This is a genomic window from Paracoccus sp. MKU1, assembly GCF_001447385.1.
In the GTDB taxonomy this organism is placed as follows: domain Bacteria; phylum Pseudomonadota; class Alphaproteobacteria; order Rhodobacterales; family Rhodobacteraceae; genus Paracoccus.
Genome location: NZ_LLWQ01000193.1, coordinates 166,977 through 222,206, shown reverse-complemented (window position 1 = coordinate 222,206; position 55,230 = coordinate 166,977). Strand labels below are relative to the sequence as shown.

Annotated in this window: 57 protein-coding genes and 1 tRNA gene (2 of these 58 running past the window's edge); 29 read left to right on the top strand and 29 right to left on the bottom strand. The window is 67.9% G+C overall.

Features of this window, described 5'->3' with window-relative positions:
- Positions 1-136: the 3' end of a tRNA 2-selenouridine(34) synthase MnmH gene (gene mnmH, locus AQY21_RS17230; protein ID WP_058098838.1), read on the top strand. It extends 929 nt beyond the left edge of the window; only the last 136 of its 1,065 coding nucleotides appear in the window; the start codon falls outside the window, past its left edge; it ends in the stop codon at positions 134-136.
- Positions 137-187: 51 nt separating this feature from the next.
- Here mnmH and AQY21_RS17225 read toward each other — a convergent pair whose 3' ends face one another.
- The 9 genes from AQY21_RS17225 to AQY21_RS17185 form a co-directional block, all read right to left on the bottom strand.
- The gene (locus AQY21_RS17225; protein WP_058098837.1) at positions 188-991 is read right to left on the bottom strand and encodes a purine-nucleoside phosphorylase; all 804 of its coding nucleotides are present in this window, start codon (positions 989-991) and stop codon (positions 188-190) included.
- On the bottom strand, positions 975-1,940 hold the full coding sequence (locus AQY21_RS17220) for an ABC transporter permease (RefSeq protein WP_058098836.1): 966 nt from the start codon (positions 1,938-1,940) through the stop codon (positions 975-977). Before AQY21_RS17220 ends, AQY21_RS17225 begins: the two co-directional genes overlap by 17 nt.
- Entirely contained in the window at positions 1,940-3,034 is a 1,095-nt protein-coding gene (locus AQY21_RS17215) for an ABC transporter permease (RefSeq protein ID WP_058098835.1), read from the bottom strand. Before AQY21_RS17215 ends, AQY21_RS17220 begins: the two co-directional genes overlap by 1 nt.
- Positions 3,035-3,095: 61 nt before the next feature.
- Entirely contained in the window at positions 3,096-4,721 is a 1,626-nt protein-coding gene (locus AQY21_RS17210; protein WP_058098834.1) for an ABC transporter ATP-binding protein, read from the bottom strand.
- On the bottom strand, positions 4,721-5,707 hold the full coding sequence (locus tag AQY21_RS17205) for a BMP family protein (RefSeq protein WP_058098833.1): 987 nt from the start codon (positions 5,705-5,707) through the stop codon (positions 4,721-4,723). The genes AQY21_RS17210 and AQY21_RS17205 overlap by 1 nt, the downstream gene beginning before the upstream one ends.
- Positions 5,708-5,798: 91 nt before the next feature.
- A complete protein-coding gene (locus tag AQY21_RS17200) occupies positions 5,799-6,200 on the bottom strand; it encodes a GNAT family N-acetyltransferase (RefSeq protein ID WP_058098832.1) in 402 nt (133 codons plus the stop codon).
- On the bottom strand, positions 6,197-6,790 hold the full coding sequence (gene tsaB, locus AQY21_RS17195; RefSeq protein WP_058098831.1) for a tRNA (adenosine(37)-N6)-threonylcarbamoyltransferase complex dimerization subunit type 1 TsaB: 594 nt from the start codon (positions 6,788-6,790) through the stop codon (positions 6,197-6,199). Before tsaB ends, AQY21_RS17200 begins: the two co-directional genes overlap by 4 nt.
- A complete protein-coding gene (locus tag AQY21_RS17190; protein WP_058098830.1) occupies positions 6,783-7,337 on the bottom strand; it encodes a NifU family protein in 555 nt (184 codons plus the stop codon). Before AQY21_RS17190 ends, tsaB begins: the two co-directional genes overlap by 8 nt.
- Positions 7,338-7,550: 213 nt before the next feature.
- Entirely contained in the window at positions 7,551-8,006 is a 456-nt protein-coding gene (locus AQY21_RS17185; RefSeq protein ID WP_058098829.1) for a universal stress protein, read from the bottom strand.
- A 156-nt stretch (positions 8,007-8,162) separates the two neighbouring features.
- Here AQY21_RS17185 and AQY21_RS17180 point away from each other — a divergent pair, with 156 nt between their 5' ends.
- The gene (locus AQY21_RS17180) at positions 8,163-8,912 is read left to right on the top strand and encodes a sugar transferase (RefSeq protein ID WP_082658157.1); all 750 of its coding nucleotides are present in this window, start codon (positions 8,163-8,165) and stop codon (positions 8,910-8,912) included.
- Positions 8,913-9,048: 136 nt separating this feature from the next.
- On the top strand, positions 9,049-9,969 hold the full coding sequence (locus AQY21_RS17175; protein WP_238986814.1) for an NAD-dependent epimerase/dehydratase family protein: 921 nt from the start codon (positions 9,049-9,051) through the stop codon (positions 9,967-9,969).
- Between the two features lies 1 nt (position 9,970).
- On the opposite strand, the gene truA is transcribed toward AQY21_RS17175, so the two are convergent.
- The 4 genes from truA to AQY21_RS17155 all read right to left on the bottom strand — a co-directional run bounded on the left by truA (position 9,971) and on the right by AQY21_RS17155 (position 14,172).
- A complete protein-coding gene (gene truA, locus AQY21_RS17170; RefSeq protein ID WP_058098827.1) occupies positions 9,971-10,756 on the bottom strand; it encodes a tRNA pseudouridine(38-40) synthase TruA in 786 nt (261 codons plus the stop codon).
- Between the two features lie 3 nt (positions 10,757-10,759).
- On the bottom strand, positions 10,760-11,734 hold the full coding sequence (locus AQY21_RS17165) for a 5-bromo-4-chloroindolyl phosphate hydrolysis family protein (protein WP_058098826.1): 975 nt from the start codon (positions 11,732-11,734) through the stop codon (positions 10,760-10,762).
- A gap of 352 nt (positions 11,735-12,086) precedes the next feature.
- Positions 12,087-12,160 (bottom strand) — tRNA-Gly (locus AQY21_RS17160).
- 206 nt (positions 12,161-12,366) lie between these two features.
- The gene (locus AQY21_RS17155; protein ID WP_058098825.1) at positions 12,367-14,172 is read right to left on the bottom strand and encodes an FAD-dependent monooxygenase; all 1,806 of its coding nucleotides are present in this window, start codon (positions 14,170-14,172) and stop codon (positions 12,367-12,369) included.
- Positions 14,173-14,348: 176 nt separating this feature from the next.
- On the opposite strand from AQY21_RS17155, the gene AQY21_RS17150 reads away from it, so the two are divergent.
- Positions 14,349-15,047, top strand: a complete 699-nt coding sequence (locus AQY21_RS17150; RefSeq protein ID WP_058098824.1) for an FCD domain-containing protein — start codon at positions 14,349-14,351, stop codon at positions 15,045-15,047.
- Positions 15,048-15,083: 36 nt separating this feature from the next.
- Here AQY21_RS17150 and AQY21_RS17145 read toward each other — a convergent pair whose 3' ends face one another.
- Positions 15,084-16,532, bottom strand: coding sequence for a TrkH family potassium uptake protein (locus tag AQY21_RS17145; RefSeq protein ID WP_058098823.1), 1,449 nt, complete (start codon positions 16,530-16,532; stop codon positions 15,084-15,086).
- 427 nt (positions 16,533-16,959) lie between these two features.
- On the opposite strand from AQY21_RS17145, the gene AQY21_RS17140 reads away from it, so the two are divergent.
- Both AQY21_RS17140 and AQY21_RS17135 read left to right on the top strand, forming a co-directional pair.
- Complete coding sequence (locus AQY21_RS17140) at positions 16,960-17,262, top strand: GNAT family N-acetyltransferase (RefSeq protein WP_058098822.1); 303 nt, start codon at positions 16,960-16,962, stop codon at positions 17,260-17,262.
- Between the two features lie 10 nt (positions 17,263-17,272).
- On the top strand, positions 17,273-17,920 hold the full coding sequence (locus tag AQY21_RS17135; protein ID WP_058098821.1) for an isochorismatase family protein: 648 nt from the start codon (positions 17,273-17,275) through the stop codon (positions 17,918-17,920).
- A gap of 58 nt (positions 17,921-17,978) precedes the next feature.
- On the opposite strand, the gene AQY21_RS17130 is transcribed toward AQY21_RS17135, so the two are convergent.
- A complete protein-coding gene (locus AQY21_RS17130; RefSeq protein WP_238986813.1) occupies positions 17,979-19,448 on the bottom strand; it encodes a peptidoglycan-binding domain-containing protein in 1,470 nt (489 codons plus the stop codon).
- An 86-nt stretch (positions 19,449-19,534) separates the two neighbouring features.
- Between AQY21_RS17130 and AQY21_RS17125 the strand changes: the two genes are divergently transcribed.
- The 8 genes from AQY21_RS17125 (at position 19,535) to glmM (ending at position 29,743) form a co-directional block, all read left to right on the top strand.
- On the top strand, positions 19,535-20,485 hold the full coding sequence (locus AQY21_RS17125; RefSeq protein WP_058098819.1) for a glycine--tRNA ligase subunit alpha: 951 nt from the start codon (positions 19,535-19,537) through the stop codon (positions 20,483-20,485).
- Positions 20,482-20,964: a DUF6446 family protein gene (locus AQY21_RS17120; RefSeq protein ID WP_058098818.1), complete on the top strand. Its 483-nt coding sequence runs from the start codon at positions 20,482-20,484 to the stop codon at positions 20,962-20,964. The genes AQY21_RS17125 and AQY21_RS17120 overlap by 4 nt, the downstream gene beginning before the upstream one ends.
- The gene (gene glyS, locus AQY21_RS17115; RefSeq protein ID WP_058098817.1) at positions 20,964-23,021 is read left to right on the top strand and encodes a glycine--tRNA ligase subunit beta; all 2,058 of its coding nucleotides are present in this window, start codon (positions 20,964-20,966) and stop codon (positions 23,019-23,021) included. The genes AQY21_RS17120 and glyS overlap by 1 nt, the downstream gene beginning before the upstream one ends.
- 163 nt (positions 23,022-23,184) lie before the next feature.
- Positions 23,185-25,746, top strand: a complete 2,562-nt coding sequence (locus AQY21_RS17110; protein ID WP_058098816.1) for a putative PEP-binding protein — start codon at positions 23,185-23,187, stop codon at positions 25,744-25,746.
- A gap of 228 nt (positions 25,747-25,974) precedes the next feature.
- Positions 25,975-26,511, top strand: a complete 537-nt coding sequence (locus tag AQY21_RS17105; protein ID WP_058098815.1) for a cell wall hydrolase — start codon at positions 25,975-25,977, stop codon at positions 26,509-26,511.
- A 78-nt stretch (positions 26,512-26,589) separates the two neighbouring features.
- Entirely contained in the window at positions 26,590-27,372 is a 783-nt protein-coding gene (locus AQY21_RS17100) for a dihydroneopterin aldolase (RefSeq protein ID WP_058098814.1), read from the top strand.
- 45 nt (positions 27,373-27,417) lie between these two features.
- The gene (gene folP / locus AQY21_RS17095) at positions 27,418-28,389 is read left to right on the top strand and encodes a dihydropteroate synthase (RefSeq protein ID WP_058098813.1); all 972 of its coding nucleotides are present in this window, start codon (positions 27,418-27,420) and stop codon (positions 28,387-28,389) included.
- Positions 28,390-28,399: 10 nt separating this feature from the next.
- Positions 28,400-29,743: a phosphoglucosamine mutase gene (gene glmM, locus AQY21_RS17090; protein WP_058098812.1), complete on the top strand. Its 1,344-nt coding sequence runs from the start codon at positions 28,400-28,402 to the stop codon at positions 29,741-29,743.
- 178 nt (positions 29,744-29,921) lie between these two features.
- Here glmM and AQY21_RS17085 read toward each other — a convergent pair whose 3' ends face one another.
- From AQY21_RS17085 to dksA, 3 genes are read right to left on the bottom strand one after another with little or no spacing between them, the layout of a single operon-like run.
- The gene (locus AQY21_RS17085) at positions 29,922-31,034 is read right to left on the bottom strand and encodes an FAD-dependent oxidoreductase (protein WP_058098958.1); all 1,113 of its coding nucleotides are present in this window, start codon (positions 31,032-31,034) and stop codon (positions 29,922-29,924) included.
- On the bottom strand, positions 31,031-31,609 hold the full coding sequence (locus AQY21_RS17080) for a DJ-1/PfpI family protein (RefSeq protein ID WP_058098957.1): 579 nt from the start codon (positions 31,607-31,609) through the stop codon (positions 31,031-31,033). The genes AQY21_RS17085 and AQY21_RS17080 overlap by 4 nt, the downstream gene beginning before the upstream one ends.
- A gap of 40 nt (positions 31,610-31,649) precedes the next feature.
- Complete coding sequence (gene dksA, locus AQY21_RS17075) at positions 31,650-32,072, bottom strand: RNA polymerase-binding protein DksA (protein WP_024842929.1); 423 nt, start codon at positions 32,070-32,072, stop codon at positions 31,650-31,652.
- Positions 32,073-32,232: 160 nt separating this feature from the next.
- On the opposite strand from dksA, the gene AQY21_RS17070 reads away from it, so the two are divergent.
- Both AQY21_RS17070 and AQY21_RS17065 read left to right on the top strand, forming a co-directional pair.
- Positions 32,233-33,072 (top strand): MoxR family ATPase, encoded by an 840-nt coding sequence (locus AQY21_RS17070; protein ID WP_058098811.1) that lies wholly within the window; start codon positions 32,233-32,235, stop codon positions 33,070-33,072.
- Positions 33,069-33,509: a GNAT family N-acetyltransferase gene (locus AQY21_RS17065; protein ID WP_058098810.1), complete on the top strand. Its 441-nt coding sequence runs from the start codon at positions 33,069-33,071 to the stop codon at positions 33,507-33,509. The genes AQY21_RS17070 and AQY21_RS17065 overlap by 4 nt, the downstream gene beginning before the upstream one ends.
- Before the next feature lie 48 nt (positions 33,510-33,557).
- Here AQY21_RS17065 and AQY21_RS17060 read toward each other — a convergent pair whose 3' ends face one another.
- From AQY21_RS17060 to mdh, 10 genes are all read right to left on the bottom strand, one after another.
- Positions 33,558-34,052 (bottom strand): lytic transglycosylase domain-containing protein, encoded by a 495-nt coding sequence (locus tag AQY21_RS17060; protein ID WP_058098809.1) that lies wholly within the window; start codon positions 34,050-34,052, stop codon positions 33,558-33,560.
- A 146-nt stretch (positions 34,053-34,198) separates the two neighbouring features.
- Positions 34,199-35,593 carry a dihydrolipoyl dehydrogenase gene (gene lpdA / locus AQY21_RS17055; RefSeq protein ID WP_058098808.1) on the bottom strand — a complete coding sequence of 465 codons (1,395 nt, stop codon included), beginning with the start codon at positions 35,591-35,593 and terminating at the stop codon, positions 34,199-34,201.
- 50 nt (positions 35,594-35,643) lie between these two features.
- Positions 35,644-36,036 carry an MAPEG family protein gene (locus tag AQY21_RS17050; protein ID WP_058098807.1) on the bottom strand — a complete coding sequence of 131 codons (393 nt, stop codon included), beginning with the start codon at positions 36,034-36,036 and terminating at the stop codon, positions 35,644-35,646.
- Positions 36,036-36,293 (bottom strand): hypothetical protein, encoded by a 258-nt coding sequence (locus AQY21_RS17045; RefSeq protein WP_058098806.1) that lies wholly within the window; start codon positions 36,291-36,293, stop codon positions 36,036-36,038. Before AQY21_RS17045 ends, AQY21_RS17050 begins: the two co-directional genes overlap by 1 nt.
- A 140-nt stretch (positions 36,294-36,433) precedes the next feature.
- Positions 36,434-37,996, bottom strand: coding sequence for a 2-oxoglutarate dehydrogenase complex dihydrolipoyllysine-residue succinyltransferase (gene odhB, locus AQY21_RS17040; protein ID WP_058098805.1), 1,563 nt, complete (start codon positions 37,994-37,996; stop codon positions 36,434-36,436).
- Position 37,997: 1 nt separating this feature from the next.
- Positions 37,998-40,964 carry a 2-oxoglutarate dehydrogenase E1 component gene (locus AQY21_RS17035; protein ID WP_058098804.1) on the bottom strand — a complete coding sequence of 989 codons (2,967 nt, stop codon included), beginning with the start codon at positions 40,962-40,964 and terminating at the stop codon, positions 37,998-38,000.
- A gap of 21 nt (positions 40,965-40,985) precedes the next feature.
- Complete coding sequence (locus AQY21_RS17030; protein WP_058098803.1) at positions 40,986-42,149, bottom strand: glycosyltransferase family 2 protein; 1,164 nt, start codon at positions 42,147-42,149, stop codon at positions 40,986-40,988.
- Between the two features lie 175 nt (positions 42,150-42,324).
- Positions 42,325-43,209: a succinate--CoA ligase subunit alpha gene (gene sucD, locus AQY21_RS17025; protein ID WP_058098802.1), complete on the bottom strand. Its 885-nt coding sequence runs from the start codon at positions 43,207-43,209 to the stop codon at positions 42,325-42,327.
- Positions 43,210-43,213: 4 nt separating this feature from the next.
- Positions 43,214-44,407, bottom strand: a complete 1,194-nt coding sequence (gene sucC, locus AQY21_RS17020; protein WP_058098801.1) for an ADP-forming succinate--CoA ligase subunit beta — start codon at positions 44,405-44,407, stop codon at positions 43,214-43,216.
- A gap of 364 nt (positions 44,408-44,771) precedes the next feature.
- Positions 44,772-45,734 (bottom strand): malate dehydrogenase, encoded by a 963-nt coding sequence (gene mdh / locus AQY21_RS17015; RefSeq protein ID WP_058098800.1) that lies wholly within the window; start codon positions 45,732-45,734, stop codon positions 44,772-44,774.
- A 185-nt stretch (positions 45,735-45,919) separates the two neighbouring features.
- Here mdh and AQY21_RS17010 point away from each other — a divergent pair, with 185 nt between their 5' ends.
- From AQY21_RS17010 to AQY21_RS16955, 13 genes are all read left to right on the top strand, one after another.
- Complete coding sequence (locus AQY21_RS17010) at positions 45,920-46,654, top strand: sulfite exporter TauE/SafE family protein (RefSeq protein WP_058098799.1); 735 nt, start codon at positions 45,920-45,922, stop codon at positions 46,652-46,654.
- Positions 46,655-46,734: 80 nt separating this feature from the next.
- On the top strand, positions 46,735-47,574 hold the full coding sequence (locus tag AQY21_RS17005) for a CoA ester lyase (protein ID WP_058098798.1): 840 nt from the start codon (positions 46,735-46,737) through the stop codon (positions 47,572-47,574).
- A gap of 45 nt (positions 47,575-47,619) precedes the next feature.
- Positions 47,620-48,162, top strand: coding sequence for an NnrU family protein (locus tag AQY21_RS17000; protein ID WP_058098797.1), 543 nt, complete (start codon positions 47,620-47,622; stop codon positions 48,160-48,162).
- Between the two features lies 1 nt (position 48,163).
- Positions 48,164-48,370 carry a DUF1737 domain-containing protein gene (locus AQY21_RS16995; protein WP_058098796.1) on the top strand — a complete coding sequence of 69 codons (207 nt, stop codon included), beginning with the start codon at positions 48,164-48,166 and terminating at the stop codon, positions 48,368-48,370.
- Positions 48,371-48,379: 9 nt separating this feature from the next.
- Positions 48,380-49,414: a MaoC family dehydratase gene (locus AQY21_RS16990; RefSeq protein ID WP_058098956.1), complete on the top strand. Its 1,035-nt coding sequence runs from the start codon at positions 48,380-48,382 to the stop codon at positions 49,412-49,414.
- 313 nt (positions 49,415-49,727) lie between these two features.
- Positions 49,728-50,120 carry a succinate dehydrogenase, cytochrome b556 subunit gene (sdhC, locus tag AQY21_RS16985; protein WP_011746912.1) on the top strand — a complete coding sequence of 131 codons (393 nt, stop codon included), beginning with the start codon at positions 49,728-49,730 and terminating at the stop codon, positions 50,118-50,120.
- Positions 50,121-50,136: 16 nt separating this feature from the next.
- Positions 50,137-50,526 (top strand): succinate dehydrogenase, hydrophobic membrane anchor protein, encoded by a 390-nt coding sequence (sdhD, locus tag AQY21_RS16980; protein WP_058098795.1) that lies wholly within the window; start codon positions 50,137-50,139, stop codon positions 50,524-50,526.
- A 9-nt stretch (positions 50,527-50,535) separates the two neighbouring features.
- Positions 50,536-52,338 carry a succinate dehydrogenase flavoprotein subunit gene (gene sdhA, locus AQY21_RS16975; protein ID WP_058098794.1) on the top strand — a complete coding sequence of 601 codons (1,803 nt, stop codon included), beginning with the start codon at positions 50,536-50,538 and terminating at the stop codon, positions 52,336-52,338.
- Positions 52,338-52,694, top strand: coding sequence for a hypothetical protein (locus tag AQY21_RS16970; RefSeq protein WP_058098793.1), 357 nt, complete (start codon positions 52,338-52,340; stop codon positions 52,692-52,694). Before sdhA ends, AQY21_RS16970 begins: the two co-directional genes overlap by 1 nt.
- Complete coding sequence (locus AQY21_RS16965; protein WP_058098955.1) at positions 52,694-53,020, top strand: hypothetical protein; 327 nt, start codon at positions 52,694-52,696, stop codon at positions 53,018-53,020. Before AQY21_RS16970 ends, AQY21_RS16965 begins: the two co-directional genes overlap by 1 nt.
- A 69-nt stretch (positions 53,021-53,089) precedes the next feature.
- A complete protein-coding gene (locus AQY21_RS16960; protein ID WP_058098792.1) occupies positions 53,090-53,872 on the top strand; it encodes a succinate dehydrogenase iron-sulfur subunit in 783 nt (260 codons plus the stop codon).
- A 130-nt stretch (positions 53,873-54,002) separates the two neighbouring features.
- Positions 54,003-54,164 carry a hypothetical protein gene (locus AQY21_RS29065; protein WP_161906050.1) on the top strand — a complete coding sequence of 54 codons (162 nt, stop codon included), beginning with the start codon at positions 54,003-54,005 and terminating at the stop codon, positions 54,162-54,164.
- Between the two features lie 179 nt (positions 54,165-54,343).
- Complete coding sequence (locus AQY21_RS16955) at positions 54,344-55,177, top strand: DUF1989 domain-containing protein (RefSeq protein WP_058098791.1); 834 nt, start codon at positions 54,344-54,346, stop codon at positions 55,175-55,177.
- On the opposite strand, the gene AQY21_RS16950 is transcribed toward AQY21_RS16955, so the two are convergent.
- On the bottom strand, positions 55,174-55,230 hold the final stretch of the coding sequence (locus tag AQY21_RS16950; protein ID WP_058098790.1) for a metal-dependent hydrolase. 636 nt of this gene lie beyond the right edge of the window; the window shows 57 of its 693 coding nt (coding positions 637-693); its start codon lies beyond the right edge, outside the window — the gene reads right to left on this strand; its stop codon occupies positions 55,174-55,176. The genes AQY21_RS16955 and AQY21_RS16950 overlap by 4 nt on opposite strands.

Genomic DNA, 55,230 nt, shown 5'->3' with positions numbered 1-55,230 from the left:
TGAAAAGCACCGGGCGCGCCACGACGACGGATGCGGCCCGGTGGTGGCGCTGGAGAGCCTCGACGATCTGGATGCCGCAGCGGCGCAGGTCGAGGCGGCGCTGGCGGGCCTGCGCATGCCGGGTTGGCGCCGGTAGCGCGGCCGGCGGCCTCCGGCGGGGGTATTTGGACAACAGAGAAGCTGGGGGTCAGGCGGCCTGGCCGAGGAAGCGGCGCAGGATGCGTTCCAGCTTGGCCGCGCCCAGCGGTGCCATGGCCTTGGTATGTTCGTGGCTGATCGCTTCGTCCGAGAGGCCGGCGCCCATATTGGTGATGACCGAGACGGCGGCGCAGCGAAGGCCCAGGAAGCGCGCCAGGATCACCTCGGGCACGGTGGACATGCCGACCGCATCGGCGCCGAGGATGCGGGCGGCGCGGATTTCGGCCGGGGTCTCGAAGGAAGGACCCGAGAACCAGCAATAGACCCCCTCGGGCAGTGCGATCCCCTCGGCTTCGGCGGCGGCTTTCAGTCCGGCGCGGAGGGTGGGGTCATGCGCATCGCTCATCGGCACGAAGCGCGCCTCGCTGGCTTCGCCGATCAGCGGGTTGGTGCCGGCGAAGGCGATGTGGTCCGACAGCAGCATCAGCGATCCCGGCGGCATCGCGGCGCGCAGGCTGCCCGCCGCATTGGTCAGGATCAGCTGCCGGGTGCCGAGGGCCTTCAGCACCTCAAGCGGCAGTCGCATGACATCGGCGCGGCCGGATTCGTAGTAGTGCGCCCGCCCGCCCAGGACCGCGACCCGGCGCCCCTCCAGCTGTCCGATCACCAGCTGCGGCACATGGCCCGACACCCCGGCATGAGGAAAGCCCGGCAGGTCGGAATAGAGGATCGCCACGCCCTCGACCGCCGCCGCCAGATGCCCGAGCCCCGAGCCGAGGATCAGCCCGTATTCCGGCGGCTCTTCCCCGGCGCGGTCGCGGATCAGGCGGGAAAGCTCAGCGCTCCTTGACATAGGGCTCTCCTCCCGCGCGCGGCGGTATGGCGCGGCCGACGAAGCCGGCCAGGATGATGACGGTCAGGATATAGGGCAGGGCGTTCATGAACATCGAGGGCACGGTGACCACCCCCAGGTCGAGATTCGGAAAGCGGTTCGCCACCGCCTCCATCAGCCCGAACAGGAAGGTGGCGAACAGCGCGCTCCACGGCCGCCACTTGGCGAAGATCAGCGCCGCCAGTGCGATGAAGCCGCGCCCGGCGGTCATCTCCTTGACGAAGCCGGCCGAGATGCCGGTCGCGAGATAAGCTCCGGCGATGCCGCACAGCACCCCGCAGATCATCACCGCGGCATAGCGCAGCCGGGTGACCGAGACGCCGGCGGTATCGACCGAGGCCGGGTTCTCGCCCACCGCGCGCAGCCGCAATCCGAAGCGGGTGCGATAGAGCACCCACCAGGTCAGCGGCACCATGGCGAAGGCGATATAGACCAGGATGGTGTGGCCCGAGATCAGCTCGGCATAGACCGGACCGATCACCGGCACCGGGCGCAGGGTGTCGGCAAAGGGCAGGGTGATCTCGCCGAACCGCGCCGCGCCCGAGAGCGACGGCGTGCGGCCGCCCAGCCCGAAGATCTTCTGCCCCAGAAGCACCGTCAGCCCCGAGGCGAGAAAGTTGATCGCCACGCCCGAGATCAGCTGGTTGCCCCGGAAGCTGATCGAGGCCAGCCCGTGCAGCCCGGCCATGGCCGCCGCGCCCGCGATGCCTGCCAGAAGCCCCAGCCAGGCGCTGCCGGTGGCATAGGCGACGGAGGCCGAGGTGAAGGCCGCCATCAGCATCTTGCCCTCGAGCCCGATGTCGAAGACGCCCGCACGTTCCGAATAAAGCCCGGCCAGGCAGGCCAGCAGCAGCGGCGTCATCAGCCGCACCGCCGAATCGAGGATCTGGATCACGGTCGCGAAATCCATCACGCCCCCTTCCGGCGCAGTGCCATGAACAGCCGCTCCAGCGGCATGCGCACCATGTTGTCCAGCGCCCCGGTGAACAGGATCACCAGCGCCTGGATGACCACGATCAACTCGCGCGGGATCGAGGTCCACAGCGCCAGCTCGCCCCCGCCCTGATAGAGGAAGCCGAAGAGCAGCGCCGCCAGGAACACGCCGAACGGGTGGTTGCGGCCCATCAGCGCCACGGCGATGCCGATGAAGCCGGCGCCCTCGACCGCGTTGAGCATCAGCCGCTCGGCCTCGCCCATGACGTTGTTGATCGCCATCAGCCCGGCCAGCGCGCCCGAAACCAGCATGGCCAGGACGGTGATCCGCACCGGCGAGATGCCGGCGTAAAGCGCGGCGGGCTCGGACTTGCCGAAGGCGCGGATCTCATAGCCCAGCCGCGTGCGCCAGATCAGCAGCCAGACCAGCGCACAGGCGGCGATGGCGATGAAGAAGGTGACGTTGGCGGGGGTGTTCCGGCCCCATTCGACGCCCAGCCCCAGCGCCATGTCCGAAAGCTTGGGCAGATGCACCGCCGCCGGGAACCGGGCCGAGGCCGGGTCCATGCTGCCTACCGGCCGCAGCAGGTTGACCAGAACGTAATTCAGCAGCGCCGCGGCAATGAAGTTGAACATAATGGTGGTGATGACGATATGGCTGCCGCGCCGGGCTTGCAGCCAGGCCGGGATCAGCGCCCAAAGCGCCCCGAACAGCGCCGCCCCCACGGCCGCCGCCGGCAGCGCCAGGGCCCAATGCGGCCAGGGCAGGGCCAGCACCACCAGCGCGACGCCAAGGCCCCCCAGGGCGGCCTGCCCCTCGCCGCCGATGTTGAACAGGCCGGCGTGATAGGCGACCATCACCGCCAGGCCGGTAAAGATGAAATTCGTGGTGTAGTACAGGGTGAAGCCCCAGCCATAGCTGGATCCCAGCGCCCCCTCGACCATGACTTTCAGCGCCTCGACCGGGCTTTCGCCGATGGCCAGGATCACCAGCGCCGAGATCCCGAAGGCCAGCGCCAGCGAGATCAGCGGCGTCAGGATCACATCCGCCCATTTCGGCATTCGCTCCATCAGCCCGACTCCCCCGGCTTTCTCCGTTTCCCAAATACTCCCGCCGGAGGCATGCGACGCCTCATCCCGCGCCCCCGCCGGCATCCGTCCCGGGCGCCGCCGGCGGCGGGATTGCCGCCTCGGGCGGGGTCACGGCGGGATCGACCCCGGCCATCAGGCAGCCCAGATCGCCGGTCGTCGCCTCCTCGGGCAGCCGCTCGCCCATGATGCGGCCATCGAACATCACCGCGATGCGATCCGACAGCGCCATGATCTCGTCCAGCTCGACCGAGACCAGCAGCACGGCCTTGCCCGCATCGCGCAGCGCGACGATGCGCTTGTGGATGAACTCGATGGCGCCGATATCCACCCCGCGCGTCGGCTGGCCGATCAGCAGCAGGTCGGGATTGCGCTCGACCTCGCGCGCCACCACGATCTTCTGCTGGTTGCCGCCCGAGAAGTTCCTGGCCGCCAGGTCCGGGTTCGGCGGCCGAATGTCGAAACGCTGGATCTTGTCCATGGCATCGGCGCGGATCCTGGCATTGTCCATCAGCACGCCGTGCTGGAATTCCGGCGCGTGGTGATAGCCGAAGGCCGTGTTCTCCCAGGCGGTGAAATCCATGATCAGCCCCTCGGCCTGCCGATCCTCGGGGACATGGCCGATGCCGGCGCGGCGGCGGGCGCGGCCATCGGCCCCGGGGCCGTTCAGCGGCAGGGTCTCGTTGTTGAGCCGGAGCTCGCCCTGAAGCTTCGCCCCGGCCTCGGGAAAGCCGCCCAGAACCTCCAGCAGCTGCGTCTGGCCGTTGCCGGCCACCCCGGCGATGCCCAGGATCTCGCCGGCGCGGATGGTCAAGTCGATGCCGCGCAGCCGCTCGACGCCCTCGGCATCGACCATGCGCAACCCCCGCACCTCCAGCACCGGCGCCCCGGGCCGGGCGGGCGGCTTTTCCACCCGCAACAGCACCTTGCGGCCCACCATCAGCTCGGCCAGCTGCGCCGGGCCGGTCTCGGCGGTTCTGACCGAGGCCACCATCTCGCCCCGCCGCATGACCGAGACGTTGTCGGTGATCTCCATGATCTCGCGCAGCTTGTGGGTGATCAGGATGATGGTCTTGCCCTCGTCGCGCAGCCCGCGCAGGATGCGGAACAGGTGATCGGCCTCGGCGGGGGTCAGCACGCCGGTAGGCTCGTCCAGGATCAGGATCTCGGCCTGGCGATACAGCGCCTTCAGAATCTCGACCCGCTGCTGGTGGCCGACCGACAGTTCCTCGACCAGCGCGTCGGGATCGACCTGCAACCCGTATTCGCTGGCCAGCCGCTTCAACGCGCCGCGCGCGCGGGACAGCGAAGGGCGCAAGAGCCCGCCATCCTCGGCGCCCAGGATCACGTTTTCCAGCACGGTGAAGTTCTGCACCAGCTTGAAATGCTGGAACACCATGCCGATGCCGGCGCGGATCGCGGCCTGGCTGTCGGCGATGGCGATGGGCTTGCCGCCGATCAGGATCTCGCCTGCATCGGGGCGATAGAAGCCGTAGAGGATCGACATCAGCGTCGATTTGCCGGCGCCGTTCTCGCCGATGATGCCGTGGATCGTGCCGCGCGGCACGACCAAGTCGATGTCCTTGTTGGCCTGCACCGGCCCGAAAGCCTTGGAGATCCCGCGCAATTCGATCGCCGGGACCTCGTGCGGCGCGCCGGCCGCCGGCATTACTGCACCGGGCAGGTGTTGTCGGTCATGTAGTCATGCACCTTGATCTCGCCCGCTTCGATGGCCTTGGCGGCGGCGTCGATGGCGGCGGCGATCTCATCCGAGATCAGCGGCTGGTTGTTGTCGTCCATGGCCAGCGACACCCCGCCCGAGGCCAGGTCCATGACCCGGACGCCCGGCTCGACCTCGGTCCCGGCCTTGAAGGCCTCGTAGACGGAAACATCCACGCCCTTGACCATCGAGGTCAGCACCTTGCCCGGATGCAGGTGGTTCTGGTTGCTGTCCACGCCGATCGACAGCACGCCGGCATCCGCCGCCGCCTGCAAGACGCCGATGCCGGTGCCGCCCGCCGCGGCATAGACCACATCCGCCCCCTGCGAGACCTGCGCCTTGAGCAGCTCGCCCCCCTTCACCGGGTCGTTCCAGGCGGCCGGGGTGGTGCCGGTATAGTTGATGATGAGCTTGCCGTCGGGGTTGGTGGCCTTGAAGCCCTGGGCATAGCCGCATTCGAACTTGTGGATCAGCGGGATGTCCATGCCGCCGATGAAGCCCACCGTGCCGGATTTCGACGCCATGGCCGCCGCGACGCCGGCCAGATACGAGCCCTGCTCCTCGGTGAAGACGATGGATTGCACGTTCGGCTGTTCGACCACCATGTCGATGATGACGAATTTCGTGTCGGGATAATCCGGCGCGATCTTGTTCAGCACCTCGCCAAAGGCAAAGCCGGTCATCACGATGGGATTGGCCCCCGATTGCGCCAGCCGGCGCAGGGCCTGCTCGCGCTGCGCCTCGGATTGCATCTCCAGTTCCTTGTAGGTGCCCCCGGTCTCGGCCTTCCAGCGTTCGGCGCCGTTATAGGCGGCCTCGTTGAAGGATTTGTCGAACTTGCCGCCCAGGTCGAAGATCAGCGCCGGATCGGCCAGGGCCGCGACGGGCAGCAGGGTCAGGCAGGCGCCGGCGAGCAGGGATTTCATCAGGGACATGTCGGACCTCAAGACGGTTTGCGGGCGAGTCAGCCCGGGATGTTCGGATTAGGACGCATGGGCCGGAATCCGTCAACAATCTTGTCTTGGGTCAGAGCCCGCGCCGCATCAGCACCGCATCCACGCCGGGCGCGTAATAATTCCGCCGTTTTCCAATGATTTCCCAGCCTGCGCCGGCGTAAAGCGCCATCGCCGGCGCATTGTCCGAGGCGACCTCCAGGAAGGCCTCGCGCGCGCCGCGCGCCCGTGACGTGGCGGCGAAATCTGCCAGCAGCGCCGAGGCCAGCCCCTGACGCCGCGCCTCGGGCGCGACAGCCAGCGTCAGCAGCTCGGCCTCGTCCGCGATGGCGCGGCCCAGCAGGAAGGCCCGCGGCCGGGTCAGCAGGAAATTCAGCGGTCCGGCCAGCAGCGCCTCGAACTCCGTCGCCGACCAGGGCCGGGGATGGGCGGCAAAGCAGCGGCCATGCAGCGCCGCCAGAGCCTCGGGGGTCATGACAGGATCAGCGGGCCGCGGTCGCGCGCCGGCGCGGCATCGGCCGGGCGCAGGTAGATCGGCGCCGGGCGCGGCAGGTCCGGCTGGTCGCGCCGCGCGGCGGCGATGCGGGCGATGGCCTCGGCCAGCGGCATGACGGGGGGCAGGGGCACCGGACCGGGCGGCAGCTGATGCGGCGCGCCCTGTTGCGGCCGGGTGGCGGGGCCGGGGCCGAAATCCTGCCAGATCACCTCGCCCGAGCGCGAGGGCACCGCGACGCGGCAGGGGCGCGGCAGGCCATGGGCGGCGGCCTCGGTCACGCTGACGCCGACGGCGGGAATGCCCAGCGACAGCGCCAGCCCCCGCGCCGCCGCGACCGAGATGCGGATGCCGGTGAAATTGCCCGGGCCGATGCCGCAGCCGATGGCCGACAGGTCGCGCCAGGCGACGCCCGCCTCGGCCAGCAACTCCTCCAGCAGCGGGAACAGCCGCTCTGCCTGGCCGCGGGCCATGTCCTCGTGGCGCTGGACCAGCACGCGGTCGCCTTGCAGCAAAGCGGCCGCGCAATGCGCGGCCGATGTGTCGAAGCCCAGCGAGAATGCGTCAGCCAACGGGCCGCACCTCGGTCACTTCCGGGATGTAATGGCGCAGCAGGTTCTCGATGCCCATCTTCAGCGTCAGCGTGGACGAGGGGCAACCGGCGCAGGCGCCCTGCATGTGCAGATAGACCACGCCGCGGTCGAAGCCGTGGAAGGTGATGTCGCCGCCGTCCTGCGCCACGGCCGGGCGCACGCGGGTATCCAGCAGTTCCTTGATCTGGTTGACGATATCGGCGTCCGGCCCGTCCTGGTCGTTATGGCCGCTGGCGGTCGCGCCCTCGATGGCCGGGGCACCGGACTGGTAATGCTCCATGATCGCGCCCAGGACCGAGGGTTTCAGATGATCCCAGACCGCGTCCTCGGCCTTGGTCACGGTCACGAAATCCGAACCGAGGAAGACCCCGGTCACCCCGGGCACGGCGAAGATGCGGCGCGCGAGCGGGCTGGCGGCCGCGGTCTCGGGCGCGGGGAAATCGGCGGTGCCGCTGCCAAGGACGGTTTCGCCCGGCAGAAACTTCAGCGTCGCGGGGTTCGGGGTGGTTTCGGTCTGGATGAACATGGCGCGGGCTCCTTTGTCCGGGGATATGGGGATCGAGGGGTGGTCAAGTCAAGTCGGAGCGGCACGCCGCCCAGGCGGGTAAGCCTTGCGACCGCGATGAAATTTGCCGGCACGGGCGCCGGCAACCCGTCTGCGCCGTCCTGGGCGGTGCGGCCAGCGTGATGCGGCGGCCGCGGGCAGGGCCAGCGACCATTCGCCGCAGGGTCCGGCCCGTCAGGTGATCTGCTCCAGCCGCTCGCGCGAGATGTCGCCGGGCACGATGGTGACCGGGCAGGGCAGGTTGGCCACCTCGCGCGTCAGCCGGGTGACCAGCGGCCCCGGTCCCGCGCTTTCGGTCGAGGCGGCCAGCACCACCACGCCGATCTCGGGGTCGTCATGGATCTGCGCCAGAAGCTCGGCGCCCGGCTCGCCCTCGCGCACCACCAGTTCGGGCTCGATGCCGGGGCGGTCGCGCATCCATTTGGCGAAGACCTCGTAATGCGCCTCGATCCGCTCATAGGCTTCGGCGCGCATCACCTCGGCCACGCCCATGCCGTGCTGGATGGCCGTGGCCGGGATCACCGCCAGCACCTGCACCCCGCCGCCGGTCTTGGCGGCGCGCAGGGCGGCATAGCGGATGGCGTTCAGGCATTCGCGTGAATCGTCCAGAACCACCAGAAATTTCCGCATGACTCCCGCCCCGGTTGCCGAAGAATGAGCAAAGACTGGCCGAAAGGACACGGTTGCGCAAGTCTGGTGCAGTTTGGCCCTTGAAGCCGTTCAAAAATCGGGAGTGCTATGTTACGCGGGAAAAGTTAGCCATAGCGCCAAACGCGGGACGGAATTGTGACGATTCACCAAGACTGGGAAAAGGCCGATATCGCGCGGCTCGCCACCTTGCCCCAACCCGAGATGTCGTGGTTCAAGGGCGAAGTGCATGCGTACGGCGTGGCGACCATGCCCCTGTCGAAGCGGCTGTTCGACATCGTTCTGGCGCTGGTCCTGCTGGTGCCGTTGTCCATCGTCATGGCGGTGTTCGCGCTGATCCTGCTGGTCGTGCAGGGACGCCCGATCTTTTACGCCGCGCCGCGGATGGTCGCGCCGGGGCGGACCTTCACGCATCTCAAGTTCCGCACCATGCTGCGGCAAGAGGGCGATTTCGGCGTCACCGGCGCGCACAAGGCCTGGCGCATCACGCCGCTGGGCCATTTCATGCGCCGCACCCGCATCGACGAGCTGCCGCAGCTGTTCAACATCCTCAAGGGTGACATGAGCTTCGTCGGCCCGCGCCCGACCATCCGCGAATATGTCGAACGTTATCCCCTCGTCTATGGCCAGGTGCTGAAAAGCCGGCCCGGGGTCACGGGTCTGGCGACGCTGATCTATCACCGCCACGAGGACCGCATCCTGCGCCGCTGCAAGAGCGCCGAGGCGACCGAGGCCGCCTATGCCGGGCGCTGCCTGCCGACCAAGCTGAAGATCGACCTGATCTATCAGAAGAACCGGACGCTGGCGCTGGACCTGTGGATCATCTGGCGCACCGTCCTGATCGTGCTTTACAAGGACGAACGGCCCCGCCGGCGCGGTCGCAAGTAAGGCCCAGCTATTTCCGGTACCTTGCGGATCTCCCGCCGCTGCGGAACGTTATGGCGGGGTGATCGCCGCCGATCTATAGGCTTCGGCCCAGTGGCGGCGGAAGCGGAAAGGGAAAGGCTTGCAGCGAAGGGTTCTCGTGACCGGAGGCGCCGGCTTCATCGGCAGCCATCTCGTCGACCGCCTGCTGGCCGCGGGCGAGGAGGTCACCGTCCTTGACGATCTGTCTAGCGGCCGGCCTGCCAATCTGGGTCCGGATGCGCGGCTGGTCCGCGGCGATGTGCGGGATGCCGATCTGATCGCCTCGCTGCTGGCCGGGGTGGACTGCGTCTTCCACCTTGCCGCCCGGGTCTCGGTGCAGCTTTGCATCTCGGACTGGATGGCGGCGCATCGGATCAACCTGGGCGGCACCATGGCCGTCCTCGATGCCGCGCATCGCGCCGGCAACATTCCCGTCATCCATGCCTCGTCGGCGGCGGTCTATGGCAATCGTTCGGGCACGGCCTGCCGCGAGACCGACCTGCCGATGCCGATTTCGCCCTATGCCGCCGACAAGCTGGCCGGAGAGCATCAGGCCAGCGCCAGGGCCGAGGTGAACGGCCTGCCTGCGCTGGGGCTGCGTTTCTTCAACGTCTACGGTCCGCGCCAGGATGCGGCCTCGCCCTATGCCGGGGTGATCTCGAAATTCTGCGCCAACCGGCTGGCGGATCGGCCGCACCAGATCTTTGGCGACGGCTTGCAGAGCCGGGATTTCATCTATGTCGCCGATGTGGTCGAGGGCCTGCTGCGGGCCCGCGATCTGGCCGGGACGGCGCCCGGCGCCCGGGTCTTCAACCTCTGCACCGGGGTCGAGACCACGCTGCTGGATCTGGTGCGCATCATCGACGAACTGGCCGGGCGCGGCCCCAGCGCCATCGAACATGCGCCGGCGCGCAGCGGCGATATCCGCGCCTCGCGCGGCTGTCCCGAGACGGCGCGGGAGCGGCTCGGTTTCGTTGCCGGCACGGATATCCGCTCTGGCCTCGGCGCGCTCTGGGACGCGCTTTGCGCGGGACGCTAGCTTAGCCGCCCTCGGGGAAAGGCGGGGTCTCGTAGCCCACCCCGGTCAGGTAAAGCCCCTGCGGTGGACAGACCGGTCCGCAGGCGGCGCGGTCGCGGGCGGCCAATGCCTCGGCCACGCGGCCGGGCGGCCAGGCGCCGGCGCCGACCCGCTCCAGCGTGCCGACGATCGAGCGCACCTGGTTGTGCAGGAAGGACCGCGCCCGCAGGCAAAAGCGGTATTCCCGGCCTTGCGGGATCCGGATTTCCGCGATGGTCAGCTCGTCCAGCGTCTTTACCGGGCTGTTCGACTGGCACATGGTCGAACGGAAGGTGGTGAAATCGTGCCGGCCCAGCAGATGCGCCGCGCCCGCCCGCATCGCGTCCAGGTCCAGGCGGTGCTGCACCTGCCAGGCATGGCCGCGATCATGCGTCAGCGGCGCGCGGCGCGAGACCAGCCGGAACAGATAGCGTCGCTCATGCGCCGAGAAGCGGGCATGGAAGTCGTCCGCCACCCGCGTCGCGGCCAGGATGGCGACGGGGGCGGGCTTCAGGTGCCAGTTCAGCGCCTCGGACAGCCGGAACGGGTCCCAGTCGCGGTGCAGGTCGGCATGGGCGACCTGGCCGGTGGCATGGACCCCGGCATCGGTGCGCCCGGCTGCCGCGATCCGCGCGCCGGAAGCGAAACCGGGATCGAGCCGGCCGAGCGCCGCCTCGATGGCGCCCTGCACGCTGGGCCGGTCGGCCTGGGCCTGCCAGCCGGCAAAGGGGCCGCCGTCATATTCGATCAACAGGGCGAAGCGGGGCATGGTCTAGCGGCGCGGCTTGTCGGATTCGCGCGGGATCAGCAGGTCGTCCAGCGTCATCGGGCGCTGCAATTCGGCGGGCTCCGAGGCGGCGGGCGACGGCCGCACCCCCTCGCGCGCCAGCCGCTCGCGCAGCACGCTGATCTCGATGTCCAGATCGGTGCGGCCGCCCTCCAGCAGCCGGGCGCGGCGGGCGGCGAATTCCCCTTCCAGGTCGTTCAGCAGCGTCTCGTAATCCTGCCGGGCGCGCGGGTCGCGGGTCTGGGCGTAGAGGTCGGCGAACTTGACCGTGGCGTCGCGCGCGCCTTGCAGATAGACGCTGAGATAGCGGCGCAGGGCGGCGATATTGTCGGGATTGTCCTCGACATGGCCGAAAAGCTCGCGCGCGGCGGCGGCGAACATGCCGACACGGGCCTCGAGCCGGCGGTCGCCGGTGCGCAGGATGGCGTCCTGCATGGCCTTCAGATGCGCCTCGCCCTCGGCGACGATGCGCTGCGCGCGGTCCTGGCGGACGCCGTCGATGCCCTCCATGCCCTTGTCGCGCATCGGGTCGCTGCCGAAAGCCAGCCAGTGCAGCATGGCGCCGGCGACGCCGATCACTCCGGCACCGGCCTCGGCGCCCGGGACGTATGAGCCGATGGCAAGGCCGAGCCCGGTCAGGATGCCGCCGAACAGCTTGCGCGGGATCGCCGGGCGGCGCGCGACGCGGCGGGCGTCATAGGCGGCCTCGGCCTGCAAGCCCTCGCGCGTCATCCACATGCCCGAGGCGATGCTGCCGAAGGCGATCAGATGCAGGGCCAGCCCGGCCGGATCCTGCCAGAAGGCGCTGATGAGAAAGGGGATCGCCATGATGGTGACCCAGCGGGTGCGCGATTCCAGCGGGTGCCGGATTTCGCCGGGCGCGGGACGCGCCGGCGGGCGCGGGTCTGTTCCGTCCAGCCGGGGCTGCGGCGAGAAACGGCCGCCGAAACGCTTTGCCATCGCCGCCCCCTTCAGCCCGCGCCCACGAAGGAGGCATAGAGCGTCAAGCCCATCAGCAGAAAGAAGGACAGGCGCTGCATCGCTTTCTGGGACATGGGCTTCCTTTCGGCGCGTCGGGCGGTTGGTCGTGCGGATCGCCCGCAGGATATAGGGCGCGGCGGGCGGGAACGGAAGGGCGGCGGGGCCGGTCCGGCACAGCCGGCTTGGCCCGCATTGCCCATCCTGCTGCCGCCATGTGCCGGCATGACCTGCGATCCTTGCGCAAATCGGGAGAATGATCCGGAACGGATCGACGCCTCCGCGATCCGCGGGGAACGTTGTTGCGCGAGATTTGGGTGGGTAAAGCGTGGTTTGGAGCGGGTGAAGGGAATCGAACCCTCGTCATAAGCTTGGAAGGCTTCTGCTCTACCATTGAGCTACACCCGCATCAGCCGGGCTTTTATCCTGTCTGAAACCATGTTGCAAGTTGCTCGCGATGGGGATGCCGGGCGTTGCGGGTCTCGTCGGACCGGCCTGGACAGCGATGCGCAGGCGCTGGCCGAGGCCATGCCGCCTGGCAGGCTTGGTCAGGCCTGTTGGGCAGGCCTCGCCCCGGGGCGACCGGTGCGGGAATGCGACAAATGCCGCATCCCCTACACGGATACCGCATCATGCTGCCGGCTCGGCTGCTCGGGCACGATTCCCGCCGGCCGTGCCAGAATGGCGGACAAGGCGTCATGCAACGCGGCTTGGGGGTCCTCGGGCAGCGTGAGGGCGCGCCAGCCGATGTAATTGTCCGGGCGCACCAGGATGCAGCCGTCCTCGTCGATGCCGGACTGGTAATACCAATCGGCATAGATGTCATGGGCATCGGATCCGTCGGGGCCGATCGAGATCACCGGCAGATCAAGCCCGAACCGGTGCGCGACCGCCGCGGCGGCGCCGCGCCAAGCCTCGCCGCACAGGCCAGTCAGCAGCACGAACCGGCCCTTGCCGCCCAGATCGATCGAGGAGATCCGCCGCTCGTCCCGGTCCAGCCAGACATGCGGCAGCCGCGCGCCGGGCCAGGTGGTGGGGTGATAGTAAAGCTCGGGGTCGCGGTCGAAGGCGGGTTCGGGTGTGCCGTCCGGCACCACCGCGGCCGAGCGATAGCGGGTGTTCAACTCGACGCCATGGGCGTTGAACTCGTAATTCTTGCGCCGGATCGCGTCGTTGAGCCGGCGGCGCCGCGCCTTCGCCTCGGGCGAGGCGTCCTTGCGCGCGGCCATCTGCGCCTCGGCCTGCTCGGGATCGTCGCCGGCGCCCATGCCGAGCGCGTCGAAGATCGGCGGGTAGTCGCGGATCGAGGCATTCGCCCGGGTGACGATGGTTTCGGCCACCGGCACGCGCTCGGCCGAATAGGTGTCGAGCAGGGCCGCGCCGGCGCTGCCGTCAAGCACCATCTTCAGCTTCCAGGCCAGGTTGTAGGCGTCCTGGATGCAGGTGTTCGAGCCCAGCCCGTTCAGCGGCGGGTGGCGATGCACCGCGTCCCCCATGCAGAAGACCCGGCCCTTGCTGAATTCGGTCGCCCACATGTTGTTGACCGTCCAGGTCGAGGTCGAGCGGATCCGGACCGGCACGGTGTCGTCGCCGATCAGCCGGTGTACGATGCGGATCGCCTCGTCATCGGTCAGCTTCATCTCGCCCTGCGAGATGTCGTAGCCCCAGATTGCCAGCCATTCGTTCCAGGGCCGCACCATGCGCACCACGCCCGCACCGATGCCACCGATCCGCGAGGCGGGTTGCAGCACCCAGTAGAGCACGCTGGGCCGATGCGCGACGAATTGGGTCAGGTCGGCATCGAACAGGATGTTCATGCTGCCCGACAGCCCCATCTGCCCGGTCATCGGCAGGCCGATCTGCTCGGCCACCAGGCTGCGCGCCCCGTCGGCGCCGATCAGGTAGAGGCTGCGGATGGCGAGATCCTCGCCCGACAGCCGGTCGCGCACATGCGCGGTGACGCCGGCCTCGTCCTGTTCCAGCCGCAGGAATTCGGTGTTGAAGCGGATCTTGCCCCCGCGCGAGGCGGCGGCCTCCAGCAGCAGCGGTTCCATGTAGGTCTGCGGGATGTCGCAGATCTCGGTCGGGCTGGCGAGTTCGTAATCCGCCTTGCGCGCCGGATGGTTGCCCCAGGACAGGATGCGGCCGAATTCCTCGCCGGCGAGGCTGTGGCAGAAGACGTTGTTCGCCATCAGCTTCTGCTTGCTGGCCAGCTGCATGGCGCGGTCCTCGATGCCCAGGTCGCGCAGCACCTGCATGGTGCCCTGGTTGGTGATATGGGCGCGCGGCGTGTTCGCCAGCCAGCCGTATTTGTTGATGACGAGGTTCTCGATCCCATACATCGACAGCAAAGCCGATGCCGCCAGCCCGGCCGGCCCCGCGCCGACGATGAGAACCGTGGTGCTTATTCCCTGTGCCATGAACGTTCCTCCCGTAAGTTCCGCCGCGAATCGAGGGACAGGATAATCCAATGATTTTCGAATATCAATTATAACATCGAATATACTACAAGGTGGACGTATTGCCAAAATCCGGCTTTTGCTCGAAACTTGGGCCGGATGACGAAAATCCACCGGCAAGCAGCAAGGACGACGCCATGACCATCACCAAGAGCCTTGAGGGCGACGGCAAGACCTTGATGGCCTCGGTCTATGACCGGCTGCGGGCCGACATCGTCGATGGCGTGCGCCGGCCGGGGGCCAAGCTGCGTTTCGACGAGCTGAAGGAGACCTATGGCGTCGGACTGAGCCCACTGCGCGAGGCGCTGACCCGGCTTGCCGCGGAAAAGCTGGTGGTGCTGGAGGAGCACAAGGGTTTCCGGGTCGCCCCGATCTCGCGCAGCGACCTGCATGACCTGCTGTTCATGCGTCAGGAGGTCGAGATGCTGGGCATCCGCCGCTCGATCGAGCGGGGCGACGACCAGTGGGAGGCGGCAATCGTCGCGGCCATCCATGCGCTTGGGAAGCGCGTGAACTTGACGCCCGACGGCCATATCGACCCGGAATGGGAACTCCGGCATCGCGCCTTCCATGACAGCCTGGTCGCCGCCTGCGGCTCGCCGCGGCTGCTGCTGCTGCGTGCGCAGCTGACCGACCATGCCGACCGCTATCGCCGGCTGTCGCATTACTATCACAGCGCCGGGCGCGATCATCTGTCCGAGCATGTCGCGCTGTCCGAGGCCGTCGTCTCGCGTCAAGCCGAGCTGGCCGAGCGGCTGATCCGCGCCCATCTGGCCCGCACCGTCGAGATCATCCTGTCCTGCGAAGATTTGCAGGGTGACGGGTTCGATGATTGATTTCGGAAAATACTTATTACCGGACGCAGGTCCGACCTAGGCGCGCCAGAATCGCGGCAGGAACAGCACCAGCACCGAGATCAGTTCCAGCCGGCCCAGATACATGCCCCAGATCATCAGCCATTTCGACGCGGTGGGGAAATCCGTCACCGCCCCGGTCGAGGTCAGTTCCGGCCCCCAGATCACGCCGACATTGGCGATGGCGGTCCAGGCCGCGGTCAGCGCCGTGCGCGGATGCAGCCCGGTCAGCGCCAGCCCGACGATCAACAGGCCGAAGGACAGGATGAACAGGGTAAAGAAGGCCATGACCGAATCGACCACGTCCTCCTCCAGCGGGCGGCCGCCATAGAGCAGCGGAAACACCCGATGCGGCGACTGCATCCGCCGCAGCTGCGCCTTGACCGCCTGGAGCAGCACCAGATAGCGGAACACCTTGACCGAGCAGGAGGTCGAGCCGGTGCAGCCGCCGATCAGCCCGACCACGATCAGGATGACGAAGGGGAAATGCCCCCATTGCGTCACGTCGGTCGAGGCGAAGCCGGTGCCCGAGAAGGTCGAGACGACGTTGAACGTGGTCTCGCGGATCACGTCGAATGGGTTCTTCGACTCGAGCCACAACAGCCGGTAGAGCACCACCAGCGCGATGGCATAGAAGGTCCAGCGCAGATAGGCCCTGACCTGGATGTCGCGCCAGATCGGCTCGGCCGAGCCGCGGATCAGCTGCACCATGCGGATGAAGGGGATCGAGGCCAGGATCATGAAGAAGGCGGCGGCATATTCCGCCGGCCCGATGAAGGGCGCGAAGCTGGCGTCGTAATTGGAAAACCCGCCCGTGGAACAGGTGGACAGCGCCAGCACCAGCGCGTCGAACCCCTTCATGCCCAGCAGGATATAGACCACCATGCAGCTTGCGGTCATGGCGATATAGACGCCGGTCATCTCGCGCGCGATGTCGAAGGCGCGCGGCAGGATCTTGCCCAGCGTGTCGAAACCCTCGGAGCGAAAGAACTGCATGCCACCGACCTTCATCACCGGCAGGAAGATCATGGCGACCACAATGATCCCCAGGCCGCCCGCCCAGTTCAGGAAGGCCCGCCACAGGTTCGTGCCCTTGGGCAGGTTGTCGAGATCGGGGAAGGCGGTGGTGCCGGTGGTGGTGACGCCCGACATGGCCTCGAAATAGGCGTCGGTAAAGCCGGCATGCGGCGCGCCCAGCATGAAGGGCAGCGCCCCTGCCACCGGCACCACCAGCCACAGCATCGCGGTCAGCAGAAAGACCTGCTGGATGGTCAGCGACTTGTCCTTTTGCCGCGTCGACAGCGCCACCAGCCCGCCGGCCAGCATGGTCAGGATGCCGCATTCCAGGAAGATCAGCCAATGCGGGTCGCCGTGCCACCAATCGACCAACATGGGCAGCGCCATCGCCGCCCCCAGCGTGACGACGACCTTGCCGACGATATTGGCCACGGGACGGATATCGATCATGCCGCCCTGCTTGCCCCGCCGCCATGCAACCGTCAAGCGCGCGCCGCTTGCGGCTTGTCCGCGGCAGCCGGTCCAACCGGCTCCGGGAGATTGCGGCCGGGTTTTCCCAGGCATCGCGGCGCCCGGATGCGGATGGAGCCTTTCGCCGAGGGGCAGATCGCCCTCGCACCTCGGCGGGCGGAGCCGGAATCCGGTGCCACGAGGGCGCGGCGCAGGACAGCCACGGGCGCCGCTGCCGCTTGATCCGGCGGCGTGCCGTCCTGCCGCGTCCTTGTTCGGATAAACAGAACATGGAGTTTCAGATTGTCAGCTGGACAGAACAGGCCTCGCCCAGCATCATCGCCATACCGGCCCGGCCTGGACGAATGGCGGCGGGCATCGCCTGCACCGTCCCCGCCGTGGCCCATCCAGAAACGGGAGCGCCAGCATGACCCAGATCGCCGTTACCAAGGAAGCCGACCGCTATGTCGCCCGCATCGAAGGCGTCGAGGCCGAGGCCGAGATCACCTTCACCCGGCGCGGCCCCCGCGTCATCAGCGCCGACCATACCGGCGTGCCCGAGGCGATGGCCGGCCGGGGCGTGGCCCGCGCGCTGCTGGAATTCATGCTGGCGGATGCGCGGCAGAACGGTTTCCGCATCATCCCGCTTTGCCGCTATGTGCGCGGCCAATATGCGCGCCATCCGGAATGGGCCGATCTGTTCACCACCAAACCCGGCGAAGACCCCTGAGGAGGAGACCATGGCCAAGACCAATCCCGAACCGATCCGCGACCCGGTCGGCGACCGGCTGCTGACGCCGCAGAACTGTGCCCTGGTGCTGATCGACTACCAGCCCGAGCAATACCGCACCGTCACCTCCTCGACCTCCGAGGAGATCAACCTGAACGTCGTCGCGTTGTGCAAGCTGGCGCGGGCCTATGACCTGCCGGTGATCGTCTCGACCGTGGGCGTCGACATGGGCGTGAACACCGGCACCGCCGCCGAGATCATGGCCGAGCTGCCCGAGGTGCGGGAGATCGACCGCACCGGCGTCAACGCCTGGGAGGATGAGGAATTCCGCCAGGCCGTCGAGGCCACCGGGCGGCGCAACATCGTCATGGCCGGGCTGTGGACCGAGGTCTGCCTGGCCTTCCCCACGCTCGACATGCAGGCCGAGGGCTATCATGTCTATCCCGTTGCCGATGCGGTCGGCGGCATTTCGGCGGTCGCCCATGACCGCGCCATCGAGCGCATGCAGGCTGCCGGTGCCACGCCGATCACCGCGATCCAGTTCGGCTCGGAGCTGATGCGCAACTGGGCGCGCGATTCCTCGCAGAAGTTCCGCGAGGTGCTGCAATGGTACTTCCCCCGCCGCGTCGCGCTGATGCGCGAGGGCAAGATCCGCTGATCCGGTCTGCCCGGCCTTCGCGGCGCCTCGATGCCAAGGCCCGCGATCCCGGTCCGGGCTAGTTCTGCGCCGTGGCCGGGGCGATGGCCGGGGATTCGGGCTGCGCCTCGGTCGCGCCGGGGGCGAAGCGGGTCAGGTTGTCCGAGATTTCCGCCGCCAGCCGATGCTGGTCCTCGGGATCCGAGATCGGCCAGATCAGCACGAAGCCCTGCACGCGGCCATCGACGACGCGGCCCTCGGCATGGCCGATATGGGTCTGGTTGCGCCCGTCCAGGGTGATGCTGTCGCGCTCCACCTTGCGCTCGGGCGCCGGCACCCAGCCGAGCGCGGTGACCAGGCCGGCGAGGTCCAGCATCTCCTGCCGGCCGCCGGGCTGCGAGAACAGGATCAGCGCCGCGCCCGAGCCGTCCTTGGGCCCATAGATCGACAGCGCGCGCTCGGCCCGGTCGAATTGCAGCTTCTGCATCGGCGCCGGCAGCATGAGACCGGTATGGGTGTCGCGCAGTTCGGCCAGCCCCATCTCGGCCCGCCAGGCCTCGCGGCGGCGGATCAGCTCGGTCATGGCGGTGGCGGTGTCGGGCGAGGCGCGCAGGCGGACGATTTCCTCGGCGATGGCGGCGCGGGTCATGGGACCGTCCTTGCCGTCGATGGCGCCGTCGTAATGGCCGGCCCAACGCAGGGCGCGCTGGATCGCCTCGAGCGGCGGCATGGGCACCGGTGCGGCGTCGGGGGCAGGGGGGGCGCCAAGTTCCGGCACCTTGCCGATGATGGCGATCTCGCCCATCTCCTCGCCGGGGGCGAGGAAGGCGTCCTTCGGCACCGCGCCGGCATCCTTGAACGCCTTGAGCCAGGCGGTGCCGGTCGCCTGATCCATGGGGCCGAAGCCGATGGCCAGCCGGCCGTTGGGCAGGGTCCAGAGCCCGGCCTCGGGCAGGGTCTCGCGCCATTTCGCCAACAGCTCCTCGGCCCGCGCGCGGTCCGTGGTGGATTCAAGGCGCAGGAAGAACTGCGCCGGCAAGGGCTCGGCGACGGGTTCGGGCCCTGCCGCGACGGCGGTTTCGGGGCCGGCGGGCGGGGCCGCGTCCTCGCCTGCCAGATCGCCCAATTCGGGCTCGCCGTCCTCCTCAGCCGGCTGACCCGTGCCCGGTGGGAAGGTCGAGGCATTGCCGGCCGGCGTGCCGGGCGCTGCCGGGGCGGATTCGGCGGGCGCCGCGCCGATGCGCGTCAATTCGCGCCCCTCGGCGGCGGACAGGAAGCTGTCGCCCGGCACCTTGCGTTCCTGCTTCAGCTGTTCCAGCCGGGGGGCCGCTTCTTCGCGCGGCAGCGGGCCAAGCGCGATGCCGACCCAGCCATCGGCAAGCGGGAAGGTCACGACATCGGGGAATTGCGCGCCCCAGCCCTCGGCACTGGCGCGGGCGGCATCGGCGCCGCGCTTGGCCTCGATGCGGATCAGCACATCCTCGGCCTGCGCCGCCGTGGCAAGGGCCAGCGGCAGAGCCGCACCGATGACGAATGCAAAGCGCCGCATGGGCATGTCCCTCTCATTGACCCTGCGCCGCCCTCTGCCTAGAAGGCGGCAGACATTTCCTGCCAGTTATGCCGAAGGAAGCCCCGATGACCAGCCCAAAGGACAATCAGACGGCGAAACCCGTCTGCTTCCAGGACGTGATCCTGCGCCTGCAATCCTATTGGGCCGCACAGGGCTGCGCGGTGCTGCAACCCTATGACATGGAGGTCGGCGCCGGCACCTTCCACCCGGCGACCACGCTGCGCAGCCTGGGCGCCCGGCCCTGGGCCGCGGCCTATGTCCAGCCCTCGCGCCGCCCGACCGATGGCCGCTATGGCGAGAACCCGAACCGCTTGCAGCATTACTACCAGTATCAGGTCATCATCAAACCCTCGCCGCCGAACCTGCAAGAGCTTTACCTGGGCAGCCTTGCGGCCATCGGCCTCGACCCGATGATCCACGACGTGCGCTTCGTCGAGGACGACTGGGAAAGCCCGACGCTCGGCGCCTGGGGCCTGGGCTGGGAGGTCTGGTGCGACGGCATGGAAGTCAGCCAGTTCACCTATTTCCAGCAGGTCGGCGGGCATGACTGCCGCCCGGTCTCGGGCGAGCTGACCTATGGGCTGGAGCGGCTGGCGATGTATGTGCTGGGGGTCGAGCATGTGATGGACATGCCCTTCAACCCGCCGGGCAGCCCGATCCCGCTGCGCTATGGCGACGTCTTCCGCCAGGCCGAGCGCGAATATTCCCGCTGGAACTTCGAACAGGCCGATACCGGGATGCTGTTCCAGCATTTCAAGGATGCCGAGGCGGAATGCGACCGCATCCTGACCGCGGCCGAGACGGACGGCGCCGGGCGGCGCATCCCGATGGCGCATCCGGCCTATGACCAGGCGATCAAGGCCAGCCATCTGTTCAACCTGCTGGACGCGCGCGGCGTGATCTCGGTCACCGAGCGCCAGGCCTATATCGGCCGGGTCAGGGCGCTGGCGAAACGCTGCGCCGACCTGTTCGTGACCACCGAGGCGGCGGGCGCGGCCGGGGGAGAGGCGGCATGAGCTCGGGCAAGATCGTCGCCTCGATGCTGGTGCTGGTGGCCGTCATGGCCGGCCTCGCCGTCTGGTATCTGCAAGTCTACGGCTTTTACGAGGAGGTGGACGAGATCAGCGGCGCGCAAGAGATCGTCGTCACCGATGCGCAAGGTGCGACCCACCCGGTCGCGATCGGCGACTTCAGGGCCATCGACGCCACGAGCTCGCCCATCCGCTATCGCGCCTGCTTCACGCTGGATCCGGCGGAACTGGCTGATGCCGCGCCCTATGCCGGTGCGACGCCGCTGAACGGGCCGGGCTGGTTCAGATGCTATTCCGCCCGGGCGCTGACCGCCGACCTGGAATCCGGCGCGGCCCGCGCTGTGCTGGGTCAGGCCGAGATCCGCCCCGACGTGGACCGGGTGATCGTGGTCTATCCCGACGGCCGCGCCTTTGCCTGGCACCAATTCAACGACAAGACCCCCGAACGCGGAGTGATGGACTGATGCCCGACCTTCTGATCGAGCTTTTCTCGGAGGAGATCCCGGCGCGGATGCAGGCCCGCGCCCGCGAGGATCTGAAGAAACTCGTCACCGGCGGGCTGGTCGAGGCCGGCCTGACCTATCGCTCCGCCGGCGCCTTTTCGACCCCGCGCCGGCTGGCGCTGGCCATCGAGGGGCTGACCGCGCAAAGCCCGACCACGCGCGAGGAGCGCAAGGGCCCGCGCACCGACGCCCCCGAGGCGGCGCTGGAAGGCTTCCTGCGCTCGACCGGCCTGCTGCGCGAGCAACTGGAGGCGCGCGACGACAAGAAGGGCCAGGTCTGGTTCGCAGTGGTCACGAAGCCCGGCCGTCCCGCCGCCGAGATCGTCGCCGAGGTGCTGGAGCGCGCGATCCGCGATTTCCCCTGGCCCAAGTCGATGCGCTGGGGCTCGGGCAGCCTGCGCTGGGTGCGGCCGCTGCATTCCATCATCTGCCTGCTGTCGGACGAAGCCGGCGCCAGCGTGGTGCCGCTGGAGATCGACGGCATCCGCGCCGGCAACACCACCCGCGGCCACCGCTTCATGGCCCCGGACGAGATCGCTGTCTCGGGTTTCGACGACTACGCCGCCAAGCTGCGCCGTGCCCGCGTCATGCTGGACCCCGCCGAACGCGAGGCGGCGATCCGGCAGGAGGCGGCGAACCTCGCCTTCGCCCGCGGCTGGGAGATCGTGCCGGACGAGGGCCTGCTGACCGAAGTCGCGGGCCTGGTCGAATGGCCGGTGGCCCTGATGGGCGCCATCGAGGACCGTTTCCTGTCCCTGCCGCCCGAGGTGCTGCAAACCTCGATGAAGGAGCACCAGAAGTTCTTCTCGGCCCGCAATCCCAAGACCGGCCGCATCGAGGGCTTCGTCACCGTGGCAAATATCGAGACCGCGGATCATGGCGAGACGATCCTGAAGGGCAACCAGCGCGTGCTGGCCGCCCGCCTGTCCGACGCGGCCTTCTTCTGGGAAAACGACCTGCGCGAGGCGAAGGCCGGGATGGGTGACTGGGCCGAGGGGCTGCGCTCGGTGACGTTCCAGAGCAAGCTCGGCTCGCAAGCCGACCGCATCGCCCGCATCGCGGCGCTGGCGCGCGAGATCGCGCCGCTGGTCGGCGCCGATGCCGATCAGGCGGAACAGGCGGCCAGGGTGGCCAAGCTCGATCTGCGCTCGGCCATGGTCGGCGAGTTCCCGGAACTGCAAGGCATCATGGGCCGCTATTACGCGCTGGCGGCCGGCCTGCCCGAGCCGGTGGCCGATGCCGCCCGCGACCATTACTCGCCGCTCGGCCCCTCGGACGCGGTGCCCTCGGCGCCCGTCTCGGTGTCGGTGGCGCTGGCCGATAAGCTCGACACGCTGGCCGGTTTCTGGGCCATCGACGAGAAGCCCACCGGCTCGAAAGACCCCTTCGCGCTGCGCCGCGCCGCGCTGGGGGTGATCCGGCTGGTGCTGGTGAACGGGGTGCGCGCCAATCTGGGCCGGACCTTCGCCATGGCCTGCCCGGACGCCGATGCCGCCGACCTGCTCGCCTTCTTCCACGACCGGCTCAAGGTCCACCTGCGCGACCAGGGCATCCGCCACGACATCATCGACGCGGTGCTCGCCATGCCGGGCAACGACGACCTGGTGCTGCTGGTCAATCGCGCCACGGCGCTTTCGGACGTGCTGAAGACCGAGGACGGCACCAACCTGCTGCAGGGGCTCAAGCGCGCCGGCAACATCCTCGCCCAGGCCGAGGAGAAGGACGGCGTCGAATACAGCTTCGGCGCCGATCCGAAATTCGCCGAAACCGACGAGGAACGCAGCCTGTTCGCCGCCCTCGACAAGGCGGAACCGGCGATCCGCGAGGCGGTGCGGCTCGAGGATTTCCAGGCCGCGACCCAGGGCATCGCCAGCCTGCGCGCGCCCATCGACGCCTTCTTCGAGGCGGTGCAGATCAACACTGACAACCAGATCACCCGCCGCAACCGGCTGAACCTGCTGTCGCGCATCCGCGAGGCCGGCCGGCTGATCGCGGATTTCGGCCGGATCGAGGGCTGACCCTCCCTTTTTCTCCGTTGCATAAATACTCCGGGGGGAGCGCCTCCGGCGCCCCATCGAGGGGCGCAGGAGGCGCGGGGGGCAGAGCCCCCGGGCCCGCTGCGCCGCCCGCTGTTCTTCGCACTTGCAGCAATGCGCGGGCCATGCCTAATGTGACGGCATCATGACCGCGCTGACAGATCCAGGTGCCATCGTCGAAATCACCCCCTCGGCGGGGATCCAGACCGCACGCCACGGCTGGCGCGCGAAATGCTTGCAACGCCTGATCCGCATGGAACTGCCGGTCCCCACCAGCTTCGCGCTGTCGGCCGAGGCGGTGCGCGCCATCGCCGCCGGGCAGATGCCCGACCGCGCCCGCCTTGCCGCCATCATCGAGCGCGCCGACGGGCTGGTCAGCGTGCGGCCCTCGGCGATGAACCCGGCCTGGGGCGGGCCGGGCACGGTGCTGAACGTCGGCATCAACCACGACTGCCATGCCCGGCTGGTGAAAAGCCGCGGCAAGGCGGCGGCGGATGCGATCTATCTGGGCTTCGTGCAATCCTACGCCATCCATGTCGCAAGGCTCGACCCCGACATGTTCTCGGACAGCGAGGGCGGGCTCGCGGCCGCGCTGCGCGCCTATGAGGACGAGACGGACGAGGAGTTTCCCCAGGATCCCGCCCGGCAGCTGGCCGAGGTGCTGCGCTCCATGGCGCGGGCCTGGGACGGGCCGACCGCGCGGCTTTTGCGCCAGGCCAAGGGCGCGCCCGCCATCGCGCCGCTGGGGCTGGTGGTGCAGGACATGGCGCTGGCCATCGGCCCGGGCGTCACCGGCTCGGGCACCATCCAGTTCGCCGACAGCGTGACCGGCGCGCCGCGCATCACCGGCCGCTTCCGCGGCCAGACCCAGGGCCGCTCCAAGGGCGAGGGGGCGGAGACGCTCTACCTGACCCGCGACCCGCGCGGTCCCTCGCTCGAGGAAGCCGCGCCCGAGGTCTTTGCCGATCTGGTGCGCTTCGGCGTCGCCGCCCGCGAAAGGCTGCGCGAGGAGATGCAGATCGAATTCGTCGTCTCGGACAGCCGGCTGTCGATCATCGACGCGGTGCGGGTCAGCCGCAACTCGCGCGCCAGCGTCCGCATCGCCGTGGCGCTGGCGCGCGACGGCATCATCCCGCCGGAAGAGGCGGTGATGCGGGTCGAGCCGCGGGCGCTGTCGGACCTGCTGCATCATCAGGTCGATCCGCGCGCGCCCCGCGACGTGATCGTCAGGGGTATCAATGCCAGCCCCGGCGCCGCCACCGGCCGCATCGTCTTTACCGCCGCCGCCGCCCAGGCCGCCGAGGCGCGGGGCGAGCGTTGTGTGCTGGTGCGCCGCGAGACCGTGCCCGAGGACATCCGCGGCATGCATGCCGCCGTCGCCGTCTTGACCGAGCGCGGCGGCATGACCAGCCATGCCGCGGTGATCGCCCGGGGCATCGGCCTGCCCTGCATCGTCGGCGCCAGCGGCATCTCGATCGACCCGCGCGCGCGGACCATGCTGGTCGGCGGCCGGCTGTTCCACGAGGGCGAGGAGATCACCATCGACGGCACCTCGGGCGAGGTGCTGGCCGGCGCCGCCGAGATGCTGGAGCCGGCGCTGGACGACAGTTTCACCCAGCTCCTGGAATGGGCCGACGCGCATTGCCGCATCAAGATCCGCGCCAATGCCGACACGCCCGAGGACGCCCGCACCGCCCGCATGTTCAACGCCCAGGGCATCGGGCTGTGCCGCACCGAGCACATGTTCTTCGACGACGAGCGCCTGCCCGCCATGCGCGAGATGATCTTCGCCGGCAAGCCCGAGGACCGCCGCCTGTCGCTGGAGCGGCTGCTGCCCATGCAGCGCAGCGATTTCGCCAAGCTGTTCGAGATCATGGCCGGGCTGCCGGTCACCATCCGGCTGTTCGACCCGCCGCTGCACGAATTTTTGCCACATGACCGCGAGGGCATGCGGGAACTTGCCGAATCGCTGGACCTGCCGCTGTCGGACGTCACCCGCCGGGTCGAGGCGCTGTCGGAATTCAACCCGATGCTGGGCATGCGCGGCGTGCGGCTGGGGATCACCGTCCCCGAGATCTATGACATGCAGGCCCGCGCCATCTTCGAGGCCACCATCGAGGCCAGCCATAACGGCGACCCGGTGGTGCCCGAGATCATGATCCCGCTGGTCAGCGCCCGGCGCGAGGTCGAGCTGGTCAAGACCCGCATCGACGCTGTCGCCGCCGCTGTCCGCAACGAGACGCGCAAGGAGTTCACCTATCGCCTCGGCGTCATGGTCGAAACCCCGCGCGCCGCGCTGCGCGCCGGCGACATTGCCGAGCATTCGGCGTTCTTGTCCTTCGGAACCAACGACTTGACGCAGATGACCTATGGGCTGTCGCGCGACGATGCCGGCCGCTTCATGGGCATCTACGTCAATCAGGGCGTCTATGCCGAGGATCCCTTCCACATCCTGGACCAGGACGGGGTGGGCGAACTGGTCGCCATCGGTGCCGAGCGCGCCCGCAGCCACAAGCCGGACATCACCATTGCGGTCTGTGGCGAGCATGGCGGCAACCCGGAATCCATCGCCTTCTGCCTGCGGGCGGGGGTGAACTATGTCTCCTGCTCGCCCTTCCGGGTGCCGATCGCGCGGCTGGCAGCGGCGCAGGAATCGATTCTCATGGCCCGGAGCGAGGCCGAATCGACGCTCGGGATCAGGTCCTAAGACCAGCCGGTTTTGGCCGGAATCTGCCCGTTAACCATTTTGTCGTCGGCGGGTTTCCGCCAAAATCCTTTAAATTCAAGCGAATCGCGCCGCTCACGGCCATGTGGGGTGGATCGGCCCGTCCTGTTTCGGGCCTTTAACGCCAGACCGCCGCCTTCGGGGCGACCCCCGGGGCGGCCCTTCCGACGAACCAGACCGGGCCGGGCCCGGACCGAAAACAGGACCAACATGTCGATTAGCAAGTCATGGCTGGCGCGCGTTTCCGTGTGTGTGGCTGTCGCCCTTTCCCCTGTCGCATCCGTTCCGGCCCTTGCCGATGGGCAGCATCAGGTCGCTTATGAAACCAAGGCCGGGCGTTCGCGCCAGGCGACCGTCCAGATCAACCCCGCCGACCTGCAATGCCTTGCCGAGGCGCTGTATTTCGAGGCCCGGGGCGAAGGGGTGCAAGGCCAGCAGGCCGTGGCCGAGGTCATCCTGAACCGCGTCGATCACCCGCGTTTCCCCAAGACCGTCTGCGGCGTGGTGAATCAGCGCGGCCAGTTCACCTATAACAAGAATGCCCGCATCCGCGAAAAGGGCACCTATGCCCGGGTGCAGAAGGTCGCCATGGCGGCCCTGGCCGGCGCACCGCGCACGCTGACCAATGGTGCGACCTATTTCCACGCCCGCGGCGTCAGCCCGTCCTGGAGCAAGCGATTCGAACGCACCATCCGGATCGGCAGCCATACTTTCTATCGTTCGGACCGCCGGCTGGCCTCGAACTGAGGCGGTGACGCAAATCTGCTGCATCATGCGCGGCCCTGTCCCTTGCGGCGGGGCCGTTTTCCTGAAAACACAGGCAGCATGGACCAGCCTGACCGTATCCACCTGCGCGACTATATCCTTTCGGCCGAGATCGGCGCGTTCCAGACCGAGCGGGGCCACCCGCAGCGGCTGCGCTTCGACATCGACGTGGAACTGGCGACCCATGTCGTCGGCGTGAACGACGAGGTGGACCGGATCCTCAGCTACGACATCCTGACCGGCGCGGTGGCGGCCGGGCTGGCGGACCGCCGCTATGACCTGCTGGAGACGCTGGCCGAGAAGATCGCCGCGCAGATCCTGGCGCATCCGCGCGCGGCACAGGTCACGGTCACGGTCGAGAAGCTGGACCGCATCCCCGGGGCGCTGGGGGTGACGCTGGTGCGCCGCCAGGCGCGGGTCGAGGCCGATCAGGTCCAGGCGCCGATCCTGGTGATCTTTCACGGCCGCGACCTGACCCTGCCCGAGGGCGCGGTGGTGCTGGTCCCGGACGCGCCGGGCCTGCCGCTGCCGCAGGGCGGCAATCTGCGCGAGATCGAGCTGCTGGCGCTGGACCAGGCCGCCTGGGCGCTGGCCGGCCATCTGGGCCTGACCGTCGCCGACAGCCGCACCGAGCTGGACTGGGCGGCGACCGAGGGCCGCGCCGTGGTCTGGGCGCCCGCCCGCATGGTGCGCGACGTGGCTGGCCTTGCCGCCGAGCCGCATGCCCTGGCCCTGTGGCTGACCGAGCGGCTGGGGGCGAGCCGGCTCGACTGGGCCTTGCCCGAGGGCGCGCCGGAGCCGGCGGTGCCGGCGGGTTTTCGCATTCCGACCGCACGTCTTTGATCTTCGCGCTTGAATCGCCCGCCGGCCGGCGTAGAGACGCAAAGCATGACCGATTACTATCGCCCGATTCCCTGTGAGACGGGCCGCTGGCAGCTTGCCGGCGGCTGGGTGCGCTTTTCGCAATTCGAGCTTCTGCGCCGCGGCGCCGCGCCGCGCGTGGTGGATAGCGCCCCCGACGCGGTGCTGGCGGCGCTGACCGCGCCCCGCGCGCCGCTGCTGGGCCTCGCCCTGGACCGGCCGCGCATCATGGGCATCGTCAATGCCACGCCCGACAGTTTCTCGGATGGCGGCCGCTATGACGGGGCCGAGCAGGCGCGGCTGCTGGCCGGGCAGGGGGCCGAGATCCTCGACATCGGCGGCGAATCGACCCGGCCCGGTGCGCGCGAGGTGCCGGTGGCCGAGGAAATCGCCCGCGTGACCCCGGCCATCGCGGCGGTGCGGGGTCTGGCAGCGGTCTCGGTCGATACCCGCAAGGCCGAGGTGGCGCGGGCCGCCATCGCGGCCGGGGCGGGGCTGGTCAACGATGTCTCGGGCTTCGACTTCGACCCGGCCATGGCCGGGACGGTGGCCGCGGCGGGCGTGCCGGTCTGCCTGATGCACGCCCAGGGCATCCCCGAGACCATGCAGGACAACCCGACCTATGGCGATGTGCTGCTGGACGTCTATGACGCGCTGGCCGAGCGCGTCGCGCGGGCCGAGACGGCGGGGATCCCCCGCGACAGGATCGTGATCGATCCGGGCATTGGTTTCGGCAAGACCCAGGAGCATAATCTGGCGATCCTGCGGCGGATCTCGGTCTATCACGGGCTGGGTTGCGCCGTGCTGCTGGGGGTGTCGCGCAAGCGGTTCATCGGCAGCATTGGCGGGGCCGAGCATCCGGCGGATCGGGTGGCGGGCACGCTGGCGCTGACGCTGGCGGGGATCGCGCAGGGCATACAGATCCACCGCGTCCATGACGTGGCGGAAACACGGCAGGGTCTCGCCCTCTGGCGGGCCGTGACCACAGAAACGAGTTGAGCGGGGCAAGATGAGCAGGAAACTTTTCGGCACCGACGGCGTCAGGGGCCGCGCCAACACCCATCCGATGACGGCCGAGATGGCGCTGCGCCTGGGTGCCGCCGCCGGCCGCTATTTCCGCCGCAACGGCGAGGATCACCACCGCGTCGTCATCGGCAAGGACACCCGCCTGTCGGGCTACATGCTGGAGAATGCGCTGACCGCCGGGCTGACCTCGACCGGCATGAACGTGCTGCTGCTGGGTCCGGTGCCGACGCCGGCGGTGGGCTACCTGACCCGCTCGATGCGGGCGGATGTGGGCATCATGATCTCGGCCAGCCACAACCCGGCGCAGGACAACGGCATCAAGTTCTTCGGCCCGGACGGTTTCAAGCTGTCCGACGAGGCCGAGGCCGAGATCGAAGCCATCGTCGCCGGAGAGATCACCCCGGCGCAGCCGCAGAACATCGGCCGTGCCAAGCGCATCGACGACGGTCGCGGTCGCTATGTCGAATATGCCAAGACCACCTTCCCGGCCGGCCAGCGGCTCGAGGGGCTGAAGGTGGTGGTGGATTGCGCCAACGGCGCCGCCTATCGCGCCGCCCCGGACGTGCTGTGGGAGCTGGGGGCCGAGGTGATTCCGCTGGGCGTTTCCCCGAACGGCCACAACATCAACGACGGGCTCGGCTCGACCCATCCCGAGGCCTGTGCCCGCGCGGTGCTGGAGCATGGCGCCGATATGGGCATCAGCCTGGACGGCGATGCCGACCGGGTGATGATCGTGGACGAAAAGGGCCAGGTGGCCGATGGCGACCAGATCATGGCGCTGCTGGCCGACCGCTGGGCGGCGCAGGGCCGGCTGCGCGGCGGGGCGCTGGTGGCGACGGTGATGTCGAACCTGGGCCTTGAACGCTTCCTGCAAGGTCGTGGGCTGCGGCTGGAGCGCACCGCCGTCGGCGACCGCTATGTGGTCGAGCGGATGCGCGGCGCCGGCTTCAACCTGGGCGGCGAGCAGTCGGGCCATATCGTGATGACCGATTACGCCACCACCGGCGACGGGCTGATCGCCAGCCTGCAATTCCTGGCGGCGCTGGCGGATAGCGGCAGGCGCGCCTCGGAACTGGTGGCGCAGTTCGAGCCGGTGCCGCAATTGCTGAAGAACGTGCGCTATGCCGCCGGGGCCGATCCGCTGTCGGTCGACGCCGTCAAGGCCGAGATTGCCCGTGCCGAGGCGCGACTGAACGGCTGCGGCCGGGTGCTGATCCGCAAGTCCGGCACCGAGCCGTTGATCCGGGTCATGGCCGAGGCCGAGGACGAGACCGTGCTGCGCGAGGTGGTCGACGATATCGTTGCGGCGGTTGAGCGAGCAGCCTGACCGTCTGAGGCGTCGCGCCGGTGGCGGCGTCGGCATGAGTATTTGGAAAACGGTAACGGGCGCGGGCGTGCTGCGCGGGCGTGGCCCGGCGTTTTCACCGTTTTCCAAATACTCATGCGGCAGCGACGCTGGCGCGGTCACATGAATATTTGGGGAACAGAGAAGTTCGGACGCCCGGCTAGAGGGTCGTCGGGTCGTGGTCGTAGAGCCAGGCGAAGCGTTCGATCAGCCGGGTCGGGGCCAGGCGCGAGACGGCCCGCAGCCCGGCATGGGCGACGGCGCGGGTCGGGCCGCGCAGGTGGTAGTTGCGGGCATTGGCATTGGCCGCCTCGACGATGCGCTGGCAGCGCGGCTGGCGCAGGGACTGGAAGCGCGCCAGCGCGGTGTCTTGGTCCGGAGCGGCATCAAGGCAGGCGGCCAGCACCCAGGCATCCTCGATCGCCATGACAGCGCCCTGCGCCATGAAGGGCAGGGTGGGATGCGCCGCATCGCCGATCAGCGCGTGCTTGCCGTCCTGCCAATGCGCGGCGACCGGGTGGCGGTGAAGGCCCCAGATGCCGACCTCGCCGACCTGTTCCAGCCAGCCGGGCACCGGGCCGCCGAAACGGGCGAAGGTGGCACGCAGCTCGGCCGGGTCGCCGGGGATCGACCAGCCTTCCTCGTGCCAGTCCGGGCGCTCGACCACGGCGACGATATTGCGCTGGCCCTGGCCCAGCGGATAGCTGACCAGATGCCGGCCCGGCCCCATGAAGACCTGCACCGCCGGCGCGGCATCGGGTTCGGCCGGAATCAGCGCCCGCCATGCGGTCTGGCCGGTGAAGAAGGGGGGCTCGGTGCCGTTCAGCACCGGGCGCAGGCGGCTTTTCACCCCGTCGGCGCCGATCAGCAGCGGCAGGTCGGGCAGGTCCTGGACCTCATGGCCCAGCTCGATCCGGGCGCCGGCCTCGCGCGCCGCGGCCTCGAGCAGGGCGACCAGCCGGGCGCGATGCACGAGGCGAAAGCGATCCTGCGGGCGATGCCGGGCCAGATCCAGCACCGCGACCGACCGGCCGGCGGAATCGCGCAGCTCGACCCGCTGCGAGGGCACCGAGATCGCCTCGAAATGCGGCCACAGCCCCAGCGCCTCGATCACCCGCACCGCATTGGGCGAGATCTGCAAGCCCGCGCCGACCTCGCGCAGCGCGCCGGCGCGTTCCAGCACCGTCACGGCAAAGCCGCGCTGCGCCAGCGCGCAGGCGGCGGTCAGGCCGGCGATGCCGGCGCCGATGATGGTGACGGGCGGGCGGGTCAGCGGCGCACCTCGGCGCTGGCGATGGCGAGGAATTCGTCCAATTTGTCCGGCGGCAGGCCGGCGGCGCGCAGCACCTCGGCGGCGAAGGTCACCGGCGCGGTGCCGGGCGCGGTGATGATGCCGCCATCGGCCACGGCATGCGGCACGTCTCGGTAATGTCCGGTCGCGGCATAGCCGGGCAGCCAGTGGCGCAGGAAGTCGAGCCCGTTCGACGTGTGCTCCCGCCCGTCCAGCAGCCCGGCACGGCCGAGCGCCAGCGTGGCGGCGCAGATCCCGGCGACGGTCTGGCCGCGGCCATGCGCCGCGCGCAGCATCTCGCCCAGCTCGGGAGCCTGGTCGCGGGTCCAGCTTTCGCCGCCACAGAGAACGATGACCTCGTCCTCGCGCGGCACCGCATCCTCGAGCCCGGTCACCGACAGCCCGCCCATCGAGCGGATCGCGCCGCCGCCCGGTGTGACGTGGCGGACCGTCAGCCCATAGAAATCCCCGCCGATCCCGGAGATCAGCGGGGTTTCCCAATCCGCGAACCTGTCCAGAAACAGGATCATCACGGGTTTCAAGGCTGTATCCGGCATGCTTGCTCCCTCGGTTTGCGACGCCGGGGCGGCTGCGGGCTCAGTCGTCGCGATGCACGCGTTCGCGCCGCTCGTGGCGCTCCTGCGCCTCCAGCGTCATGGTGGCGATGGGCCGCGCGTCCAGCCGCTTGAGGCTGATCGGCTCGCCCGTCATCTCGCAATAGCCGTATTCGCCGGTCTCGATGCGGCGCAGCGCCGCGTCGATCTTGGCGACCAGCTTGCGCTGGCGGTCGCGGGTGCGCAGTTCCAGCGAGCGGTCGGTTTCCTCGGAGGCGCGGTCGGCCAGGTCCGGCACGTTGCGGGCGCTGTCCTGCAAGCCTTCCAATGTCTCGGCGGACTGGTCGAGCAACTCCTGTTTCCATGCAATCAGCTTGCGGCGGAAATACTCGAGTTGCCGCTCGTTCATGAAAGGTTCGTCTTCGGCGGGGCGATAATCTTCGGGCAGAAAGGTCTGGGCTTTCATCGTTCCTCCGGGAGCCGGGCGACTGGATGCCCGATCCTTGGCGCCCGCATAAAGTATGGCAGACCAATTGTCACTAGGCCATTCCGTCAGGTTTTGTCTGCGGCTTGCGAAGCCGCCTGCTGCTGGCTAGGGTCGCGCAGATTGCGCAAAGGACAGGCGGATGCAGTTTTCCTCGACCGAAACCTATGTGGCGCCCCCCGATCTGGCGATGGCCGTCAATGCGGCGATCACGCTGGAACGCCCCCTGCTGGTCAAGGGCGAGCCGGGCACCGGCAAGACCGAGCTGGCGCGGCAGGTGGCCGCCAGCCTGGACCTGCCCATCGTTGAATGGAACGTGAAATCGACCACCCGCGCGCAGCAGGGGCTTTACGAATACGACGCCGTGTCGCGGCTGCGCGACAGCCAGCTGGGCGACGCGCGGGTTCACGATATCGCGAACTATATCCGCAAGGGCAAGCTGTGGCAGGCCTTCGAGGCGCCGGGCAAGGTCGTGCTGCTGATCGACGAGATCGACAAGGCCGATATCGAGTTTCCGAACGACCTGCTGCAAGAGCTGGACCGCATGGAGTTCCATGTCTACGAGACCGGCGAGACGGTGCAGGCGCGGCACCGGCCGGTGGTCATCATCACCTCGAACAACGAAAAGGAACTGCCGGACGCCTTTCTGCGCCGCTGCTTCTTCCACTATATCCGTTTCCCCGATGCCGAGACGCTGAAGCGCATCGTCGAGGTACATTATCCCGGCCTGAAGCGCCGCATCCTGGACGAGGCGCTGAGCCAGTTCCTTGAGCTGCGCGAGGTGCAGGGGCTGAAGAAGAAGCCCTCGACCAGCGAACTGCTGGACTGGCTCAAGCTGATCCTGGCCGAGGACCTGTCGCCCGAGGACCTGCGGCGCCCGGCCGGCGAGATGCTGCCCAAGCTGCACGGCGCGCTGCTCAAGAACGAGCAGGACGTGGCGCTGTTCGAGCGGCTGGCCTTCATGGCGCGGCGACAGCGATGATCCGCGCCCTGCGTCCCGAGGATCGCAAGGGTTGGCAGCGGCTCTATGAGGGCTATCAGGCCTTTTACGGTTTCGAGGACCGGCCGCCGTCCTTTTACGACCGGGCCTTTGCCCGGCTGATGGCGGGCGATCCGCGCGACTTCCACGGGCTGGTGGCCGAGGCGGACGGGCGGCTGCTGGGCCTGACGCATTACGTCTTTCACCCGAATCTGTGGCGCGACGAAGGGGTCTGCTATTTGCAGGACCTGTTCACCGCTCCCGAGGCCCGCGGCCGGGGCATCGCCCGCGCCCTGATCGAAGGCGTCTATGCCGAGGCCGACCGGGCCGGCATCCCCGCCGTCTATTGGCTGACGGCCGAGGACAACTATCCCGGCCGCATGCTCTATGACCGGGTGGGGCAGAAGTCGCCCTTCATCCGCTACAGCCGCAAGCTGTAATGCAAAGGGCGGCCCGAAGGCCGCCCCCGCGATCGGCTGTCCCTCGCCTCAGCGCAGGCCGGTGGCTTGCAGCAGGCCCTTGCGCTTGGCCTCGTAGTAATAGCCGCGGGCATACCATTTCACCGCGGCATCCTTGTTGCCGTCGGCGACCATATAGGCACCGCGCAGGTATTTGACGCCGTATTTCAGGTTGGTCTCGGCATCCAGAAGGCCTGCGGCCGAGCCGCGATAGCCCATGCCGCGCGCGGTGGCGGGCAGGATCTGCATCAGCCCGTAATAGGGGCCGTTGCGGGCGCCGGGGCGATGAGTCGATTCGCGGATGATGACGCGCTGCACCAGATCGACCGGCACGTCGTATTCCGCGGCGTATTTGTCGATGAGCCGGCGCAGTTCCGGCGTCTCGTTCGGATGCAGCGCGGCGACCTGGGCCGCCGAGGCGCGGGGTTCGACCAGATAGCGGCGGTCGGGATCGACCCGATTGTCGCCGCAGGCGCTGACAGCCAGAACGCCGCTCAGCGCCAACAGTGCGATAATGGATTTCATGACTGCCCCTTGGCTTTTCATTGCCCGAAGGATTAGCCACAGCCGCCAGAGTCGGGGAATGCAAAAGAAAGGGCCGCCCGGTTCTGGGCGGCCCGTCGGCGGATTATCGCCGCAACGCAGCGGCGGTTTCGGTGGGGATCCGCCGATCAGGCGTGGATGGCCCCGTCGCCGCAGGCCAGCGCCGCCTCGCGCACCGCTTCCGAGCATGTCGGATGGGCGTGGCAGGTCAGCGCGATGTCCTGGGCCGAGGCGCCGAATTCCATCGCCACGCAGACCTCGTGGATCATCTCGCCCGCATTCGGGCCGATGATGTGGCAGCCCAGGACCCGGTCGGTCTCGGCATCGGCGATCAGCTTGACGAAGCCCTCGGCCTGGAACAGCGCTTTGGCGCGGGCATTGCCCATGAAGGGGAACTTGCCGACCTTGACCTTGCGGCCGCTTTCCTTCGCGGCCTCTTCGGTCAGGCCGACCGAGGCGACCTCGGGCGTGGTATAGATCACGCCGGGGATCACGTCGTAGTTCACATGGCCATGCTTGCCGGCGATGACCTCGGCCACCGCCATGCCCTCGTCCTCGGCCTTGTGGGCCAGCATCGGGCCCGGCACCGCGTCGCCGATGGCGTAGATGCCCTTGACGCTGGTCTGCCAGTGTTCGTCGATCTGGACGAAGCCGCGATCGGTCAGCGCGACGCCGATCTTGTCCAGACCCAGCCCGACGATATAGGGGCGGCGGCCGGTGGCGACCAGCACGCATTCCGCCTCGATCTCATGCGCGCTGTCGTCCTTGCGCAGCTTGTATTTGACCTCGGCCTTGCCCTTCTCGACCTCGACTTCCTGCACGGCGGCGCCCAGGACGAATTTCAGCCCCTGTTTCGCCAGGATCCGCTGGAACTGCTTCTGCACCTCGCCGTCCATGCCGGGAGTGATGGCGTCCAGGAATTCGACCACCGTCACCTGGGCGCCGAGGCGTGCATAGACCGAGCCCAGCTCCAGCCCGATGACCCCGGCGCCGATCACCACCATCGACTTGGGGATCTTCGGCAGCGACAGCGCCCCGGTCGAATCGACCACCACGCCGGCGGCATTGTCGACCTCGACCCCCTTCAGGCTGGCCGGTTCCGAGCCGGTGGCGATGACGATGTTCTTCGTCTCATGGGTGGTGTCGCCGACCTTGACCCGGCCCGCGCCCTCGATCTCGGCCCAGCCCTTGAGCCAGTCGATCTTGTTCTTCTTGAACAGGAACTCGATGCCCTTGGTGTTGCCGCCGACCGTCTCGGCCTTGTAGCCCTGCATCTTCTGCCAGTCGACCTTGGGCGCGGCGCCGATCAGGCCCATCTTCTCGAAGTTCTCATGCGTCTCGTGCAGCATGTGGCTGGCGTGCAGCAGCGCCTTCGAGGGGATGCAGCCGACGTTCAGGCAGGTCCCGCCCAGCGTCTCGCGACCCTCGACGCAGGCGACCTTCAGGCCCAGCTGGGCGGCGCGGATCGCGCAGACATAGCCGCCGGGACCGGCGCCGATCACGATCAGGTCATAGGTGGACATTCAGGTCTCCTTGCAGTTCGCGGCGCCTTTCGCGGTGCCGAACGTTCGATTCAGGTGAATAATGTGGTCAGGATCATCACCAGCGTGGCGACGAACCCCACCGCCCAGATGGCCGAGCGCCAGGGCGACCAGCCAAAGGCATAGGCGGGAATATAGATCAGCCGCGCCAGCAGATAGCTCCAGGCGCACAGCACGGTCAGGGCCGAGCCGGCATCCGAGAGCACCACCAGCACGACGGCGATGGTGAACAGGATCAGCCCCTCGAAATGGTTGTCCACCGCGCGGCGCAGCCGGCCGGTCAGGACCGAGAATTCCGGCTGGCGGTCGCGCGGGCTGGCGTTCCATTTCGCGCCGACGTCGCGGTTCATCGAGGCGGCGGCCAGGCCGATCTGCACGGCTTGCAGCAGCGCGGCCAGGGCGAGGGCGGTGGTCTCGGCGGCCATCAGGCGGTCTCGACGAAATGGAAGGCGGTGGCCGAGACGCCTGCCTGGCTGTTGAACACCCCTGCCGCCCCGTCCAGGTAAGCCTTGGCCGCCGCCGCGTCGCCCACCTGGAACAGCGCCCAGGCGCTCTGGTCGTTCTCGCGCCACAATTGCAAGAGCGACAGGCCGTTATTGCCGCGATCCTCGGCATCCGCGTCGAAGGCGGTGCGGAAGCGGGCGTAATCGGCGATGCTGTAATGGGCGATCATCTGGGTCATGGGACACTCCTCTGTTTCGGCCCGGCTTCCCGTCGGGATGAGCGGCAAGCGGCCCCGTGCGGGTCAACGGAACTGGCCGGAAAGAGTTGCGCGGCGCCTGTGGCGGACCGGGGGCGGGCCTGCCGCCCCCGCAGGCAGGATCACAGATCCATCAGCAGGCGGCGCGGATCCTCCAGCGCCTCCTTGACGCGGACCAGGAAGGTCACGGCGCCCTTGCCGTCCACGATGCGGTGGTCGTAGCTCAGCGCCAGATACATCATCGGCCGGATGACGATCTGACCGTCCACCACCACCGGGCGGTCCTGGATCTTGTGCATGCCCAGGATGCCCGATTGCGGCGGGTTCAGGATCGGCGAGGACATCAGCGAGCCATAGACGCCGCCGTTCGAGATGGTGAAGGTGCCGCCCTGCATTTCCGCCATGGTCAGCTTGCCGTCGCGGGCGCGCAGGCCCAGCTCGGCGATCTCCTTCTCGATCCGGGCGAAGCTTTTCTGGTCGGCGTCGCGCACCACCGGCACCACCAGGCCGCTGGGCGTGCCCACCGCCACGCCCATATGGACGAAGTTCTTGTAGACCACGTCGCCGCCGTCGATCTCGGCATTGACCTCGGGCACTTCCTTCAGCGCGTGGCAGCAGGCCTTCACGAAGAAGGACATGAAGCCCAGCTTGACCTTGTGCTTCTTCTCGAACTGGTCCTTGTAGGTGTTGCGCAGGTCCATGATGCCCTTCATGTCCACCTCGTTATAGGTGGTCAGCATCGCGGCGGTGTTCTGCGCATCCTTCAGCCGGCGGGCGATGGTGGCGCGCAACCGGGTCATCTTGACCCGCTCCTCGCGGGCGGCGTCCTCGGCGGAACTCGGCGCGCGCGGCGCCTGGGCCGGGGCCGGGGCGGGCGAGGCGGCTGCCGGGGCCGCGGCGGCACCGGAAGCGGCGCGGGCCACGTCCTCTTTCATCACCCGGCCGTCGCGGCCGGTGCCGGTGACGGCGTCGCGGCTGACGCCGGCCTCGGCCATGGCCTTCTTGGCCGAGGGCGCGTCCTCGACATCCTTGCGGGGCGCGGGCGTTTCCGGGCCGGCGCCGGGCGATTGCACGGCGGCCGCGGCGGCAGCAGGGGCCTCGGCCTTCGGTGCGGCCGCGGCAGCGACCGCGCCCTCGGTGATGATGGCCAGCCGGGCGCTGGCCTCGACCGTCGCGCCCTCGGGGGCGAGGATCTCGGCCAACACGCCGGCGGCGGGGGCAGGGACCTCGACCGAGACCTTGTCGGTTTCCAGCTCGCACAGCATCTCGTCCTGCGCGACCGCGTCGCCGACCTTCTTGAACCAGGTCGCCACCGTGGCTTCGGTCACGCTTTCGCCCAGGGTGGGCACCATCACATCGACGGATTTTCCGCTCATCTTTCTCTGTCCTTCCTGAGCCTTCGTGCCCGCATCAGCCTTGGGCAACATTTCTTCCGGGCCGGCATCGCCCTGTTCCATGATCTGTGCGAGCAGCGCATTGGGCGCGACCACCGTGCCTTCGGGCGCGACGATCTCGGCCAGCTTGCCGGCGACGGGCGAGGGCACCTCGACCGTCACCTTGTCGGTTTCCAGCTCGCATAGCATTTCATCCACGGCGACGCGGTCGCCCGGTTTCTTGAACCAGGTGGCCACCGTCGCCTCGGATACCGATTCCCCAAGCGTGGGGACGCGTAGTTCCACTGCCATGTCAGGCCCCGATGGTGATGGCTTCGTGGACCAGGGCCTCCTGCTCGGCCTTGTGGCGCGAGGCAAGCCCGGTGGCCGGCGAGGCCGCGGCATGGCGGCCGACATAGCGCGCCCGGGCATGCTTGGCGCCGATGCGCGACAGCACCCACTCGATATTGGGCTCGACGAAGGTCCAGCCGCCCTGGTTCTTGGGTTCCTCCTGGCACCAGACGATCTCGGCGTCCTTGAAGCGTTCCAGCTCCTTGGACATGGTCTGGGCCGGGAAGGGATAGAACTGCTCCAGCCGCAGGATATAGACATCGTCGGCGCCGGCCGCGTCGCGGGCCTGCGCGAGGTCGTAATAGACCTTGCCCGAGCAGACCACCACACGGCGGATCTTGTCGTCCGGGGCCAGCTTGAACTCGGACTTGCCGCGGTCGGCATCGTCCACCAGCACCCGGTTGAAGGTCGAGCCGGCCAGGAACTCATCCGCCGTGGACACCGCCAGCGGGTGGCGCAGCAGCGATTTCGGCGTCATCAGCACCAGCGGCTTGCGGAAGGGCCGCTTCAGCTGTCGGCGCAGGATGTGGAAATAGTTCGCCGGCGTGGTGCAGTTCGCCACGATCCAGTTGTCCTCGGCGCACATTTGCAGCCAGCGTTCCAGCCGGGCCGAGCTGTGCTCGGGGCCCTGGCCCTCATAGCCATGCGGCATCAGCATGACGAGGCCCGACATGCGCAGCCATTTCTTTTCGCCCGAGGTGATGAACTGGTCGAACATGATCTGGGCGCCGTTGGCGAAATCGCCGAACTGAGCCTCCCACATGACCAGGCTGTTCGGCTCGGCCAGCGAATAGCCGTATTCGAAGCCCAGCACCGCATATTCCGACAGCATCGAGTCGATGACCTCGTAGCGCGCCTGTCCGCCGCGGATGTGGTTCAGCGGGTAATGGCGCTCCTCGGTGGTCTGGTCGATGAAGGCGGAATGGCGCTGCGAGAAGGTGCCGCGCGTCGAATCCTGGCCGGCCAGCCGCACGGGATGCCCCTCCAGCAGCAGCGAGCCGAAGGCCAGCGCCTCGCCCGTGGCCCAGTCGAAGCCCTTGCCGGTCTCGAACATCTGCTTCTTGGATTCCAGCAGCCGGCCCACGGTCTTGTGCAGGTCGAAGCCCTCGGGCACCCGGGTCAGCGCGCCGCCGATCTCGGCCATGGTCTCGGCCGAGATGCCGGTCTGGCCCAGGTTCTCCTCGGCATGTTCGGCCTCGATGCCCGACCATTTGCCGTCCAGCCAGTCCGCCTTGTTCGGCTTGAAGTTCTTGCCGATCTCGAACTCCTCGTTCAGATGCGACTGGAAGGCGGCCTTCATCTCCTCGATCTCGCCCTCGGGCACCAGGCCGTCGGCGACCAGGCGGTCGGTATAGAGCTGCAGCGTGGTCTTGTGGCCCTTGATCGCCTTGTACATCGCCGGGTTGGTGAACATGGGCTCGTCGCCCTCGTTATGGCCGAAGCGGCGATAGCAGAAGATGTCGATGACCACGTCCTTGTGGAACTTCTGCCGGAACTCGGTCGCCACGCGGGCGGCATGCACCACCGCCTCGGGGTCGTCGCCGTTGACGTGGAAGATCGGCGCCTCGACCATCAGCGCGATGTCGGTCGGATAGGGCGAGGTGCGGCTGAAATGCGGCGCCGTGGTGAAGCCGATCTGGTTGTTCACCACGATATGGATGGTGCCGCCGGTGCGGTGGCCGCGAATGCCGGACAGCTGGAAGCATTCCGCCACGATGCCCTGGCCGGCGAAGGCCGCGTCGCCATGCAGCAGGATCGGCAGCACCGCCGTGCGGTGGGTCTGGTCGGAAAGCTGGTCCTGCTTGGCGCGGACCTTGCCCAGCACCACCGGGTTCACGGCTTCCAGGTGCGAGGGGTTCGCGGTCAGCGACAGGTGCACGGTATTGTCGTCGAAGGTGCGGTCCGAAGAGGCGCCGAGGTGATATTTCACGTCGCCCGAGCCGTCCACGTCGTCAGGCTTGTAGCTGCCGCCCTGGAATTCGTGGAAGATGGCGCGGTAGGGCTTGCCCATGACATTGGCCAGCACCGACAGGCGGCCGCGATGCGGCATGCCGATCACCACGTCCTTGACGCCAAGCGCGCCGCCGCGCTTGATGATCTGCTCCATGGCCGGGATCAGCGCCTCGCCGCCGTCAAGGCCGAAGCGCTTGGTGCCCATGTATTTGACATGCAGGAACTTTTCGAAGCCCTCGGCCTCGACCAGCTTGTTGAGGATGGCGCGGCGTCCCTCGCGGGTGAAGGCGATCTCCTTGCCGTAGCCTTCGATCCGCTCCTTGAGCCAGGCGGCTTCCTCGGGGTTCGAGATATGCATGAATTGCAGCGCGAAGGTGCCGCAATAGGTGCGGCTCATCAGGTCCACGATCTGGCGGATCGTGGCGATTTGCAGGCCGAGCACGTTGTCGATGAAGATCGGCCGGTCCAGATCGGCGGCGGTGAAACCATAGGTTTCCGGCTTCAACTCGCCATGGTCGGGAATGTCGCGCATGCCCAGCGGGTCCAGGTCGGCATGCAGATGGCCGCGGATGCGGAAGGCGCGGATCAGCATGATGGCACGGACGCTGTCCAGCACGGCGCGCTTGAGCTGCTCGTCCGTCAGGTTCACGCCCTTCTCACCGGCCTTGGCGGCGATCTTGTCCAGCGCCGCCTTGGCCTCGGACTTGGGCAGCATCGGCCATTCGCCCGTCAGCGCGGCGGTGGTGTCGTCCGCGGGCAGCGGCGGCCAGTCGGCGCGCTGCCAGCTGGCACCCTTGGCCTCGCGGGTGACCACGGCTTCTTCGTCGCCGAGGCTGCGGAAGAAGGCGTCCCACGCCTGATCGACCGCCGCAGGGTTCTGGGCCCATTGGCCATAGAGCTGCTCGACATAGGCCGCGTTATGGCCTTGCAGGAAGCTTGAATCGTGGAAGGCCGAGTTGGGGGATTGATCGTTCATTGGCTTGCCTCCGGGAAATCCTTATCCGTTCGCGCCTTGATCAGGGGCGGTCGCATTGTTCTGGCCACGCCCGGGATGAGCCCCGGTCATGAGCTTGGTCTGAAGATCCTGATACCATGCCGGCAGCCCGGCGCGCGGCTGCCGCAGCAGGGCGGGCAGGTTGCGGCCGGCCAGCAGGGCGCCGCGGAATTGCGGCAGATCCCAGCGGCCGCCGGCGATGTCCTTGGGCAGCTCGGCCAGCACCATGCGCAGATACCACAGCGCATAGCGGGCCAGGTCGCGGCCCTGCCGCTCGGAATTGCGGCGGACGAAATAGGCGATGTTGAGCAGTGCCAGCGCGGTGTTGATCCGGCGCCGGTCGCGGCCGGCCGCCGCCTCGAGATGATGGATATGCGCGTCCGGCGCGATGGCCAGGATGCCGTGGCGACCAAAGCGATAGCTGGCATCCAGATCCTCGGCGATCGAACTGCCGACCAACCCCTCGTCGAAGGGCTCGCGCAGCGCCAGATGGCGGCGCAGGGTCAGGGCGAAGCCGACGATGAAATCGACGCGAAACAGCCCTTCGGGCAGCGCGGTATTGCCCTGCCAGCGCCGTTCGGGGCGATCATAGCCCAGGAAACGCTGCTCGGCCGGGATCATCAGCAGGTGGTGCAGGGCAAAGTCGATGCCGCGCTGCACCGGCCTCGCCCGCCCGGCCACCAGCCGGCCGGCGCGATTGGTCTGCTTGCGCTCATCGCTGGTCGCCACGCCGGCCAGCGGCGTATTGCGGGCCGAGATGGCAACGATTCGGCCTTGGGCATCGGCGCGGTAATGTGCCATGATCCGCGCGGCGCAATCGGCATGCAGCAGCGCATCGTCGTCGATCATGAACAGGATGTCGGCCCGTGCCAGAGCGATGGCCTGGTTGCGTTGCACGGTCAGTGACTTGCGCAGGGCGGGCACATAGGTCAGCGGACAGCCGCCCATCTCGGCAATCACCGCCTCGACGCCTGCGCGGTTCCGGGTCCAGTCGGCGCTGGCATCGGCGATGACGATTTCCGCCGGCGGTTCGGTCGAGGCCAGGGCGGCGCGCACGCAATCGCACAGCACCTTGCCGCGGTTATAGGTCGAGATGCAAAGCGCCCAGTCCTGCGCCGCCACGGGCGAGGCGGGGCGTTTCGCCGGCGCGGGAGGCGGCATGGTCATGCCGCACCTCCCCCGGGCAGGGCAGGGCCGCGAGCCGGCCCGGGCGCTGCCCCGGCGGTTCTGGCGACGATCTGGCGACGACGGCGGTCCAATCTGGCACCTGCTGGTAAGGTCTGGCGCGGCCCCAAGTAAGGTAGGCAGGGACCGCGCCTAAGTCAAAAGTCCTACAAAGGCGTTACCGGCCAAGCGCCTTCAGCACGGCCTCGCCCAGGCCCGCGGGGCTGTCGGCGACGACGATCCCGGCCGATTTCATGGCCTCGATCTTCGATTCCGCATCGCCCTTGCCGCCCGAGACGATGGCGCCGGCATGGCCCATGCGGCGGCCCTTCGGCGCGGTGCGCCCGGCGATGAAGCCGGCGGTCGGCTTCCACTTGCCCTTGCGCTTCTGCTCGGCCAGGAACTCGGCCGCCTCTTCCTCGGCGGAACCGCCGATCTCGCCGATCATGATGATCGACTCGGTCTCGGGGTCGTCCAGGAACATGCGCAGCACGTCGATATGCTCGAGCCCCTTGATCGGGTCGCCGCCGATGCCGACGGCCGAGGATTGGCCCAGGCCCACGTCCGAGGTCTGCTTGACCGCCTCATAGGTCAGCGTGCCCGAGCGCGAGACCACGCCGACCGAGCCGCGCCTGAAGATGCTGCCCGGCATGATGCCGATCTTGCATTCGTCCGGCGTCATGATGCCGGGGCAGTTCGGGCCGATCAGCAGCGACTTGCTGCCTTCCAGGGCGCGCTTGACCTTCATCATGTCGAGCACCGGGATGCCCTCGGTGATGCAGACGATCAGCGGGATCTCGGCATCGATGGCTTCCAGGATCGAATCGGCCGCGAAGGGCGGCGGGACATAGATCGCGGTCGCATTGGCGCCGGTCTTGGCGACGGCCTCGTGGACGCTGTTGAACACGGGCAGGTCCAGATGCTCGGTGCCGCCCTTGCCGGGGGTCACGCCGCCGACCATCTGCGTGCCATAGGCGATCGCCTGCTCGGTGTGGAAGGTGCCCTGGGATCCGGTGATGCCCTGGCAGATGACTTTGGTGTCTTTGTTGACGAGAACGGCCATCTTCTTATCCTTTCACCGCTTTCACGATCTTCTGCGCCGCATCCGACAGGTCGTCGGCCGCGATCACGTTCAGGCCCGACTCGCCGATGATCTGTTTGCCCAGCTCGACATTGGTGCCTTCCAGGCGCACGACCAGCGGGACTTGCAGCCCGACTTCCTTCACCGCGGCGATGATGCCCTCGGCGATGATGTCGCAGCGCATGATGCCGCCGAAAATGTTGACCAGGATGCCCTTCACGTTCGGGTCCGAGGTGATGATCTTGAACGCCTCGGTGACCTTTTCCTTGGAGGCGCCGCCGCCCACGTCCAGGAAGTTCGCCGGCTCGGCACCGTAGAGCTTGATGATGTCCATGGTGGCCATCGCCAGACCGGCGCCGTTCACCATGCAGCCGATCTCACCGTCCAGCGCGATGTAGTTCAGGTCGAACTTCGAGGCGGCCAGTTCCTTGGGGTCCTCCTCGGTCTCGTCGCGCAGCGCCAGCACGTCGGGCTGGCGATAGAGGGCGTTGTTGTCGAAGCCCATCTTCGCGTCGAGGCATTTGAGGTTGCCGTCCTTCATCACGATCAGCGGGTTGATCTCCAGCATCTCCATGTCCTTCTCGATGAACAGGCGATACAGGTTCCTGACCAGCTGGACGCATTGCTTGACCTGCGGGCCCGAGAGGCCCAGAGCGAAGGCCACGCGGCGGCCGTGGAAATCCGAAAGCCCCGAGGCCGGATCGACGCTGAAGCTGATGATCTTTTCCGGGGTCGAGGCCGCGACTTCCTCGATGTCCATGCCGCCCTCGGTCGAGGCGACGAAGCTGACGCGCGAGGTGCCGCGGTCGACCAGCAGCGCCAGATACAGCTCGCGCTCGATATCCGAGCCGTCCTCGATATAGATGCGGTTGACCTGCTTGCCGGTCTCGCCCGTCTGGTGGGTGACCAGGGTGCGGCCCAGCATCTGGCGGGTCAGTTCCTCGGCCTCCTCGACCGATTTCGCCAGGCGGACGCCGCCCTTCTCACCGGCTTCCTTTTCCTTGAAGTGACCCTTGCCACGGCCGCCGGCATGGATCTGCGCCTTGACGACCCAGAGCGGCCCGTCGAGTTCCCCCGCCGCCGCCTTGGCCTCGTCGGCCTTCATCACCACCCGCCCGTCAGAGACCGGCGCGCCGTATTGGCGCAGCAACGCCTTGGCCTGGTATTCATGGATGTTCATGGTTCTTCCCCGCAGTTGTCGGTTGGCGGGGCTTGTGCCACATTCCGCGCCGGCTCCAAAGCCCTATGATCGGCGATATCCCTAAAACCGGCGGGAATTCGCGTTTTGCGATCACAGTTTTCAAGGCTGTGATCACAAAACTCCGCCTGCGGTATCGGCGCCCCGGGAATCCGTCGCCTGCGGGGGAGGAAGGGTGGCGCTTGGCTTGCGCAAATGCGCAGAATCGACGCGCCGCCGTCAGGACGATTCATGGCGATCACCGCGGCGATTTTCGAGGCGGCTGGCTCTGTCTGGCGCGACCGGATCGGGCATGAAAAAGCCCCGCCGTTGCCGGCGGGGCGGTTTGTTGCGCTGATGCCGGCGATCAGGCCAGGGTGCTGTCGATGCCCTTGCAGGCCGTGACCAGGCCCTTCACCGCATCCACCGACTTGTCGAACATCGCCTGCTCGTCCTTGTCCAGCTTGATGTCGATGACGCGTTCGATGCCGCCGGCGCCGATCACGGTCGGCACGCCGACATACAGCCCGTCCAGGCCGTAGGCGCCCTTCACATAGGCTGCGCAGGGCAGCACGCGCTTCTGGTCCTTGAGATAGGCTTCCGCCATCTCGATGGCCGAGGTGGCCGGGGCGTAGAAGGCCGAGCCGGTCTTCAGCAGGCCGACGATCTCGGCGCCGCCGTCGCGGGTGCGCTGCACGATGGCGTCCAGCTTCTCCTGCGTGGTCCAGCCCATCTTGACCAGGTCGGGCAGCGGGATGCCGGCGACGGTCGAATAGCGGGTCAGCGGCACCATGGTGTCGCCATGGCCGCCCAGCACGAAGGCGGTCACGTCGCGCATCGAGACGCCGAATTCCAGCGACAGGAAGTGGCGGAAGCGCGCCGAATCGAGCACGCCGGCCATGCCGACGACCTTTTCATGCGGCAGGCCCGAGAACTCGCGCAGCGCCCAGACCATGGCGTCCAGCGGGTTGGTGATGCAGATCACGAAGGCGTTCGGGGCGTGCTGCTTGATGCCCTCGCCCACGGATTTCATGACCTTGAGGTTGATGCCCAGCAGGTCGTCGCGGCTCATTCCCGGCTTGCGGGGCACGCCGGCGGTCACGATGCAGACATCGGCGCCGGCGATGTCGGCATAATCGTTGGCGCCCTTCATGACGGCGTCGAAACCCTCGGACGGGCCCGATTGCGCGATGTCCAGCGCCTTGCCCTGCGGGGTGCCCTCGGCGATGTCGAACAGGACGACGTCGCCCAGCTCCTTCATCGCGGCCAGATGCGCCAGCGTGCCGCCGATCTGTCCCGCACCGATGAGTGCGATCTTGGGTCGGGCCATGTTAACCTCCGATTTCCATGATGGTTCGCGCGGTGGCCTAGTCCCTTGCAAGGAGAATCGCAAGCCTCGGCTGCGGGCCGGGCGCGAAATCGGCCGATGTCAATCGCTAACATGACAATGCCGCCCTGCATTGCCCAGGGCCCGGCGCTGGATTAGTCCGGCTGCGAGGACAAGGGAGCGTGCCGATGGAGATGCTGGGCTGGGTGCTGGCGGTGATCGCCGCTTTTTCGATCGGGCTGGCCAAGGGCGGGTTGTCCATGGTCGGCACCATCTCGGTGCCGCTCTTGGCGCTGGTCATGTCGCCGGTGCAGGCGGCAGGGATCCTGCTGCCGGTCTATGTCGTCTCGGATATCGGCGGGCTGATCGCCTTTCGCCGCGATTTCGACCGCCGGGTGCTGCGGACGCTGGTGCCGGGGGCGATCACCGGCATCGGGCTGGGCTGGGCCACCGCGCATCTGGTCGATGACGCGCAGGTCGGCCTGATCGTGGGCGTGATCGGCTTGGCCTTCGCGCTGAACGCCCTGCTGCGCAGCCGGGTCAGCGCCAACGCCCGACCGCCGCGCTGGGGGGCGGGCAGCTTCTGGGGCATGGTTTCCGGCTATACCAGTTTCGTGTCGCATTCCGGGGCAGCGCCCTATCAGGTCTATGCCCAGCCCCTGCGCATGACGCCGATGACCTATGCCGGCACGACGACGATCTTCTTTGCCATCTGCAATGCGGTGAAGCTGATTCCCTATGCCATGCTGGGCCAGCTTTCGGCGCATAACCTGTCGGTGGCCGCCGTGCTGATGGTGCCGGGCGTGCTGGGCGTCTTTGCCGGGCTGTGGCTGGTGCGGCGCATGTCGCCGCGCATCTTCTATGGCTTCATCACCTGGGCGCTGATGCTGGTTTCGGCCAAGCTGATCTGGGACGGGATCTGATGCCGCAGCGCGGCAAATCGGCGCTTGCGATTCGCTTCCTTTCCGGGCAGGTTCGCGCAAGATTATTACGCGAGGCCCCGATGACCCGTCCTTATCGTTCCGTCCTCTACATTCCGGCCGCCAATCCGCGGGCCATGGAAAAGGCCCAGTCGCTGGCCGCCGATGCGATCATCTTCGACCTCGAGGATGCCGTGGCGCCTGCGGAGAAGGTGGCGGCGCGCGAGCTTCTGGCCCGGGCCTTGCAGGCGGATTACGGCGGCCGGGCTCGGATCGTGCGCATCAACGGACTGGACACCGAATGGGGCGAGGGCGACGCCCGCGCCTTTGCCTCGGGCGCCGATGCGGTGCTGGTGCCCAAGGTCAGCCGCGGCGCCGACCTGGACCGCGTGGCGGCACTGGTGCCCGACACGCCGCTCTGGGCGATGATGGAAACCGCCGAGGGCATGCTGAACGCCGCCGAGATCGCCGCCCATCCGCGCTTGCGGGGCATGGTGATGGGCACCAACGATCTGGCGAAGGAGTTGAACTCGCGCTTTCGCGCCGACCGGCTGCCGATGATGGCCGGGCTGGGCCTGTGCCTTTTGGCGGCGCGGGCGCATGGCCGGGTGATCGTCGACGGCGTGTTCAACGCCTTCAAGGACGAAGACGGCCTGCGCGCCGAATGCGAACAGGGCCGCGACATGGGCTTCGACGGCAAGACGCTGATCCACCCGGCGCAGCTGGCCATCGCCAACGAGGTTTTCGCGCCCTCGGCCTCCGAGGTCGAGCTGGCCCGCCGCCAGATCGAGGCCTTCGACGCGGCCACGGCGCAGGGCAAGGGCGTCGCGGTGGTGGATGGCAGGATCGTCGAGAACCTGCATGTCGAGACCGCCCGTGCCACCCTGGCCAAGGCGACGGCGATTGCCGAGCTGGCGGGGTGATGGCAACGTAAGCGCCATTGACATCCAGCGAAAGGACAAGGCCAGATGTTCATCCTGATCCTCGGCGTGGCGCTGTGGTGGGCGGCGCATCTTCTCAAGCGGCTGGCACCGGGGCTGCGCGACCGGCTTGGCCGGGGCGGCGTGGCCGGTGCGCTGGCGGCCTCGGTGGTGCTGATGGTGATCGGCTATCGCATGGCGGACGGGCCCTATTGGTGGGGCGCGACCGCGCCCTTGAAGGGCGTCAACAATCTGCTGGTGCTGGTGGCCTTCTATCTCTTTGCCGTCGCCGGAATGAAGACGCGCCTGGCCCGCCATCTGCGCCACCCGCAGCTGACCGGCTTTGCGCTCTGGGCCCTTGCGCATCTCGTGCCGAATGGCGACCTGTCCAGCTTCGTGCTGTTCGGCGGGCTGCTGCTCTGGGCGCTGGCCGAAATGGCCGTCATCAACCGCGCCGAGCCGGGCTGGACCCCGCCCGCCGGACCTTTCCCGATCCGCAAGGAGGCCATGGCCGCCGTCGGCGCCGTCGTGCTGTTCGGGGTCGTGGCGCTGGTCCACACCTGGCTTGGTTACAACCCGTTCGGAGGCTGACATGCCGAAAATCTATCGCCTGCTGACCGAGGACGACACCTCGGCCTTCTGCCACAAGGTCAGCGAGGCGCTGTCCAAGGGCTGGGAACTGCACGGCGCCCCGGCCTATGCCTTCGACGCGGCGCGCGGCGTGATGCGCTGCGCCCAGGCCGTCACCAAGGAGATCGAGGCGGATTACCACCCGGACATGAAACTGGGCCAGCAATAGGGAAGCATGATGAGCAAGACCAATCCGGGCCGCTTCTTCGAGGATTACCGCGTCGGCCAAGTGATCCGCCACGCCGTCCCCCGCACCGTGGCCGAGGGCGAGCGCGCGCTTTACCACGCGCTTTATCCGGCGCGGCATGCGCTCTATTCCTCGGACGAGTTCGCATCGGCCTCGGGACTGGAAGGCAGCCCGATGGACGATCTGCTCGCCTTCCATATCGTCTTCGGCAAGACGGTGCCGGATATCAGCCTGAACGCGGTGGCCAATCTGGGCTATGCCCAGGGCCGCTGGCTGAAGCCGGTCTGGCCGGGCGACACGCTGCGCTCGGAATCCGAGGTGATCGGGCTCAAGGAGAACTCGAACGGCACGTCCGGGGTGGTCTGGGTGCGGACCCGCGGGCTGAACCAGCTCGACGAGGTGGTGCTGGACTATGTGCGCTGGGTCATGGTGCGCAAGCGCGACGCCTCGGCCCCGGCGCCCGAGCCGGTGGTGCCGGAACTGGCGAAATCGGTCGCACCCGGCGATCTGGTGGTGCCCGAGGGGATGGATTTCGCCCAATACGATTTCGACCTGGCGGGCGAGCCGCATCGCTGGGGCGACTACCAGATCGGCGAGATCATCGACCATGTCGACGGCGTCACCATCGAGGAGGCCGAGCACATGCTGGCCACCCGGCTGTGGCAGAACACCGCCAAGGTGCATTTCGACGCCACCAACCGCGAGGACGGCCGGCGGCTGATCTATGGCGGCCATGTCATCAGCATGGCCCGCGCGCTCAGCTTCAACGGGTTGGCCAATGCGCAGATGATCGTGGCGCTGAACGGCGGCGCGCATGCCAATCCCTGCTTCGCCGGCGACACGATCCGCGCCTGGTCCGAGGTGCTGGACAAGGCAGACACCCACGCGCCGGGCGTCGGCGCGATCCGGTTGCGGCTGGTGGCGCATAAGGGCCGGGCCGGTGATCACGCCCTGCGCGGCGAGGACGGCAAATATGCCTCCCAGGTGCTGCTGGATCTGGATTACTGGGCCTTGATGCCGAAATGATCCCTTGCGGTTCCGGCGCCGCCGGGCCGCGAATCGCGACCGTGAAAGGGGGCGAACGTGACAGAAACCCTCGGTTATCCGGGAAAATCGGGTGAGTCCGTCCTGATACCGCAATCATTTCGAAGGGGTCGAGGGCGCCTGTGATCACAGCTGGCATTTGCGTGATCACAAAAATGGAAAATCTGCCGATATCCGCCTTCTGTCTGGCATCCGCCCGTGACAGATGCGACAAGACGGCTAAAAGCAAACCCAATTTCGGCCAGCCCTCGCCGCCAGCCGTCGCGTGCGGGGCCTGAACGCAGGAGAGCGCATCATGGCTGACGTCAACCGGGGCAACCGGCCATTGTCACCGCATTTGCAGGTCTATCGCCTGCCACTTGCCGCAATCACTTCGATCATGACCCGCATCACCGGCCACGCTCTGGTCGCCGGGATCGTGCTGATCACCTGGTGGCTGGTCGCCGCCGTCACCTCGCCCGGCGCCTTCGCCTGTGCCGACTGGGTGGTGCGGTCCTGGCTGGGCTTCATCATCCTGACCGGCTCGATGTGGGCGCTGTGGTATCACCTGCTCGCCGGGCTGCGTCACCTGTTCTACGACGCCGGCTACGGGCTGGAGATCGAGCAGGCGCATAAGTCGAGCCAGGCGCTGATCGCCGGTTCGGTCGTGCTGGCCGTGCTGACGCTGATCGTCTTCTTCGTGTTCTGAGCAAAGGGCAGGGATCATGCATTACATCACCCCGCGCAAAGCCGCCGAAGGCCTGGGCTCGGCCCACGAGGGCACCCAGCATCACTGGGCCATGACCGTCTCGGCCGTGGCGCTGACCGTGCTGACGCCGCTGTTCATGATCGTCGTGGCCCGCGCCATCGGCCTGTCGCAGGAACAGTTGCTGGCCTATTTCGGCCGCCCCTTCCCGGCGCTCATCACCGCTCTGTTCGTGATCGTGGGCATGGTCCACTTCATCAAGGGCACGCGGATCATGATCGACGACTATTTCCAGGGTGGCACCCGCAAGGCGGCCATCATCTTTTCCGTCATCTTCGGCTGGGCGGTGATCGCCGCCGCCGTCTATGCGCTGGCCCGGATGGGCCTTGGCGCGATCGTCGTCCTCTGAGGTTCCGCCATGGCTGCTTACAAATACGAAACGCACGAATATGATGTCGTGGTCGTCGGTGCCGGTGGCGCGGGCCTGCGCGCGACGCTGGGCATGGCCGAACAGGGCCTGCGCACCGCCTGCGTGACCAAGGTTTTCCCGACCCGCTCGCACACGGTCGCGGCGCAGGGCGGCATCGCCGCTTCGCTGTCGAACATGGGCCCGGACAACTGGCAGTGGCACATGTATGACACCGTCAAGGGCTCGGACTGGCTGGGCGACACCGACGCCATGGAATACCTGGCGCGCGAGGCCCCCAAGGCGGTCTACGAGCTGGAGCATTACGGCGTGCCCTTCTCGCGCACCGAGGAAGGCAAGATCTACCAGCGTCCCTTCGGCGGCCACACGACCGAGTTCGGCGAGGGCCCGCCGGTGCAGCGCACCTGCGCCGCCGCCGACCGCACCGGCCACGCCATCCTGCACACGCTCTATGGCCAGTCGCTGAAGGAAAAGGCCGAGTTCTTCATCGAATATTTCGCGCTGGACCTGATCATCACCGACGGCGCCTGCACGGGCGTGGTGTGCTGGAAGCTGGACGACGGCACCATCCATGTCTTCAACGCCAAGATGGTGGTGCTGGCGACCGGCGGTTATGGCCGCGCCTATTTCAGCGCTACCTCGGCCCATACCTGCACCGGCGACGGCGGCGGCATGGTGGCCCGCGCCGGTCTGCCGCTTCAGGACATGGAATTCGTGCAGTTCCACCCGACCGGCATCTACGGCTCGGGCTGCCTGATCACCGAGGGCGCGCGCGGCGAGGGCGGCTATCTGACCAACTCGGAAGGCGAGCGCTTCATGGAGCGTTACGCGCCGACCTACAAGGACCTGGCCAGCCGCGACGTGGTGTCGCGCTGCATCACCATCGAGATCCGCGAGGGCCGCGGCGTCGGCCCCCACAAGGATCACATGCACCTGAACCTGATGCACCTGCCGCCGGAAAGCCTGGCCGAGCGGCTGCCCGGCATCAGCGAATCGGCCAAGATCTTCGCCGGCGTCGATGTCACGCGCGAGCCGATCCCGATCCTGCCGACCGTGCATTACAATATGGGCGGCATCCCCACCAACTACTGGGGCGAGGTGCTGAACCCGACCACCGAAAGCCCGGACCAGGTCTTCCCCGGCCTGATGGCGGTGGGCGAGGCCGGCTGTGCCTCGGTGCATGGCGCGAACCGGCTGGGTTCGAACTCGCTGATCGACCTGGTGGTCTTTGGCCGCGCCGCCGCGATCCGCGCCGGCCAGGTGATCGACCGCAAGGCGGCGATTCCCTCGACCAACAAGGAGCAGGTGGACAAGGCGCTGGACCGATTCGACCGCATCCGCAACGCCAATGGCGCGATCCCGACCGCCGAGCTGCGGCTGGAGATGCAGCGCACCATGCAGTCCGATGCCGCCGTGTTCCGCACCGACAAGACCCTGGCCGAGGGCGTCGAGAAGATGACGCACATCGCCGCCAAGCTGAACGACCTGAAGGTCACGGATCGCAGCCTGATCTGGAACAGCGACCTGATGGAGACGCTGGAGCTGACCAACCTGATGCCCAACGCGCTGGCGACCATCGTCGGTGCCGAGGCGCGCAAGGAAAGCCGCGGCGCCCATGCCCACGAGGACTGGCCCGAGCGGGATGACGCCAACTGGCGCAAGCACTCGCTTGCCTGGATCGAAGGCAACGTTGTTAAACTGGCCTATCGGCCCGTTCATCTTGAACCCCTGACTACCCAGGACGAGGGCGGGATCGACCTGAAAAAGATCGCACCCAAAGCGAGGGTTTACTGATGCGTCTTCCTCTGATCCTGACCGCTGCCGCGCTGGCCCTATCGGGCTGCGTGGTGCAGAACCCCGGCATGGCGCCGGTCGCACCGCCGCCGGTGCCGCAGGTGACGCCGCCGGATGCGGCCATCCGCTCCTCGGCGCGCGTCGTCGTCAACCGCGAGATGGCCCGGCGCCTGCCCGGCGCCAATGTCGCGCCCTATACCGATTGCGTGATGCAGAACGCCACCTCGGCGGAACTGGCCAGCATCGCCGATGCCGGCGCGGCTGGGGCAGGGGATGCGGTGGCCGCCATCGTCGGCCGCCCGGCGACCACGCAATGCATCGCCGGCGCCGCGGCCGCGGCGAAGCGGGCTGCCTGATGGCCGGGCGCGGCGCGCTTGGCCTGAGCCTGGCCCCGGCACTGCTGGGGCTGGCGGCCTGCGCGCCCGCGCCGGTGCAGATCCCCGTCGAGCAGGCCGAGCGCGTCTGCATGGTCCAGGCGCTGGACGCCCGGGCCCCGCGCACCGAGGTCGGGCTGGGCATCGGCTCGCATGGCTATCGCGGCGGCTTCGTCAGGGTCGACATGTCCGCGGACCAGATCCTGGGCCGCGATCCGTCCCAGATCTTCAGCCAATGCGTCTTGCGCCGTTCGGGACAGATGCCCACGCGGCCGCTTTACGAACAACCGGGCTGGGGGGCGAATTGACGCCTTTCGCCCAAGCCACCGCATGACGGCCCGTCGCAAGACGGCGCTCTGACCACCAGGAGTTACCCAATGGTCCAACTTACCCTTCCCAAGAACAGCCGCATGCGGGTCGGCAAGACCTGGCCGAAACCCGAGGGCGCCACCAACGTCCGCCGCTTCAACATCTATCGCTGGGATCCCGATACCGGCGAGAACCCGCGCATCGACACCTATTTCGTCGACATGGACAAATGCGGCCCCATGGTCCTGGACGCGCTGATCAAGATCAAGAACGAGATCGACCCGACGCTGACCTTCCGCCGCTCCTGCCGCGAGGGGATCTGCGGCTCCTGCGCGATGAACATCGACGGCGGCAACCACCTCGCCTGCATCTTCGGCATGGACGAGGTCAAGGGCAAGGACGTGAACATCTATCCGCTGCCGCATATGCCGGTGGTGAAGGACCTGGTGCCGGACCTGACGCATTTCTACGCCCAGCACGCCTCGGTCCAGCCCTATCTGATCACCGAGACGCCTACACCCGACAAGGAATGGCGCCAGTCGATCGAGGACCGCAAGAAGCTGGACGGCCTCTATGAATGCGTGATGTGCGCCAGCTGCTCGACCGCCTGCCCGAGCTACTGGTGGAACGGAGACCGCTATCTGGGCCCGGCGGCCCTGCTGCACGCCTATCGCTGGATCATCGATTCGCGCGACGAGGCGACGGGCGAGCGGCTGGATTCGCTCGAGGACCCGTTCAAGCTGTATCGCTGCCACACGATCATGAACTGCACCAACACCTGCCCCAAGGGGTTGAACCCGGCCAAGGCGATCGCCTCGATCAAGCACATGATGGTGGACCGGATCGTCTGATCTGCATGGGAGGCATGGCCGGTATGCCGTGCCATACCGTTTGACGCCGCGTCGCAGAACTGGATTTTTCTGCGTTGCGGCGTTATCTTTTCCGGCGGGGAGAGCCCACTTCGACCCGGAGATTCTCGGAATGCAAACCCTTGCCGAAACCCAGAAGCCGAACGCCAATCTGGCCGTGCTGAAACCGGCCAAGACTGAAAGCCGCGCCGCCCTGGCCGTGCTTGAACAGATGTTCGGCTATTTCAGCTTCGACCCGATGCCGCTCGAAGCCGATATCCGCCGCGCCGCCTGAGGCCCGGCCACTCGCCCGCCTGCGCGGGTCTTCCAGCGCGGCTTCCCGGCCGCGCTTTTGTTTTTGGGTATTTGGACAACAGAGAAGCATGTCGCCGCCCTGCCGGCTTCTCTGTTGTCCAAATACCCATGCGGCAGTGCGCGCTTGCGATGCCGTGGACGCGCGCATAGCATCGCGCCATGAACAGCATCATTCCGCAAGACGCCGCTGAACGCCGGGCCATCCGTCCGGTCATCTGCTATCCGAACGATACCCTCCCCGATGCCGACCTGCCCGGTTTGCAGGCATTGCGGCTAACGGCGCGCAAATCCGGCGAATGCCTGGTGCCCCCGCGCGAGGCGCGCTGCTTCCATGTCCCCGTCGGGCATTTCTTTCGCATCACCAGCGTCGAGGGGCCGCAGGTCGGCGATCTGAACCTGTGGTCCGCCGCCGATCCGCGCGAGCGGTTCTATTCCGGCAAGACCCGGGCGCTGCACGGCACGCACCTGACGCGCGGTGATCGCATGTGGTCCAGCTTTCCGTATCTGCGGCCGATGGCCACGGTGACCGAAGACACGCTGGAATGGTATGGCATCGACGAATATGGCGGCTCGGTCCATGATGTCATCGGCACGCGCTGCGATCCCTATACGCATCGCCTGCTGAGCGGTCAGGACTATCACCATTGCTGCCATTCCAACCTGACCCACGCGCTGATGGCGGAACTGGACCTGCCGCGAGACGAGGCCGAGCCCTTGGTGCATGACGTGCTGAACGTCTTCATGTGCACCGGCTTCACCCGCGACACCGGGCAGTATTTCATGAAGGCGAGCCCGGTGCGTCCTGGCGATTACATCGAATTTTTCGCCGAGATCGACCTGATCGGCGGGCTCTCGGCCTGTCCGGGCGGCGATTGCGGCAGCGAGCATTCCAGCGACGCCGCCGCCTGCCATCCGCTCCTGGTCGAGATCTTCGCGCCGGCCCGGCCCGCGGCGCGTCCGCAGCCCGGGCCGAGCGCCTATCGCTGGCCCTAGAGCGAGATCGGCTGCATCACCACGGGCTCGATCACCTGCACGCCCGGCAGGCC

Bases quoted from the DNA above. Each gene is read 5' to 3' on its own strand.
- AQY21_RS17225 (WP_058098837.1), bottom strand. From the start codon at position 991: ATGTCAAGGAGCGCTGAGCTTTCCCGCCTGATCCGCGACCGCGCCGGG.
- AQY21_RS17220 (WP_058098836.1), bottom strand. From the start codon at position 1,940: ATGGATTTCGCGACCGTGATCCAGATCCTCGATTCGGCGGTGCGGCTG.
- AQY21_RS17215 (WP_058098835.1), bottom strand. From the start codon at position 3,034: ATGGAGCGAATGCCGAAATGGGCGGATGTGATCCTGACGCCGCTGATC.
- AQY21_RS17210 (WP_058098834.1), bottom strand. From the start codon at position 4,721: ATGCCGGCGGCCGGCGCGCCGCACGAGGTCCCGGCGATCGAATTGCGC.
- AQY21_RS17205 (WP_058098833.1), bottom strand. From the start codon at position 5,707: ATGTCCCTGATGAAATCCCTGCTCGCCGGCGCCTGCCTGACCCTGCTG.
- AQY21_RS17200 (WP_058098832.1), bottom strand. From the start codon at position 6,200: ATGACCCCCGAGGCTCTGGCGGCGCTGCATGGCCGCTGCTTTGCCGCC.
- AQY21_RS17190 (WP_058098830.1), bottom strand. From the start codon at position 7,337: ATGTTCATCCAGACCGAAACCACCCCGAACCCCGCGACGCTGAAGTTT.
- AQY21_RS17185 (WP_058098829.1), bottom strand. From the start codon at position 8,006: ATGCGGAAATTTCTGGTGGTTCTGGACGATTCACGCGAATGCCTGAAC.
- truA (WP_058098827.1), bottom strand. From the start codon at position 10,756: ATGCCCCGCTTCGCCCTGTTGATCGAATATGACGGCGGCCCCTTTGCC.
- AQY21_RS17165 (WP_058098826.1), bottom strand. From the start codon at position 11,734: ATGGCAAAGCGTTTCGGCGGCCGTTTCTCGCCGCAGCCCCGGCTGGAC.
- AQY21_RS17155 (WP_058098825.1), bottom strand. From the start codon at position 14,172: ATGGCACAGGGAATAAGCACCACGGTTCTCATCGTCGGCGCGGGGCCG.
- AQY21_RS17150 (WP_058098824.1), top strand. From the start codon at position 14,349: ATGACCATCACCAAGAGCCTTGAGGGCGACGGCAAGACCTTGATGGCC.
- AQY21_RS17145 (WP_058098823.1), bottom strand. From the start codon at position 16,532: ATGATCGATATCCGTCCCGTGGCCAATATCGTCGGCAAGGTCGTCGTC.
- AQY21_RS17140 (WP_058098822.1), top strand. From the start codon at position 16,960: ATGACCCAGATCGCCGTTACCAAGGAAGCCGACCGCTATGTCGCCCGC.
- AQY21_RS17135 (WP_058098821.1), top strand. From the start codon at position 17,273: ATGGCCAAGACCAATCCCGAACCGATCCGCGACCCGGTCGGCGACCGG.
- AQY21_RS17130 (WP_238986813.1), bottom strand. From the start codon at position 19,448: ATGCGGCGCTTTGCATTCGTCATCGGTGCGGCTCTGCCGCTGGCCCTT.
- AQY21_RS17125 (WP_058098819.1), top strand. From the start codon at position 19,535: ATGACCAGCCCAAAGGACAATCAGACGGCGAAACCCGTCTGCTTCCAG.
- AQY21_RS17120 (WP_058098818.1), top strand. From the start codon at position 20,482: ATGAGCTCGGGCAAGATCGTCGCCTCGATGCTGGTGCTGGTGGCCGTC.
- glyS (WP_058098817.1), top strand. From the start codon at position 20,964: ATGCCCGACCTTCTGATCGAGCTTTTCTCGGAGGAGATCCCGGCGCGG.
- AQY21_RS17110 (WP_058098816.1), top strand. From the start codon at position 23,185: ATGACCGCGCTGACAGATCCAGGTGCCATCGTCGAAATCACCCCCTCG.
- AQY21_RS17105 (WP_058098815.1), top strand. From the start codon at position 25,975: ATGTCGATTAGCAAGTCATGGCTGGCGCGCGTTTCCGTGTGTGTGGCT.
- AQY21_RS17100 (WP_058098814.1), top strand. From the start codon at position 26,590: ATGGACCAGCCTGACCGTATCCACCTGCGCGACTATATCCTTTCGGCC.
- folP (WP_058098813.1), top strand. From the start codon at position 27,418: ATGACCGATTACTATCGCCCGATTCCCTGTGAGACGGGCCGCTGGCAG.
- glmM (WP_058098812.1), top strand. From the start codon at position 28,400: ATGAGCAGGAAACTTTTCGGCACCGACGGCGTCAGGGGCCGCGCCAAC.
- AQY21_RS17080 (WP_058098957.1), bottom strand. From the start codon at position 31,609: ATGCCGGATACAGCCTTGAAACCCGTGATGATCCTGTTTCTGGACAGG.
- dksA (WP_024842929.1), bottom strand. From the start codon at position 32,072: ATGAAAGCCCAGACCTTTCTGCCCGAAGATTATCGCCCCGCCGAAGAC.
- AQY21_RS17070 (WP_058098811.1), top strand. From the start codon at position 32,233: ATGCAGTTTTCCTCGACCGAAACCTATGTGGCGCCCCCCGATCTGGCG.
- AQY21_RS17065 (WP_058098810.1), top strand. From the start codon at position 33,069: ATGATCCGCGCCCTGCGTCCCGAGGATCGCAAGGGTTGGCAGCGGCTC.
- AQY21_RS17060 (WP_058098809.1), bottom strand. From the start codon at position 34,052: ATGAAATCCATTATCGCACTGTTGGCGCTGAGCGGCGTTCTGGCTGTC.
- lpdA (WP_058098808.1), bottom strand. From the start codon at position 35,593: ATGTCCACCTATGACCTGATCGTGATCGGCGCCGGTCCCGGCGGCTAT.
- AQY21_RS17050 (WP_058098807.1), bottom strand. From the start codon at position 36,036: ATGGCCGCCGAGACCACCGCCCTCGCCCTGGCCGCGCTGCTGCAAGCC.
- AQY21_RS17045 (WP_058098806.1), bottom strand. From the start codon at position 36,293: ATGACCCAGATGATCGCCCATTACAGCATCGCCGATTACGCCCGCTTC.
- odhB (WP_058098805.1), bottom strand. From the start codon at position 37,996: ATGGCAGTGGAACTACGCGTCCCCACGCTTGGGGAATCGGTATCCGAG.
- AQY21_RS17035 (WP_058098804.1), bottom strand. From the start codon at position 40,964: ATGAACGATCAATCCCCCAACTCGGCCTTCCACGATTCAAGCTTCCTG.
- AQY21_RS17030 (WP_058098803.1), bottom strand. From the start codon at position 42,149: ATGACCATGCCGCCTCCCGCGCCGGCGAAACGCCCCGCCTCGCCCGTG.
- sucD (WP_058098802.1), bottom strand. From the start codon at position 43,209: ATGGCCGTTCTCGTCAACAAAGACACCAAAGTCATCTGCCAGGGCATC.
- sucC (WP_058098801.1), bottom strand. From the start codon at position 44,407: ATGAACATCCATGAATACCAGGCCAAGGCGTTGCTGCGCCAATACGGC.
- mdh (WP_058098800.1), bottom strand. From the start codon at position 45,734: ATGGCCCGACCCAAGATCGCACTCATCGGTGCGGGACAGATCGGCGGC.
- AQY21_RS17010 (WP_058098799.1), top strand. From the start codon at position 45,920: ATGGAGATGCTGGGCTGGGTGCTGGCGGTGATCGCCGCTTTTTCGATC.
- AQY21_RS17005 (WP_058098798.1), top strand. From the start codon at position 46,735: ATGACCCGTCCTTATCGTTCCGTCCTCTACATTCCGGCCGCCAATCCG.
- AQY21_RS17000 (WP_058098797.1), top strand. From the start codon at position 47,620: ATGTTCATCCTGATCCTCGGCGTGGCGCTGTGGTGGGCGGCGCATCTT.
- AQY21_RS16995 (WP_058098796.1), top strand. From the start codon at position 48,164: ATGCCGAAAATCTATCGCCTGCTGACCGAGGACGACACCTCGGCCTTC.
- AQY21_RS16990 (WP_058098956.1), top strand. From the start codon at position 48,380: ATGAGCAAGACCAATCCGGGCCGCTTCTTCGAGGATTACCGCGTCGGC.
- sdhC (WP_011746912.1), top strand. From the start codon at position 49,728: ATGGCTGACGTCAACCGGGGCAACCGGCCATTGTCACCGCATTTGCAG.
- sdhD (WP_058098795.1), top strand. From the start codon at position 50,137: ATGCATTACATCACCCCGCGCAAAGCCGCCGAAGGCCTGGGCTCGGCC.
- sdhA (WP_058098794.1), top strand. From the start codon at position 50,536: ATGGCTGCTTACAAATACGAAACGCACGAATATGATGTCGTGGTCGTC.
- AQY21_RS16970 (WP_058098793.1), top strand. From the start codon at position 52,338: ATGCGTCTTCCTCTGATCCTGACCGCTGCCGCGCTGGCCCTATCGGGC.
- AQY21_RS16965 (WP_058098955.1), top strand. From the start codon at position 52,694: ATGGCCGGGCGCGGCGCGCTTGGCCTGAGCCTGGCCCCGGCACTGCTG.
- AQY21_RS16960 (WP_058098792.1), top strand. From the start codon at position 53,090: ATGGTCCAACTTACCCTTCCCAAGAACAGCCGCATGCGGGTCGGCAAG.
- AQY21_RS29065 (WP_161906050.1), top strand. From the start codon at position 54,003: ATGCAAACCCTTGCCGAAACCCAGAAGCCGAACGCCAATCTGGCCGTG.
- AQY21_RS16955 (WP_058098791.1), top strand. From the start codon at position 54,344: ATGAACAGCATCATTCCGCAAGACGCCGCTGAACGCCGGGCCATCCGT.